Genomic DNA, 50,759 nt, shown 5'->3' with positions numbered 1-50,759 from the left:
CTGCATTTTTAAATGTCTTTTCAAATGAAGAATGGCATCTAGTTGGTAAGCAACACACAGTTGGCATTGAGGGTAATAACTGTCGTTTACGGCACAAAGTAAGGCGAGCGTTTAGAAAAACGTGTTGTTTTTCTAAAAGTATGTTTTATCACAAGAAAGTTTTTGATTTAGCTTTCTTTGATATTCATTTTGGCATTGTTTAGTTTTACAGCACACTTTTCAGGACACCACCTGAAAAAGTAGCCCTGTTTATCGCATTAATCAGCGTATTATCCGCGTGCAACACCATCCATTCTGTTGCACGCGACGCCAATACAGCCGTGCAAGCATGGAATGACGACTACCAAAAACAAAACAATCGCTAACACATTACACCAAACTACAAGGCGGTTTGCTCATCAAACTATCTGAAGAAAACCCACTCATAAAGGTATTTCATGAAAAAAATGGCTTTACTCCTCTGCCTACTTATGAGCGCTCTCGCCTTCGCAGACAACGAAACCATCGACCTGAAAAAATCAGCCAACTCAGCGCGGACATCGTCGATTCCTCAACTCAATGCATCTACAAAACCCGTGAAACATGGATACGTCAAACGCGTGGTGGATTGGCAATATTCATCATTCCAACGATATGTGGCAAAAGGAATTTTGCCGATGGATTGGGCAGGAAATGGTGTGGAAATTGAAGACGGTTTTGGCGAATAAACGTAGGTTGGGTTGATAAACCCAACACCGGCAGATAATTTGACGGTTTTATGTTGGGCTTTCAACCCAACCTACAAGGAGGCGAACGAATTTCAGACGACCCCAAAGTAGGTTGGGTTGCCAAACTCAACGTTTTTAGGCGATTAGTGGTTTGTGTTGGGTTTTCAACCCAACCTACACTTGCTGACTGAAAATACCATTTACACAGGATCATCTATGTATCAAATTGACATCTCCAACAAGAAAATGAATAAATTAAATGCAACAACATTTTCAGAATTAAATTTAAGTGAGCGGTACGATATTCAAGAATGGATTGACGATACCCCAGAAATTCTTGGGGAAAAATTATTGATTATTGGGAAAGAAATTATCTTACCAAGTGGTATTCGATTAGATTTATTAGCAATAGATGAGAATGGTAATTTAGTTATTATTGAATTAAAGAGAGATACTTCAGGCAATCATGTTGAATGGCAGGCAATTAAATATGCTTCATATTGCTCAGCTTTTACAGATGAAGAAATTTTTAAAATACATCAGGATTATCTTAATAAGAAATATAATGATAGAGATGCAAAACGAGAAATTGAAAATTTTCTTGTTACTTTTGAAATGGAAAAGTTGAATAAAGAACAACGCATTATTTTAGTTTCACGAGATTTTAATTCTGATGTTGCTTCTGCTGTTTTATGGCTAAATGATAAAGGACTGGATATTAAATGCATCAAGATTAATTCATTTATTTCAAAAAACAATGAGTTACTTATTTATCCCACCCAAATTATCCCTTTACCCGAAGCAGAAGATTTTATTAAACGGAAAGCTATCCAAAGAAAAGAAAATTCTTTACAACAATATGATGCAGATAGGGTTTCATTTGACATACCCGAATATTCAAGAGATGAGTTAAAAAGCAAATTGTCTGATTTTTTATCTAAACAAATTAATTTAAAAGAACGATTTATTGCATTTTTTAAAATCTTATTATCTGAAAATCGTGAATTTCATCGCGAGGAAATTAAAGAGATATTCTTCAATACATATGAAATTGGTAATGATGTCCAACATGCAGGCAGATTATTAAGCAATGTCAGCCAAGTAATTACTCGTAAAGCTAACGATTTTCTCCGTCAATTAATCAAATTTGGCAGAGATTATGACCATTCAGGAGCATACAAACACAGTTATTTCATTCCTGATGAATATCGCCACTTAGTTCAAGAAATAATTGATAAAGTTGAATAACATTTTTTAAAACAGAAAGACCCATCTATGCCTAAACGTACCGACCTAAAATCCATCCTTATCATCGGCGCTGGCCCTATCGTTATCGGTCAGGCTTGCGAATTTGACTATTCAGGCGCACAAGCGTGTAAAGCCTTGTGCGAAGAAGGCTACAAAGTCATCTTAGTCAATTCCAACCCAGCCACGATTATGACCGACCCGAACATAGCGGACGTTACCTACATTGAGCCAATCATGTGGCAAACGGTGGAAAAAATCATCGCCAAAGAACGCCCAGACGCAATTTTGCCAACTATGGGCGGACAAACCGCGTTGAATTGCGCTTTGGATTTGGCGCGAAATGGCGTATTAGCTAAATACAACGTGGAATTGATTGGCGCAACCGAAGACGCGATTGACAAAGCCGAAGACCGTGGACGCTTCAAAGACGCCATGGCAAAAATCGGCTTGAACACCCCCAAATCATTCATCTGCCACACGATGAACGAAGCCTTGCGCGCCCAAGAAGAAGTGGGTTTCCCAACGCTGATTCGTCCGTCATTCACCATGGGCGGCTCAGGCGGCGGCATCGCATACAACAAAGATGAATTTTTGGCGATTTGCGAGCGCGGTTTTGACGCATCACCTACGCATGAATTGTTGATTGAACAATCCGTTTTGGGCTGGAAAGAGTACGAAATGGAAGTGGTGCGCGACAAAAAAGACAACTGCATCATCATCTGTTCCATTGAAAACTTTGACCCAATGGGCGTACACACAGGCGACAGCATCACGGTTGCCCCAGCGCAAACTTTGACCGACAAAGAATACCAAATCATGCGTAATGCCAGCTTGGCGGTATTGCGTGAGATTGGCGTGGACACAGGCGGCTCAAACGTGCAATTCGCGGTCAATCCCGAAAACGGCGAGATGATTGTGATTGAAATGAATCCGCGTGTATCGCGTTCGTCTGCGTTGGCGAGTAAAGCAACTGGTTTCCCGATTGCGAAAGTAGCGGCGAAATTGGCAGTCGGTTTCACATTGGACGAATTGCGTAACGACATCACAGGCGGACGCACGCCAGCGTCTTTTGAGCCGAGCATTGATTATGTGGTTACGAAAATTCCGCGTTTTGCGTTTGAAAAATTCCCTGCGGCGGACGACACTTTGACCACGCAAATGAAATCGGTGGGCGAAGTCATGGCAATGGGTCGCACTATTCAAGAAAGTTTCCAAAAAGCCTTGCGCGGTTTGGAAACAGGTTTGTGCGGCTTTAATCCGCGTTCGCAAGACAAAACGGAAATTCGCCGCGAACTTGCCACGCCACGCGCTGAACGTATGTTGTTTGTGGCGGACGCTTTCCGCGCAGGTTTTAGCATTCAGGAAATTTACGATATTTGTAAAATTGATTTTTGGTTCTTGGCACAAATTGAAGATTTGGTCAAAGAAGAGCAAAAAATCGTTTCAGGCAGCCTGCAAGATTTGGATTTCAATACTTTGCGCCGTTTGAAACGCAAAGGTTTTTCAGATAAACGTATTGCCCAATTATTGGAGCTGCCTGAAAAAGACGTGCGCGAACATCGTTACAACTTGAATTTGCACCCAGTTTACAAACGTGTAGATACTTGCGCGGCTGAATTTGACACCGACACTGCGTATTTGTATTCCACATATGAAGAAGAATGCGAAGCGCGTCCGTCTGACCGCAAAAAAGTGATGATTTTGGGCGGCGGTCCAAACCGCATTGGTCAAGGCATTGAGTTTGACTATTGCTGTGTACACGCAGCGTTAGCGTTGCGCGAAAGCGGTTTTGAAATGATTATGGTGAACTGCAACCCTGAAACCGTTTCTACCGATTTTGACACGTCCGACCGCTTGTATTTTGAGCCTTTGACGTTGGAAGATGTGTTAGAAATCGTCCGCAAAGAAAATCCTTGGGGCGTGATTGTGCATTATGGCGGTCAAACGCCTTTGAAATTGGCGAATGCGCTGGTTGAAAATGGCGTGAACATCATCGGCACATCAGCCGACAGCATTGACGCAGCCGAAGACCGTGAGCGTTTCCAACAAGTTTTGAATGAGTTGGGTTTGCGCCAACCGCCAAACCGCATTGCGCGTAATGAAACCGAAGCCTTGACGTTGGCGGAAGAAATTGGCTATCCGTTGGTGGTGCGTCCGTCTTATGTGTTGGGTGGTCGTGCGATGCAAGTGGTTCATTCTGAGGAACAATTACAGCGTTATATGCGCGAAGCGGTGCAGGTTTCGGAAGACAGCCCTGTGTTGTTGGATTTCTTCTTGAATAATGCGATTGAAGTAGATGTGGATTGCGTGTCAGACGGCAAAGAAGTCGTGATTGGCGGCATTATGCAGCACGTTGAACAAGCAGGTATTCACTCGGGCGACTCGGCTTGTTCGTTGCCGCCGTATTCGTTGAGCGTTGAAATTCAAGACGAAATTCGTCGCCAAACCAAAGCAATGGCGTTTGCGCTGAACGTGAAAGGTTTGATGAACGTGCAATTTGCGGTGCAAGACGGCGTGGTGTTTGTATTGGAAGTGAATCCGCGTGCGAGCCGTACCGTACCGTTTGTGTCCAAAGCGACTTCTGTGCCGTTGGCGAAAATCGGGGCGCGTGCGATGGCTGGCATTTCCTTGCAAGAACAAAACTTTACGGCTGAAATTATCCCTGATTTCTACGCGGTGAAAGAAGCGGTGTTCCCATTCATCAAATTCCCAGGGGTGGATACGATTTTGGGCCCTGAAATGCGTTCAACTGGCGAAGTGATGGGCGTAGCGGAAACCTTTGGCGAAGCGTATTTGAAAGCGCAATTAGGCGCAGGCGAGCGTTTCGGCAAAACAGGCAAAGTATTTATTGCGGTGCGCGATGAAGATAAACCGTTGATTTTGCAAACGGCGAAAAATTTCCAAGCACTCGGTTATGGTTTGTGCGCGACACGCGGCACGGCGGCGTATTTGGCGGAACACGGCATTATCGCGCAGCCTGTAAACAAGGTGCGTGAAGGTCGTCCGCATATTGTGGATATGATTAAAAATGGTGAAATTGCCTTGGTTATCAATACTTCAGGCAGTACAGGCAACGAAATTTCAGACAGCCAAGAAATCCGCCGCAGTGCATTGAGCCAACGTGTACCACAATACACGACTGTGGCAGGCGGCGAAGCGATTAGCTTTGGCGTGAAAGCGTTGAGCGATACACATGTATTTAGCGTACAAGAATTGCATGAGCAGTTGAAAAATCGCTAATCAAAAAAGTGCAGGCTGCTTTTGTGGTAGTGCTTCATGCCTACTGCGTACCTAAATCATAGATTTGGACAAAAAGGCAAAGCAGCCTGCACTTTGCCCAAAGCAGCAAAATCGTTTATTATCGCGCCAAGTTTTATTAAGCATTTTTGGAAAGGAATCCAATATGAAAACAAAAATTGTTGCAGTTGGTTTAATGATGTTGGCATTGGGTGCGTGTTCTGCGCCGCAATTATCGGGTGTTTTTTCGCCTTCTACTCAAAGCACGACATCGTCTGGGCGTTTTACTTTGGCAAGCAGCCATTGGTCTGATGTGGCGAAATTGCGCGCCGAATCGCATCGTTTGGGTTTGGAAGTTCGTGCAGGTCGCTTAACCAAAGTGCAGGCTGCTCAACATTTGAACCGATTCCGCATCAATTTGGTTGGCAGAAACAGCGTGGACGACAGCGTGTATGAAGTCTACCAACAAGCCGCGGTGGATAGCCAACGTGGTGTGATTGATGCCACGCAATCCAAAGCCTATGTGGAAAATGCTTTGCGCGGTTGGCAACAACGCTGGCCGAATATGACCAATAAACCCAATAATCCTGCGTTTACCAATTCTTTGATGGAATTTATGGGCATGCAGCCCTTGCAGTAATGGCATAAAATGATTGCCTTTTTTGCCTGATTTGGTACAATGCGCGTCATTAAAAACAACCCCTAGCAAGCCGCAAATTGATTGCGGCTTGCCTTTTTATTTATTTATTTAAACAAAGCAGCCTGCACAGTTGGGGCTATTTTTGGAGAACACATTTAATCATGAAAAAAATCCCTTTAACCGTTCACGGTGCGGAACGCTTGAAAGCTGAATTGCAACAACTCAAAAGCGTGGCGCGTCCCGAAGTGATTGCCGCGATTGCCGAAGCACGTTCGCATGGTGACTTGTCGGAAAACGCGGAATACGAAGCGGCAAAAGACCGCCAAGGCTTTATTGAAGGACGCATTGCGGAATTGGAAAACAAATTGTCGCACGCGCAAATTATTGACCCGAAAGAAATCCACGCAGACGGCAAAATCGTGTTTGGCGCAACCGTGAATTTGATGGATTTGGACAGCGATGAAGAATCGTGCTATCAAATTGTGGGCGACGATGAAGCGGACATCAAATTGTTCAAAATTTCGGTTAATTCGCCGATTGCACGCGCCTTAATCGGCAAAGAAGAGGGCGATGTTGCCGAAGTGCAAGCCCCAAGCGGTATTCGTGAATATGAAATTTTGACGGTGCAATATATTTAAGTTGCCACACAATATAAAGTGCAGGCTGCTTTTTAATGGTTTTTTCCGTTAAAAAGCAGCCTGTACTTTTGTTTGGGCGATTAAAATTTCATGCGTTTTAATCTTAACGCATTCCCCAACACCGACACCGAGCTCAACGCCATCATCGCGCCAGCCAACACAGGCGTAAGCAATCCAACCGCCGCAAACGGAATCCCCAACGCATTATAAATAAATGCAAAAAACAAATTCTGCTTAATCGCACGCAAAGTCGCACGCGCCACAATGAGACCGCTCGCCAGTTGATTAACCGATTGCTGCACAAGCACCGCGTCCGCGCTTTGTTCGGCAATATCCGTGCTGCCGCGCACCGCAAAACCCACGTCCGCCAACGCCAACGCTGGCGCATCGTTGATGCCGTCCCCAGCCATTGCCACTTTCGCGCCTTGTTGTTGAAGTTGTTGGATAAATTCGGCTTTTTGGCGCGGCGATTGGTTGCCGTGCGCGTGGTTTTCAGGCAGCCTTAATTGTTGCGCGATGTGGGCAACGGTTGCCGCGTTGTCGCCACTTAAAATGTGGACGGCAATGTTGTGTTCGCGTAATCGTTGAATGGCAGAAAGGCTGTCGGGTTTGAGTGGATCAGCTAGGGCGAATGCGCCAACGGGTTGATTATTCAATGAAACGGCAACCAAGCTCGCGATTTGCCACACACTGCCAACTGCTCCCTCTCCCTGTGGGAGAGGGTTGTTTGGGTTTGCAATTACGTTGTTGCTGTCTGAAACGGTTTGCCTTCTCCCACGAGGAGAGGGAATAAGGCTTTCAGGCAGCCTGAAACCGCAAAAATCCAATTTCCCCACTTTCACATCGCCCAAACCATCAATATTCGCGCTAATCCCTTCGCCAGCGACCGTGTTCACATTTTCCGCATTCAACGGTGCAATTTCACGCGCAAAAGCAGCCTGCACAATCGCATTCGCCAAAGGGTGCGCTGCGTGTTGTTCCACCGCCGCCGCAATTTCAAATAATTGATTTTCCGTAAAATTATCCGCCGTCCAAATTGCCGCAATATCAGGTTTTCCCTGTGTTAGCGTGCCTGTTTTGTCCAAAATCACCGTATCCACCGCGCCAGCCATTTCCAATGCTGCCGCATTTTTAAACCACACCCCATGCTGCACCGCCTGCCCCATGCCAGCCATAATCGCCGCAGGGGTCGCCAAACCCAATGCGCACGGACACGCCACCACCAACACCGCCACCGCACGAACCAAAGCTGCCGTAAAATCGCCCACAATCAACCAGTTAGCCACCAAAGTCAGTAACGAAATCGCCAACACAGACGGCACAAACACCGTCGCCACCTTGTCCGCCAAACGCGCAATCGGGGCTTTGCTGCCCTGCGCGTCCGCCAACGCCGCCACCATGTCGCCCAACAGCGTGTCGCTGCCCAAACTTTCCGCGCGATAATCAAGGCTGCCTGAAAGAATAGAACCTGCTAACACCTTGTTTCCAATCGTTTTGTAAACAGGTTGGCTTTCGCCTGTCAAATGGCTTTCGTCCGCCCAACCTTCGCCCGACATCACTTCGCCGTCTGCCGCGATGCGTCCGCCTTGTACACAGCGCAAAATATCGCCTTGTTTCACTTGGTCAATTTTGACCGTTTGCCATTGATTATTTTGCAGAATTTGCACATCACGCGGCGTGAGTTGCAGCAGAGAACTGAGCGCGTTCAGGCTGCCGCGTTTCGTTTTCGCTTCCAAATATTTGCCGAGCGACACAAACGCCAACACCATTACGCCCGCTTCAAAATAAACGTGATGTGCTTGTCCTGCCAACACCATTCCCAATGAATACAAATAGATAGATAATGTACCCACCGACACCAACACGTCCATATTCGCCAAACCACCGCGCACGCTGGCAATCGCACCCTTGTAAAACGGCAGCGCAAAATACGTCTGCGCCACAGTCGCAATCGCAATCTGCAACCAAAGCGGCGGCATCAGCGCGTGCGAACCGCCGATCATTCCAATCATACCCACCCAAAACGGCAACGACAATGCGAGCAACGTCCACATGCGCCAATGGCTTTCATGCGAATCTGTTTCAGGCAGCAACGAAGTTTGCACGGCTGCCTGAAAGCCTGTTTTTTCAATGATTTTGATGAGTTCATCGGGATTGGTTTGCGTGTCGTCAAACGTGATTTGCGCGGTTTCGCCAGCAAAATTGACCACCGCTTCGGACACAAATTCTTTTTTATTCAACACTTTTTCAATGCGATTGGCGCAGGCTTGGCAAGTCATGCCTTGAATGTTGAAATTGATGTGTTGGGTTGCCATGTCGGGTCTCCAAAATTTTTGGTATTGGGGGAATGATAAACTTTGACTGGTGGTTAAGGTCAAGGGCTAAAAAAATTTCAGGCAGCCTGAAAGATGATTTTCAGGCTGCCTGAATGATTTCAAATTAAAAACGATTCCATGGCATTTTTGCTAACAATTTCGCCATACCACAAAACCCCGTTACGCCAGCAAACACCAACCCAACCCCAACAAAAGCTGATAAAACATAAAACACAGGCGACACTAACGCACCCAAAATCACGCCTAATAAAACCAAACTTCCTGCGGCAATTTGTACTTGGCGCATGATGTCCATTGGCGCGTTTGCCACTTTTTCTACGGGAAAACCTGCTTGTTCCCAAGCATTCAAGCCACCGTCCAACACATAAATTTCCGCAGCATTTTGTGCAAAAGTGCGTAACTTATCCCAATTTTGGCGCGTTCTCATGCCTGATAAACAATGAAAAATTACCACTGCTTGACTAGGCGGCGACAATTTATCCAATTCATCTAACGGCATAGATTGCGCTTGCACGATGTGTTTGGCGCGATATTCATTTACGCTGCGAATATCAACCAATACCGCGCCTTGTTGTAATTTTTCCGCTACTTGTGCAGCGTTTAATGTATTTAAATCCATTTTTAACACCTCTACGAACAGAACATTTCTTTTAAAATCAACAATAATTTCAAAGCATTTTCACTACGAACGAAGTAATACAGCGTTTGCGATTCGCGCCGATAAGCCACCAAACCTTCATCGCGCAATTTCGCTAAATGCTGCGACAATGCCGATTGCGTTAAAGGCAAAAGCGCTACTAATTCGCCCACGCTCAATTCTTTTTCGTCTGCTAGTAAACACAAAATTTGTAAACGGACAGGATTGCCTAGCGTTTTTAAAAATTGCGCTGCTTGTTCAGCTTGTTGTTCAAAGTTTAAATTTTGTTTTAAATCAGACATATTTTAAAAAGAACTAAATTAGTAAGTTCTAATATATGAATATTATCAGAAGTTTCTAAAAAAAGAAAGGCGGCCTGAAAAAAATCTTTCAGGCTGCCTGAATCATCATTTACGCCTGCACCGCATCAAACCCAGCATCTTCCACCACATCAATTAACGCCGCGATATTCGTTTTCGCGTCATCAAATTCCACGACTGCACTCGCGCTTGCTAAATCCACATTTGCGCTGCTCACGCCAGCCGTTTCGCTCAATACTTTCGTTACGCTTTTCACGCAGCCGCCGCACGTCATGCCGCCGATGTTTAAAGTTACTGTTGCCATTTTTGTTTCCTTGTTGATTGTTGATAAAACGGCAATAATATAAACCTTAACCACAGGTTAAAGTCAAACCATTTTTTCAGGTAGCCTGAAAGGAAACATCATGAACATCAGCCAAGCCGCCCAACAAACAGGTTTATCCGCCAAACAAATCCGCGATTACGAAAAACAAAATTTGCTGCCTGAAACCCAGCGTAGCGAATCGGGCTATCGCGTGTATGGCGAACACGATTTACAGCGATTGCGCTTTATTCGTCATGCGCGAGATGTCGGCTTTTCGTTGGCGCAAATCCGCGAATTGTTGGCGTTGCAAGACAATCCGAACCGCCACAGCCGCGATGTGAAAAATTTAACCGCACAACACATTACCGAATTAAATCAACGCATTGAATCGCTGCAATCCATGTTGCACACGCTGCAAACGTGGCATAATGAATGTTCGGGCGATGAACAAGCGGATTGTTGTATTTTGGCTGGATTGAATCAGCATTAAAAAAGCAGCCTGCACTTTCAAAAATAAAAGTGCAGGCTGCTTTTTAGGGTTTATTGGATTTATTTACCCGCTTTTAAACCTTGCCACAAACGGGTTTGCAGTTTAATTGCTTCGGGCGATTTAGGTAAAACCACAAAACTTTGCGCTTTCACTTCATCGCTTGGGAAAATGGAATTGTCTTTGGCAAATTCGGGCTGCATCAAATCACGCGCGGGTTTGCTAGACGGTGCGTAGGTCACAAAATTGCCATTTTGCGCGGCGATTTTCGGGTCTAGCGTGTAGTTGATGTATTTGTGCGCGTTGGCAACATTGTTGGCGTCTTTTGGAATCATAAACGAATCAATCCAAATGCCTACGCCTGTTTTTGGGGTTAGCACTTCAATATGGTGCTTGCTGCCTGCTTCTTGGGCGCGGCGTTTGGCAATGTTCAAATCGCCGCCGTAACCAATCGCTACACACAATTCGCCGTTTGCCATGCTGTCAATGTAGCCAGACGAGCTGAATCGTTTGATGTCGCCGCGTACTTTTTTCATCAAATCGGCAGCGGCTTCAAAATCGGCAGCATTTTCGCTATTTGGGTCTTTGCCCATGTATTTCAATATCAATGGGAATTGCTCGGTTGGGCTGTCAAAAAAGCTAATGCCGCACGATTTCAGTTTTGCGGTGTACTCTGGATTAAACACCAAATCCCATTCGTTTTCAGGCAGTTGGTCTGTGCCAAGTGCTTTGCTCACTTGTTCTTTGTTAATTGCCAACGTGTTAATGCCCCAAAAATATGGCACGGCGTATTTGTTACCTGGGTCCACATCGTTCATCAATTTCAACAATTCGGGGTCAATGTTGTTGTAGTTGGGGATTTGGCTTTTGTCGATTTCGCGATACGCGCCTGCTTTGATTTGGCGACCGACATTGGCAATAGACGGCGCAACCAAGTCAAAACCCGATTGTCCTGTTAAAACTTTGGCTTCCAATACTTCGTTGCTGTCGTAGAACGCTTGGGTCACGTTTACGTTGTTGGCTTTACCAAATTCGTCCACAGTGGCTGGGTCCACATAATCTGACCAAATGTAAATATTTAAATCGCCCGTAGCTTGTTGATTGCCCGACGCCGATTCGCTTGAACCCGAAGCAGCCTGCACGCCAGATGCTGTGTTGCTAGATTGATTGGAATTTGAACCGCCACACGCACCCAAAAAAAGCGCAGCCAATGCGGAAACCAAAAGTGTTTTGTTCATTTTCGTGATTCCTAAAAAGAAAGTAGCGTGTGTCCAAGGCGGAACACACGCAAGTGGTGTTGAATAAAGGTGCAGACGGTGCAACAAAAAGTGCAGGCTGCCTCGTTGCCGTTTGGGACGCTTTTTAGCTACAAAATAGCTGAATCCAAACGCTTGGGCGGCAGCGCGATTAAACGAAAAAAATCGGCTCAATGCAAGCGAATTTTTGCGTTTGTTGTACTTTTTTACGCTGGATTGTTTTCATCAAAAAAATCAACGCGCAGATTAAATTCAGCAGCCAGCGCGTTGCCCAAAGCCTGCACGCCATAACGCTCGGTAGCGTGATGTCCTGCGGCGATGAATACTGCGCCTGTTTCGTTGGCAAGATGGAACTGCGCTTCGGAAATTTCGCCTGTTACATAAACTTGTGCGCCAGCGTCAATCGCTTGTTGAAAATAGCCTTGTGCGCCGCCTGTACACCACGCAATGCGGTGCAGGCTGCTTTGTGTATCGCCTGCAACAATGGGTTTGCGCCCCAAAACGCGTTCCATGTGCGCCAACAATTTGGGCAAGGTGTTTTGCTCGGCTGGCAGCGTGCCGATGTTGAGCAAATTTTGTTCGCCAAATTGCGTATCCAACGTCCAGCCTAGTTTTTGCGCCAGTTGTGCGTTGTTGCCCAGTTGTGGGTGTGCGTCTAGCGGCAAATGGTAGCCTACCATATTGATGTCGTGGCGGAGTAGGGTGGCGATGCGTTGTTTTTTCCAACCAATAATTGCAGTTGGTTCACTTTTCCAAAACATACCGTGATGCACCAACAGCATTTGTGCGCCCACTTGTGCGGCATGGTCAATCGCAGCGCGAGACGCGGTTACAGCGGTAACAATATGGCTAATCTGTTCCGCGCCTTCCACTTGCAAGCCATTGGGTGCGTAGTCTTTGAATTGGGTGGTGCAGAGCGTTTGGTCGCACCAAGTTAAAATATCGTGTCGTGTTGTCATTCGTGTTTTCCTTGTTGATAAAAAGTGCAGGCTGCTTTTGTTAAATAAATTTAAATTTTGTCATATTCCTGTCATATTTCGTGATTATACTGCCAGCCGTTACCTTGTTTCTATGAATTAGAGGAAATCATGCCGCAGACTAAACCTGTTGTAATGCACAAAACCAACGCCGCCTTTGCCATTTTGTTATTGGGCATGGTCGGCTATTTTATTTTTTGGGGATTGGGCTACACCAACCACAACCACGTTATTTTGTTTTTATTGGCGACCCTGTTTGGCGTGTTTATGGCGTTCAACATTGGCGGCAATGACGTAGCCAATTCGTTTGGTACATCGGTGGGTGCAGGCACTTTGACCGTGCCACAAGCCTTGTTGATTGCCGCCGTGTTTGAAGTCAGCGGTGCGGTGATTGCAGGCGGCGAAGTAACCGACACTATTCGCAACGGCATCGTTAAATTAGACAGCTTGCCGATGCAGCCATTGGATTTGATTTTTATCATGATGTCGGCATTGCTGGCGGCTGCGTTGTGGTTGTTGTTTGCCACCAAAAAAGGGTTGCCTGTATCCACCACGCACGCGATTATTGGCGGTATTGTCGGCAGTTCCGTGTCATTGGGCTTTATTGTTTCGGGTGAAAACAGTGACCCATTCAGTTTAGTTAAATGGTCACAAATTGGCACGATTGCCATTTCTTGGGTGTTGTCGCCATTGTTGGGCGGATTGGTATCGTATGGTTTGTTCTACTTGGTTAAGCGCAATATTTTGGACTACAACACCAAAGTAGAAGAACAACTCAAAGCCGTTAAAGCCGAGAAAAAAGCCTATAAAGAACAACATCGCCTGCGCTTTGAATCGCTAGACGAGCAAGAAAAAATCCAAGCTGCATCGGCAATGGCGCGTGATGCCCAAATTTATGACGAATTGGATTACGAAGCAGATGAATTGGAATCCAATTACTACAAAGGCTTGCACGAAATTGACCAACGCAAAAACAATATTGATGCGTTCAAAGCACTTTACACTTGGGTGCCAGCGATTTCGGCGATTGGTGGCATGGTGATTACGTCTATGCTGCTGTTTAAGGGCTTGAATAACTTGAACTTAAATATGAGCAATTTAACCAGCACCTTTGTGATTTTGATGCTCGGTGCAGGCATTTGGATTGCGACTTTTGTGTATGCCAAAACGCTCAAACGCAAAGATTTGGGCAAATCCACATTCCTGATTTTTTCGTGGATGCAAGTGCTAACCGCCGCAGGTTTTGCGTTTAGCCACGGCGCGAACGACATTGCCAACGCGATTGGCCCATTCGCTGCGATTATGGACGTGCTGCGTACCAACGACATTGGCGCAAATGCTCCTGTTCCGCCTGTTGCCATGCTGACGTTTGGTGTGGCGTTGATTGTCGGCTTGTGGTTTGTGGGCAAAGAAGTGATTCAAACGGTGGGCAAAGATTTGGCGGAATTGCACCCGTCATCGGGTTTTACCGCAGAATTGTCTGCTGCCAGCGTGGTGATGGGCGCATCTGTGTTGGGCTTGCCTGTGTCTAGCACGCATATTTTGGTGGGCGCGGTGTTGGGCATTGGCATGGTCAATCGCAACGCCAACTGGAAAATGATGAAACCGATTGGCTTGGCTTGGGTGATTACATTGCCTGCGGCGGCGGTGTTATCCGTGATTGGTTTCTTGGTTTTGCGTGCTGTGTTTATGTAATCATTTTTAAACAAAAAAAGCTGCCTGCACATTGAGAATTTCAATAGTGCAGGCTGCTTTTTCTATCAAAAATGGGTTTATAAAACACGCCAAATGCGCTATATTCGCCCAGTTTGGTAGGACGTTTCTATAGTTGATGCAATTATTTTTTAAGACAAGGCGACAACGCCCACCGTGTACGAATAGTACATAAGGACGTTGGCAACGTAGTATTAAAAGATAAGTGCATTAACTATATCCTGCTTGTTTGTGAACGCTTTTTCATCAAAGAGAAAAATCATGTCTAAAATTTTAATTGTTCCAGTTAATCGTCATATCAATGTGGCAGCGGTGGCACAAGCCGTTGCCAATGCTTTGCCCAATGCTGCGGTGTTCAATCCTTTGGCGGATTTAAATCGCGCACAAGATTTGTTGGCAGCAGGCAAAGGCGATGATTGGTTGGATAGCTTAATCGGCGAAGCATCGGCTTACGCACAAGCACAACTGGTTATTCAAGGCGTTGTGCCAGATGCAGACAATTTGTTGTTGTCGGCGCAAAACGTGGAATTGGCAACCGCATTCAACGCGCAAGTGGTGTTTGTGGTGTCTGGCGATAGCTCTACCGATGCTGCCAAACGTGTGCAGGCTGCTAAACAACTGTTCGCAGGCAAACAAGTGGTATTCGCTGGTGTGATTGCCGACAACCCCAAAACCGCAGAATTAACTAAATTAGCGTATTTGGGTTCAGCCGCGGCCGTGAGCGGCGTAGAAAAATTGGCTGGCGTAACAACTGACCGCGTATCGCCTGCCCAATTCCGTTTTGACATGATGCAAGCAGCGCAAAAAGCCAACAAACGCATCGTGTTACCTGAAGGCGCAGAGCCACGCACCGTTCGCGCCGCTGCCATTTGCCACGAAAAAGGCATCGCTCGTTGCGTGTTGTTGGCGCACCCACACGCTGTTCACGCCGTTGCACAAGAATTGGGTATTACTTTGCCAAGAAGCTTGGAAATTATTGACCCAGAAAGCATTGCCGAACAATATGTTGCGCCAATGTGCGAGTTGCGTAAATCCAAAGGCTTAACCGAAGAGCAAGCCCGTGAACAGCTCAAAGACACGGTGGTGCTTGGCACGATGATGATGGCGCAAAACGATGTCGATGGCTTGGTATCGGGCGCGGTTCACACCACCGCCAACACCATTCGCCCTGCCTTGCAGTTGATTAAAACCGCCCCAGGCGCGAGCATTGTGTCTAGCGTGTTCTTTATGTTGTTGCCAGGTCAAACGGTGGTGTATGGCGACTGCGCGGTAAACCCCAACCCCAATGCCGAACAGTTGGCAGAAATCGCCATTCAATCGGCAGACAGCGCAAAAGCCTTTGGCATTGAACCACGCGTGGCGATGATTTCGTATTCCACTATCAATTCGGGCAGCGGGCCAGATGTGGACACCGTGATTGAAGCCACCAAATTGGTTAAAGAAAAACGCCCCGATTTGGCGGTGGACGGTCCATTACAATACGATGCGGCGGTGGTGGAAAGCGTTGCCAAATCCAAAGCACCCAACAGCCCTGTGGCAGGCAAAGCAACCGTGTTTGTGTTCCCTGACTTGAACACAGGCAACTGCACCTACAAAGCTGTACAACGCAATGCCAACGTGTTGAGCGTTGGCCCAATGCTGCAAGGTTTGCGTAAACCTGTAAACGACTTGTCGCGTGGCGCATTGGTGGAAGATATTGTTTATACGATTGCGCTGACTGCGATTCAAGCGGTGCAAATGGAACAGGCTAAATAATTGGCGTGAATATGAAAAGCAGCCTGCACTTTTTGTTGATAGAAAGTGCAGGCTGCTTTTTTATTCACATTTCAACTGATGCGCCTTGTCCGCAAACGCATTATTAGCAATAGTACACAATTTTTCGCGCATGGCAGGTTCGGCAGCAGGCAGCGATTGGAACAGCATTTTTGTGTTGCCCTGATGAAACAACGATGCTTTTTCGCCTGCTTTTTCGTAACACGTTTGCGCGCGTTTGAAATAGTTTTGACACGCGGCAGGCAGTTGTTCCAGTGTTAATGGCTCGTGCTTGTGCATTCCGTGCGCCCATGTTGCCGAGCCAGTTAAAAGCGTCATCATGATAAAAAGAGTGGATTTCATCTTATTTTTCCTTTGTTGATTACAGCAACTTTGTTCCCTCTCCTTTGGGAGAGGGTTAGGGAGAGGGAAAATTGTTGAGTGCAATAACTTTTCGCTATTGCTGAAAGGTTTACCCTCTCCCCAGTCCTCTCTCACAGGAGAGGGAGTAGGGTGGCGTATAGATAAATATTGGTTGATAAAAGTGCAGGCTGCTTTTTGTGTGATTTTAAACCTGCACAGTTACTTTGTTACCCCAATCGCATCATCTCAATCTGTTCCAAACTGCGCCCCAAAAAGCGTTCGCCAATCGTTTGAAAGCGCAGGGGAATATCGGATACATAAAAGCGATAATCGGGTATGGCGGTGCTGGGGTTGAGCAAATCGGTAGCAGCCAAAGCCTGTGCAGTCGCTTCGGCGGTGGTGGTGGAGCTGTCCACCAGTTCAATATACGGTGCTTCGTGCTTAATCGCGGCTTTGAGTAGCGGAAAATGTGTGCAACCCAAAATCAGTGTGTCAATTTGGTCTGCCAAAAGCGGTTTTAAATATTCGTGAATGGTTAAGCGCGTTACTTCGTGGTCAAGCCAGCCTTCCTCTACCAACGGCACGAGCAGCGGCGTGGCTTGCGATAAAATGCGCGTGTCGGGATTTTGCGCGTGAATGGCGCGAGCGTAAGCATTGCTGTTTACGGTGGTGCTGGTGGCAATCACGCCAATGTGGTTGTTGCGCGTGGTGGCAAGTGCGGCTTGTGCGCCTGCTTCAATCACGCTCAACACGGGTATATTGCCAGCCATTTGCTGGACTTTTTTATAGGCAACCGCGGCGATGGTGTTGCACGCAATCACAAGGGCTTTGACTTCGTTTTGCAGCAAAAATTCGACGATTTGCGTGGTAAATTCTTCAATCGTGTTACGCGATTTTACGCCGTAAGGCACACGCGCCGTGTCGCCAAAATAGACAATGTTTTCGTTGGGCAGGCGTTCCATTAGGGCGCGAACCACGGTCAAGCCGCCTACGCCCGAATCAAACACGCCAATGGGTTTTTGTTTGCGCTGATTATTCATAATAATGTGTGCAGGCTGCCTGCAAATGGAAAACGCTTATTCTAACCAAAATCGTGCAAAAAGGGGGCAAATCGCGTATCATGGGCAACATTTTTCGTGCAGGCTGCTTCAAAATGGGCAGCGGCACATAAGTTTAGAGTAGATAGCCCAAATGAACAACAAAGCGGTATAATCTACACCAGTTTGATATAGATACGAGACTCGTTTTATGAAACCTATTTTCTTGGACTTTGAGCAACCGATTGCCGAGCTAACCAACAAAATTGAAGAATTGCGCTTAATGCAAGACGATTCTGCGGTGGATATTTCCAAAGAAATCAACCAACTGCAAAAGAAAAGCGCAGATTTAACCAAATCTATTTTTGCCAAACTCACGCCCGCTCAAGTGTCGCAAGTATCACGCCACCCACAGCGTCCCTACACATTGGACTACATTGACGCGCTTTGCACCGATTTCCAAGAGCTGCATGGCGACCGTCATTTTGCCGATGACGATGCCATTGTCGGCGGTTTGGCGCGATTCAACGGTCAAAGCGTGGTGGTGATTGGACATCAAAAAGGGCGCGATACCAAAGAAAAAATTCGCCGTAATTTTGGTATGCCACGCCCAGAAGGTTATCGCAAAGCCTTGCGTTTAATGCAGTTGGCAGAAAAATTCAAATTGCCCGTGCTGACGTTTGTGGACACACCAGGTGCATACCCAGGTATTGGCGCAGAAGAGCGCAACCAGTCCGAAGCCATTGGCAAAAACTTGTATGAATTGACCAAATTGCGTGTGCCTGTGATTTGCACCGTGATTGGCGAAGGCGGTTCAGGCGGCGCATTGGCGATTGCGGTGGGCGATTACGTTAATATGCTGCAATATTCCACTTATTCTGTGATTTCGCCCGAAGGTTGCGCGTCTATTTTGTGGAAAACAGCAGAAAAAGCACCCGATGCCGCCGCAGCATTGGGCATTACGGCAGATCGTTTGCACAAGCTGAATTTGGTGGATAGAGTGATTGAAGAACCATTGGGCGGCGCACATCGCGATTATGCCGAGCTGATGAAGCGCGTGAAACAAGCGCTAGAAGAACAACTACGCGAAGCACGCGATATGCCTATGGACAGATTGCTCACACGCCGTTTTGACCGCATTATGGCGTATGGTCAGTTTGTAGAAAAATAACCACCAAGCAGCCTGCATTTTTTGTTTACCAAATGTGCAGGCTGCTTTTTTTAGTCAACAAAATCAATAAAATCATGCAAAAACTAGGTTTATTTGGCGGCAGTTTCAATCCGCCACACAACGGACACGTTCACATCGCCCAAGCCTTTGTCGATGAATTGCAGCTAGACAATGTGATTTTTTTGCCAGCAGGCAACCCCTATCACAAAAGCAGCCTGCACATTGACGCAGAACATCGTTGGCAAATGACACAATACATCATCGAACTGGATTCGCGTTTTGCCGCTAGCGATGTGGATTTAAATCGCGCAGGAGCAACGTATACCATTGATACCATAAACATTTTCCGCCAATTCTATCCACAAGCCGAATTGTGGTGGCTAATGGGCATGGACAGCTTGATGACGCTGCATACTTGGAAACACTGGCAAACGCTGGTGCGCCAAGTAAATATTGCCGTTGCCGCACGAGCAGGGCAAATGCTGACGCAATTACCCCATGCGCTGCACGATTATGTGGGCAACGCGCTGCAAACAGGCAGCCTGCACTTTTTAAACGTGCCCATGTTGGATATAAGCTCTACGCAAATTCGCGCTGCGTTGGCACAACAGCAAGATGTGTCGGCATGGTTGCCCAAAACGGTGGCGGATTATGTGCAGCAGCAGAAGTTGTATCAAAACCCAAACACGGCGGCTTGATTGGCGGTGTGATGAACCTATTTCTCACACCATATTCTAGGCTATGAACCACAACGAAAGGTCAATCAAATGAAACACAAAATGATGAAATTCGCTGCGCCCTTGCTGGCAATGATGTTGGCAATGCCTGCATATGCGGATAATCCACCCACGGCACAAAGCGGTCTTGGCTATATGTATCGGTAAGGCTTGGGTGTAAAACAAGATTACGCCAAAGCGCGTGCTTTATTTGAAGCAGCAGGCATTGAGGGTTTAGATATAGTGAATACAGGTTCTAAATTTAATTCACTATAATTTGAATTATATGAACCGCAACAATCTGCGCTAATCCCAAAAATCCACCGAAAGCAGCCTGCACTTGGTTTGTATTCAAAGTGCAGGCTGCTTGAATTGCCCAAATACGCTATAATGCGCGTCTTTAAAATCTTTTTGAAATACAAATAAAATGAACGAACAAGAATTACAAAACCTACAAAAAATGGTGGACATCGCCGTAAACGCGCTGGAAGACATCAAAGCCAAAGACATTGTGGTGCTGGATACCAGCGAAAAAACGTCTTTGTTTGCGCGTATGATTATTGCCAGCGGCGACAGCACTCGCCAAGTAAAAGCACTCACCAACAACGTGGCGGTGGACTTGAAAGAAGCGGGCTTCACAATTTTGAGCAGCGAAGGTCAAGACAGCGGCGAATGGGCGTTGGTGGACGCAGATGATTTGGTGGTACACGTTATGCTGCCAGCCGTGCGCGATTTTTATGACATTGAAGCCTTGTGGGGCGGCGAAAAACCGTCATTCCACGCAGGCGCAGCCAAACCTTGGCACGCAGCAGATAACTAAACTTGCACCGCCATTATGTTAGCCAAAACTTTGAACAAACGGCTGCAGCAAGAGCGCGAATTGTTGCACGCCTACGATTTAGCCGCAGCCCGGAAATCCATTCGCTACACGCACAAACACGCCATCGCATCGTTTGGCGAAAACAGCGTGGAATGTGCAGGCTGCTTGCTCAATTTGGGCATTTGGCATGAATTGTCGGGCGAATATGCGGCGGCAGAACCCCTGCTCAAACAGGCAGAGCAGATTTTTCGGCAACATTTGCCTGCACCGCACCCCGAAATCGCAACCGCGCATTTTTATCAAGCGCGAGTGCTGTATCGCCAAGCCAAATTTGACGAAGCTGTGCAAGCGTTTTGGCAAGTGCTGGTGCAATATCAAGAAGCTTATTTCCCCCAAACTGACCATGTGGACATTGCGCGGACGATTCAATGGCAAGCGTATTCGCAAATGCAGTTGAAAAATCAACAAGAGCAAGGCTTGTCCAACCAAGAAAAAGCAGCGGCAATGTTTGAGCGTTTGTTGGGCATGAATCACGCCGAAACGGCGATGGCATACACTTATGTGGCGGAATGGTATATGCGTGGCGAACACCGTCTGCACGGCTTATCGGTTTTGCAACACACCTTGCCCACCGCGCAGCAACACGCAGGCAGCCTGCACCCCGACACGGCTTATGTCGCTACCCAGTTGGCAATTTGCGAAGACGTATCAGGTTTGCACGACAAGGCGCGAGAACACTTTGCCCTTGCCAAACATATCTACGAACAAAGCGTGGGCGAACAGCACCCTTTGTATGCCGAATTTTTGATTGGTTTTGCTGAACACCACGCCGTGCACGGTTATGTGGAACAAGCGTTGCGCTACTATCATCAAGCATTGGAAATTTTTACCGCCTGCATGGACGAAGACTTTATTGGCATTCCGTTTGTGATTAAACGCATTGCCATGTTGATGATGCGCCATTTGGCTGATGAAGAATCCAGTAGCGAAAACGAATAACGATGAATATCACGGTATTAGCAGTAGGCACAAAAATGCCGCGGTGGGTAGATGAAGCGGTAAACGAATACGCCAAACGCTTTGGACGAGACGTTGCCTACACGCTCAAAGAAATCAAACCCGAAAAACGCGGCGCAGGCGTAAACGCCACACAAGGCATGGCAGCCGAAGAAAAACGTATTTTAGAAGCTTTGCCCGATAACGCTTATTTGGTGGTGCTAGACGAACGCGGCAAAGCTCCGACATCGGTGGAATTAGCAAGCAGCCTGCAACGCTGGCAGCAAGACGGCGAACACGTTTGCTTTGTGATTGGTGGCGCAGACGGCATGACCGACACGCTCAAACAAAAAGCCAAAATGATGTTGCGCCTATCCAGCCTGACTTTGCCGCATGGCATGGTGCGCGTGTTGCTCACCGAGCAGCTCTATCGCGCCGTATCCATTTTGCACAATCACCCGTATCACAGAGAATAGAATCATGGAACAAGAACAAATTAATCAATTAAACAACCAGTTAAACGATTTAGCCAAACGCAATGACGACATTCGCGTGTATATGGACTATCAAGGCAAAAAAGACCGTTTGGAAGAAGTCGTCGGCTTATCCGAAGACCCCGATTTATGGAACGACCCCAAACGCGCCCAAGACATTGGCAAAGAGCGCAAATTGTTAGAAGGCGTGGTTTTGACGTTGGACAAAATTACCAACGGCATTGACGACAACCGCGAATTGATTGACATGGTGGTAGAAGAGGGCGATGCAGACGGTTTTGCCGCCATTATTGCCGATGTTGCCGAACTGGAAAAACAAATGGCAGACTTGGAATTCAAGCGCATGTTCAACCAGCCAGCCGACCCGAACAACTGCTTTATTGACATTACCGCAGGCGCAGGCGGCACAGAAGCCGAAGACTGGGCAGGCATGTTGTTGCGTATGTACACGCGCTACGCCGAGCGCAAAGGCTTCAAAGTGGAAGTGATTGAGCAAGACGATGGCGAAATCGCAGGCATCAACAACGCCACGCTCCGCATTGAGGGCGAATACGCCTATGGCTTGTTGCGTACCGAAACAGGCGTACATCGCTTGGTGCGCTATTCGCCGTTTGATTCCAACAACAAACGCCATACATCGTTCTCATCGGTGTTTGTGTACCCAGAAGTGGACGACAGCTTTGAAGTGGAAATCAACCCAGCCGATTTGCGTACCGACACTTATCGCGCATCGGGCGCAGGCGGTCAGCACATCAACAAAACCGATTCGGCGGTTCGCATTACGCACATTCCAACAGGGATTGTGGTGCAATCGCAAAGCAGCCGTTCGCAGCACGAAAATCGCCGCATTGTGATGGAAATGTTGCGCTCTAAACTGTTTGAACTGGAAATGCGTAAACGCAATGAAGAAAAACAAGCCTTGGAAGAGGGCAAATCCGATGTGGGTTGGGGCAGCCAAATTCGCTCGTATGTGTTGGATTCATCGCGCATCAAAGATTTGCGTACCAGCTACGAAGTCGGCAACACCAAAGCGGTGTTGGATGGCGATTTGGATGGCTTTATTGAAGCGAGTTTGAAACAGGGCGTGTGATATTTTGTTATACAAAAAAAGCAGCCTGCACTTTTTTGTAATAGAAAGTGCAGGCTGCTTTTTGCGTGTTTACGCCGATTCCAGCAGCCGAACCATGCTGTTATCGTGTAATTGTGCGGCTAATTCTTGCGCGGTTTGCGTGTCGTGTAACACAAAATCGGGCGCGATTTCGGCAAGTGGCAGCATCACAAATCCGCGTTCGTGGGCGCGTGGGTGCGGCAAGGTTAGCTGTTCGCTGTTCCATTTTTCGTGATTAAAATCAATCAAATCCAAATCCAAAGTACGCGGGGCATTGCGAAAACTGCGCTCGCGTCCAAATTGCTGCTCAATCGCGTGCAGTTGCGCCAACAGTTCGGGCGCAGCAAGCGAAGTCTGCACCATACCCACCGCGTTGATAAAATCGGGCTGGTCAAGGTAGCCCACAGGCGCGGTGCGATACAAAGACGACACGCGCAGCAACGCCACGCAGGGCAGGGCGGCAACGGCGGCAATGGCTTGTTTGATTTGCTGTTCTGGCTGCTGCAAATTGCTGCCAAAGGCAATAATGGCGATGTTTTTCATGTGCAGGCTGCTTTATCGTGCGTTTTTCATCAAGCGTTGTTTTTCGCGTTTCCAATCGGCTTCTTTGGACGATTCGCGTTTGTCGTGCAGTTTTTTACCTTTTGCCACGCCAATTTCCATTTTGATTTTGCCACGATGAAAATGCAGATTAAGCGGCACAATCGTGTAGCCAGAACGTTCCACTTTTTCAATTAACTTGTTGATTTCGCGTTGATTGAGCAGCAGTTTTCGCGCACGAACAGGGTCGGGTTTGATGTGTGTGGACGCGGTCGGCAAGGCGGTAATGTGGCAGCTAACCAAATAAAACGCATTTTTTTTCCAGTAGATATAGCTTTCTTTGAGCTGCACGCGTCCTGCGCGAATGGCTTTGACTTCCCAGCCTTCTAGCACCAAACCTGCTTGAATTTGCTCTTCAATAAAGTAATCGTGAAAAGCCTTGCGGTTGTTGGCAATAGACATTTTTGTCTCCTAAATAAATGATTTTGACGCGTGATTTTAGCAGAAAACGGCAAGGTGCATGGTTTGGCGTGGATTTGCCTTATTTTTTGCAGCGAATAACACGATTATAGTGATTTAAATTTAGATTAGTACGGCGTTGCCAACTCCCTTATGTACTAGGTGTACACGGCGGTCGTTGTCGCCTTGTCCTAATCTAAATTTAAACCACTATATTTGCTGCATGATTTCATGTAAATAAGCAAAGGAATGGCCTGATGCAATAACCGAAAATCGGTGGCAATGGCAAATTGTTCGCGTGATACATCCTTGCGCGACATCAACGATTTGTTGGAAAAAGGCATTTTGTAGAAATCGGAAAGTGGTAGGCGAAGTGTGTTTTATGTGTTAGCCAATCGTTATAGTGAATTAAATTTAGATTAGTACAGCGTTGCCAACTCCTTTATGTACTAGGTGCACACGGCGGTCGTTGTCGCCTTGTCCTAATCTAAATTTAATCCACTATAATCTAAACTGCGGTTATGGATATGGAAAATTTAACAAACATTTAAAATATTGGTTATAATCCGTCCAGCGTTTAATTTTGTTTTACGCGACATTTCTATTTTTTAACATAAGGAAAATCAAGTATGAATCGCCGTCAATTTATTGGTAGTACCGCTGCCGTTTCTTTATCTACAATGGCTGCTATGGCTTCCGCGCACGATGCCCACAACCACGCAGGACACGCGCATCATGGCGCGGCTGCGGCAAGCACCAATCCATATGAATCTATCCGCTTGGCGGCTGGTTATTGCTATGCCGCAGGCAATGTGTGCTTGGCGCACTGCATTCGCTTGTTGTCGCAAGGCGATACCAGCATGAAAGATTGTGCCACCAACGTAAACCAAATGTTGAACTTGTGTGGCGCGTTGTCTAATTTGGCGGCGCAGCAGTCGTCATTAGTGCCAGCATTGGCAAAAGTGGCGTTGCAAGCGTGTCGTGCTTGTGCCGAAGCCTGCAAAGCACACGCATCACACCACGCCGAATGCAAAGCCTGCTACGAATCTTGCTTGGCTTGCATTGCCGAATGTGAGAAATTCGCTGCGTAAATTGTGTTGAAATAACAAAGCAGTGTTGTTTACAAAAGTGCAGGCTGCTTTTTTATAGTGAATTAAATTTAGATTAGTACAGCGTTGCCAACTCCCTTATGTACTGGGTGTACACGGCGGTCGTTGTCGCCTTGTCCTAATCTAAATTTAATCCACTATATTTTACCGATTCAATTAGCAGTTCTGATTGCCAAATGCGTCGCTGCGGAGCAATTCACGCACATCGGCATCAAATTGCGCCAACACACGCGCCGCATCGGTATTGTCGCTGCCATTCACGTCCAAATACAGCTTCACTTTTGGCTCTGTGCCAGACGGACGCACAATCAAGCGGCTGCCGTTGTCCAAATGGTACACCAAAATATTGTTCGGCTCGGCATCGTGCATATAATCTTTGGATCGCACCACTTTGTGCGCACCAATTTGAGCAGGCGGATTTTGACGGAACGCATCGGTCAATTTGGGAATGTCTGCCACATCTTGCATACGCAACGACACTTGGCTGCTGGCATACGCGCCAAATTTTTCTGCAAAATCATCAATATAATCTTGAATCGTTTTGCCCTGCGCTTTGAGTTGGCGCACCAAATCCAAGAACACAATCGCTGCCGAAATACCGTCTTTGTCTTTCACTTTATCGGGGTCAACCAAATAGCCCAACGCTTCTTCAAAACCAAAAATCAAATTTGGTGTTTTGGAAATGTATTTAAAGCCCGTGAGCGTTTCGGCGTTTGCCAAACCGTATTTTTGCGCGATTTTTGCCAGCGCAGGCGACGACACCAACGAACACGCCAATGTGCCTGTTTTGCCTTGATTTTGTTGCGCGATGTGCCAGCCGAGTAAGCAGCCGACTACATTGCCGTGCAGTGATTTCCAGTTGCCGTCTGCATCGGGAGTTGCCACCGCAAAACGGTCGGCATCGGGGTCGTTGGCGATGATGAACTCGGCGTTTTTTGCCTGTGCCAATGCAATCGCCAAATCCAATGCGCCTTTTTCTTCGGGATTGGGGAAGGCAACGGTGTGGAAAGTCGGGTTGGGGTCGGCTTGTTCTGCCACAATGTGCGGCAAAGGAAAACCAGCCGCTTGCAAGGTTTGCACCAGCGTTTCTTTGCCCACGCCGTGCATGGCGGTGTACACATAATTCAAATCGCCAGCGGTGGTGCTTGCCAATTTGGCGGTTTTGGCGATGTATTGTTGCACCACTTCTTCGCCCAGAATTTGATAATCGCTGCTGCGAGCGTATTCGGTAATCGGTGTTTGTGTTGCCAAATCAATTTGTTGGGCGATTTCGGTATCGGCTGGCGACACGATTTGTCCGCCGCCATGTTGTTTGCCCAAATACACTTTGTAGCCATTGTCATCGGGCGGATTGTGGCTGGCAGTTACCATGACGCCTGCGCTGGTGTTGAAATGGCGAATCGCGTATGCCAACACAGGGGTCGGTAACAAGCGCGGCAACAGCAAGGTTTGAATGCCTGCGCCTGCCATGATTTGCGCTGTGTCTTCGGCAAAGATTTTGGAATTTTTGCGCCCGTCATAGCCAATCACAATAGACGGTTCTTTGTCGTTTGCCAGCAAATAGTTCGCCAAACCTTTTGCCGCTTGCGCTACCAACACGCGGTTCATGCCCATGCTGCCTGCTTGCAAGCGACCACGCAAACCTGCTGTGCCAAATTGCAAACGGTCGGCAAAACGTGCTGCAAGTTCTTGCTCGGCGGCAGCGTTGCCTGCTTGGGCTTGGTCTAGTAATTGTTGCAGTTCGGCACGGGTTTCCGCGTCTGGGTCTTGTGCCAACCAGTTTTGCGCTGTTTGAAAGAGTTGTGTCATGTCTTTTTTCCTTTGTTTTGTTGAGATAATCAAATTGGGCTGAAAAAAGCAGCCTGCACCATTTTGTTTCTGTTGGGTGCGCTCCAACCTACTGCTTTATTTGTATGATTTAAATTCAGCGAGCGTAACTCCGTCCACCAAAAATCGCCGTTCCTACGCGCACCATGGTCGCGCCACACGCCACCGCGCATTCTAAATCGCCACTCATGCCCATAGATAGCGTATCGGCATCGGGCGCAATTTGACGGAGCTGTTGCAGCAAATCGTTCATGCGCCCAAATTGCTGTTGCAGCACATCATCGCCCACATTTGCCTGCGCCACACACATCAAACCGCGTAATTTCAGCTTGGGCAACGCCATAACTTCGTGCGCCAAATCCAGCATTTGTTCGGGCGCAATGCCGTGTTTGTTGATTTCGTTGGCGATGTTGATTTCAATGCACACCTGCAAATCGGGCAACTGCGCTGGACGTTGCGTACTCAATCGCCGTGCCAGTTTAACGCTGTCTAGCGTGTGCAACCAGTGAGCGCGTTCCGCCACCAAACGGCTTTTGTTGGACTGAACATTGCCAATTATATGCCAAACCAAATCGCCACAATCGGCAAGCTGTTCAGTTTTTTGCCACCATTCTTGGATATAGTTTTCGCCAAAATCGCGCTGCCCCAAGGCATACACGGCGTGAATGTCATCGGTTGGAAAAGTTTTGCTCACCGCAATCAGTTGCAGGCTGCTTGGGTCGCGTTGCGCTGCCAAAGCAGCCTGCACCAAGCGTTGTTGTGTCGCGGCATAATTGTTTGCCAAATTCACGGTTTGCTCCGTTTAAATGGCTGTATTGTACGCTTTTGCTGGAAATTTATCGCGCTTATTTATTGAATTTCGTCAATCTAACGTATAATTCCACCCATTTTTAACGATTTTAGGCACAAAGCAGCCTGCACTTTATTTATCTATGCAAAACACATTTCAAACCGTTTCCCAAGATTTACTTCACGCCAACCAATTATCTGCCGATGAATTGGCAAAATCACTTGCCATTATCAGCAATCATCACGTTGATTATGCGGATATTTATTGCCAACGCACCGCATTTGAAAGCTGGCATTTAGACGAAGGCATGGTTAAATCGGGCAGTTTTCAGATTGACCAAGGCGTGGGCGTGCGTGCCGTGTTGGGCGAAAAAACGGCGTTTGCCTATGCCGATAGTTTGACGGCGGACGCAATCCAACGCGCCGCGCAAACTGTAAAAGTGATTGGCGCGGCTGGCAATATTGCGCCTGTGCGTGTGCCAACGCCTGTTTACGGCAAGGCAGTTCACGCTTGCGCCAATCCGATTATCACGTTGCAATCGCCTGAAAAAGTGGCGTTACTTCAAAAGGTTGAGCAACTGGCGAAAGCGGCTGACCCGCGCATTGTGCAGGTTATGGCTGGTTTGACTTGCGAACACGATATGATTTACATCGCGCGTTTGGACGGCAAACACGCGGCGGATATTCGTCCGTTGGTGCGTTTGAGCGTTACTGTGATTGCGAAACAGGGCGAACGCCGCGAACAAGGCAGCGCAGGCGGCGGCGGTCGTTTTGATTTGACATATTTTGATGACGCGAAAATTAGGGAATATGTAAACAAGGCGGTTCAGCAAGCCTTAATCAATTTGGAATCGCGTCCTGCGCCTGCTGGGGCGATGACGGTGGTTTTGGGTAATGGCTGGCCTGGTGTGTTGTTGCATGAAGCGGTGGGGCATGGTTTGGAAGGTGATTTCAATCGCAAGCAAACCAGTGTATTCACAGGCAAAATTGGCGAGCGCGTGGCGGCGAAAGGCGTTACCGTGATTGACCAAGGCGACATTCCCGACAGACGCGGCAGCCTGAATATTGACGATGAGGGCAACGAAACGCGCCGCACGGTGTTGATTGAGGACGGCATTTTAACGGGCTATATGCAGGACGAAACGAATGCGCGTTTAATGGGCGTGGACGTTACGGGCAATGGTCGCCGCGAGAGTTATTCGTCTGTGGTGATGCCGCGCATGACAAATACATTTATGGAAAGTGGTACGCATGACCCACAGGAAATCATTGAAAGCATGGATAAAGGGATTTATGCGGTGAATTTTGGTGGCGGTCAGGTGGACATTACGAGCGGTAAATTTGTGTTTAGCGCGAGCGAGGCTTGGTGGGTGGAAAATGGTAAATTGCAATATCCAGTCAAGGGCGCAACGATTATCGGGAGTGGTTCGGAAGTGTTGAAACACGTTTCGATGATTGGCAATGACAGCGCGTTGGACACAGGCGTGGGCGTGTGTGGCAAAGACGGTCAAAGTGTGCCTGTGGGCGTGGGGCAGCCGACTTTGCGGATTGATGCAGGTTTGACGGTGGGCGGTAGTGAAGCGTAAAAGTGCAGGCTGCTATGAATAATCCACAAAACTTATCGGCAGAATCGCTGATTGAAGCGGCATTGTTGCTGCAAACCGAACCTTTAACCGAACGCCAAATGTGCGATTTGTGCCAGCCACCTATTTCACAAGACAAATTGATAGACGTGTTGGCAGACTTAAAAATGCGTTGGCAAAACCGTGCCTTGCAACTGGTGTGTACCGCGCAGGGCTGGCGTTTTCAGTTGGCAAACGAAGCATTTGAACCGCTAGGCAGCCTGCACGAACAACGTGCGCCGCGTTATTCTCGCGCCGTGATGGAAACGCTGGCGATTATTGCCTACCAACAACCTGTTACGCGCGGCGATATTGAAGCCATACGCGGTGTTGCCGTGTCGCAAAACATTATCCAAACGCTGCAAGAACGCGGCTGGATTGAAGTGATTGGACAGCGCGACAGCATTGGCAAACCTGCGCTATGGGCAACCACCGATGCGTTTTTGAGCGATTTACAATTAAACAGCTTAACCGATTTGCCGCCTTTAACCGATTTGGGTGCGCTGGTGTTGCCCGATGTGTTGGAACAGCCAGAAAGCGAGTAGGCAAAATGAACCACCTTTCCCAGCCATTGCAACAAATCACGCTGATTGGCGTAGGCTTAATTGGCGGCTCTTTTGTGTTGGATTTAAAACGCCAGCAGCGCGTTAAAAACGTGGTTGGCATAGATTTGGATAGCGAAAACCTAGTCCGCGCCCAAGAACGCCGCGTGATTGACCGCGCCTACACCACCCTTTGCGCCGAAGCGGTGGCAGATGCCGATTTGGTGTTGATTGCAACCCCAGTGGCAAGCCTGCCGCATATTTGCCGCCAGCTTGCACCCTTGTTGCGCCCACACACGATTGTGAGCGATGTCGGCAGCACCAAGCAATCGGCATTGAGCGCATTTGAGCAATATTTACCACAACATTTACCGCGTTGTGTTGCCGCTCACCCGATTGCAGGCTCTGACCGAAGTGGCGCATTGGCAGCACAGTTTGGCTTGTATCAAAACAAAAAACTGATTTTGTGTCCGCACGATACGCAAGACCAAAGCAGCCTGCACTTGGTAGAACAACTGTGGCAAAGCGTGGGCGCGAACACCTATCAAATGTCGGCGCAACAACACGATGAAATTTTTGCCGCCGTGTCGCATTTTCCGCATTTGTTGGCGTTTAGCTATGTGCATCAAATGTTGGACAACCCAAAAGGCGCACATTATCTAGATTTTGCAGGCAGCGGTTTTCGTGATTTCACGCGCATTGCAGGCAGCAGCCCCGAAATGTGGAAAGACATTATGTTGGCAAACAAAAACAGCCTGCTGCAACTTATTGCCGCCCAGCAACAACAGCTCGCGCATCTTGCAGGCTGCTTGCAACAAGAAAACGCCACCGCCTTGCATGATTACATTGCCCAAGCCAGCCAACTGCGCGAACAATGGGGCGAGAAGAATCGGTAAACAAAAAAGCAGCCTGCATTTTCTGTTTAACAAAAAATGCAGGCTGCTTTGTTATGCCTGGATTAAGACTGTCAGTTTATTTAAATCACTTGCTCATACGCTGCCATTTCGCGCTCGTTGAATGCGACAACATCGGCAATCACGCATTTTTCAATCGCACGTCCAATCAATGCCATGAATTCCCAATCGGGTGTGCCGTCTTTTTCAGGCAGCATAATCATTAAATCAGGTAATTTATTTGTTGCATTTTCAGAATATGCAGTAAATAAAATTTGTAATTTATTGATTGCAGTAACCACAAACAATCGCACATTTTGGCTGTGTTTACCGTTTTTAAATGTTAATGCTTTTACTCGTGTACCAATGTGAAAATGTTGATTTTGAGTTGAAGCCTTAAACACACCACGGTCAGCTAATGAAAGTGTGGTTTCATGATTAAATAACCGTCTATCTGGTAACGGATGGATATATTTTGAAATACCATTATTTTCATGTTGGTGACTAATCAATGGAATTGAACCTGAAATCGTATTTCCAATAATAACGTCTCTACCTGTTGCAATATTAAATAAATCGTCTAATCTAAATTCTTTCCAATTCAGGCTGCCTGAAAGCTGCGCCAATGCGTTTTCTTCGTCTTTACTCAAGTTTACATCGGTAAGATTTGACAATTTCAAAAAAGCGCGCAGTTGCTGAACAAAGCGTTCCATGTAATCAAAGGCGATTTCACCATTTTTTTCAGGCAGGCAAACTTCAATTTCTCGTGCATTTTCGCGATTAAATTTGTTGCCATAATTAAATAATCCTTTGGTTGCTGCTCGAAAAATCGCCACAAAATAATGCAAAGTGTGTTTATTCCATTGCTCATGGTGATTTTTTGGTTTCATGCCTTGAACGTGTGAATAGCCGATAAAATCATTTGGCTGATAAAAAATGCTGTCCGAAGTTGTGGTATCGCTAAATGTAATCATATTGCCTGTTTCTGTGGGTTTTCGTGCCACATATCCACCAATGCCATTATTGATACTGGAATTGACGACAACAGGTGTTGTGCCTTTTTCTCGGAATAAATCATCATTGGTTAATCCGTAATTTTTGGTTGGATTGATGTCAAATAATGAACCGACTTTTTTAAACACAAATTCTCCGCCACTTGCCAAAAATGCGTTTTCCATTTCCTGCAAGTGGCTTTCTACTTTCCCAAATCATCGCCTTGCTGCGCGAGAATTTGCGACACTTCCCAGGTCAAATAATCGGCAACGGTTTTTTTGAAATCGGCAATCGTGGGTTTGGCATCAATTTTTTTGTGTTGCGAGAAATTCCAGTCCGCGCCGCCTAGCGTGATGAAATCTTCCACATACACATTGTCCAAGTTCCACAATTCGGCAGACACTTTGGCGTTTTTGCCTGCCTTGTAGATTTTCACAATGTCGGCATAGCGTTGTTCGGGGTTGTCCAATTCGCGCAAGCCGCGTTCGGTGCGTTTGTAGCCGTCGTTGGAAAAGTCAATAAATTTAACAGGTTGTTCTACATCGTGCGGTGTGCCAGCTTTGAAAATGTAAATGCTGGTTTGTACGCCTGCCATTGGCTGAAATAAATCGGTTGGCATTTTGATAGAAGCGAGTAGGGTATGCGATTTTAAAATTTCTTGGTTGGACATCACGGCTTTGCCGCTGCCTGCGCTGTCTTGAATGATGATTGCGCCCAAGCCGTCTTTTTGCATTTTGCTCAAACCGTATTTGATAAACGGCATACCGTTTTCTTCGTAAGAAAAGGGCGGATTGAGCAACAAGCGGTCTGCCTGAAATTCGCTAAACAATGATTCAGGGCGATTGAACGCGCTGCCTTTTTCAATGCGACTTGAACCGTCTCCGCGCAAAATCATGTTGGTGGCGGCGAGTGTGTACATTTCGGCATTCAATTCCACGCCTAATAAGCGGTTTTATTTGATGTCGCTGATTAAATTTTCGGCAGCCGTTGAGCCTTTGGCGAATTGGTTTTCGGCATCTTGAATCATCAATTCCATGGCGGAAATTAAGAAACCTGCTGAACCTGTCGCCAAATCCATTACTTTGTTATTGGCTTTGATGTTGAGCATTTGCGCCATCATTTTGGTAACGTAGGGCGGTGTTAAAACGATGCCGATTTCTTTGCCGTCGCCCAATGCGTATTTCAAAAATTCGGAATACATTTCGCCCATGATGTCAATGTGTCCGCCAAAACCGTCAATGGATTTGAAGATGTTTTCATAAATAAATGTGAAAACTTGTTTATTGGTGCTGCTGTCGCTGTCTAGCAAATGGGCGATTTCTTTGTCGTTTTCTGTGGGTTCATCGCGTTGTGCGTCTTTGGAAATTTCGCTAAATGAAGCCAGCATGAGTTTGTGTTTTTCTGCTTTAATGCCGCGATGTTGTAAAAATTCGTTGATTTGGTCGGTAATTAAAATGCCGTCGCGCTTTTGTGCCAGTTGCGAGCCTTTTAAATCATGGGGCGTTAAGCCTTCGCCTAATTTTTTGCCGTTTTGGTCGTGAATGTCTTGCATGGCAAGCAGCATTCCCGATACATACAATACGCGCTGTGGCGCGGTAATGTTGTGGTTGTGCATGAGTTTGTTCAATTTTTTGGCGTAGGCTTGCAATTCGGCTTGGCTGCGAATCAGGATTTGATGTTTTTCTTCTTCGCTCAATACCGCGTTTTTGTAAAATTCTTCAAAACTGGTTTGATTTTCCAAAAAATCCAAAGTTTTGACATTTTCTAAATGCTTGTGCGCTTTTTCAGACTGCCCGAACACATAGTAAACGGAAATAGCGATGTTTTCGGGATTGTCGCCAGCAATGCCAATAGCGATAACTTCGTGATATTTTTCGCTACCAATCATATTTTGCGCGTAATACAACGCGCCATTTACGGCAAAATTGGCAATGCTTATCATCAAATTTCAAGCCGTCTTTGGTTTGGCTTGCCAGTTTTTTCAAGCCTAATTTGTTTTCAATAATAATGGGGATTTTCTTGCCTTTAATTGCGTATTTTTCAACGTGAAAATCGGGTTTGCCAAAATTGGTTTTGTTTTGGGTTTTGGCAGAGCCTTTTAGGGCTTCTTTGAGATAATCCGACATGGCGGATTCTTCGTTGTAATCTTGATGTTTTTGCAGATTTAGGCGACTAAATTCTGCTTTGACGAAATCGTTGATGTCAGATTCTAATTTGTAGGTAATGTTGGATTTTGCCATTTGGGTGCTTTCGTTACATTGAGTTGGAATTATAGTGGATTAAATTTAGATTAGGACAAGGCGACAACGACCGCCGTGTACAGCTAGTATATAAGGGAGTTGGCAACGCTGTACTAATCTAAATTTAATTCACTATAAATTATAAATTTAACTGTCATATACGAAAAGCAGCCTGCACTTTCTGTTTAACAAAAAGTGCAGGCTGCTTTGTTATGTTTGACTACGGTTTAACGCACCGCATTGGCTTTTTCTTTGTGTTGCAAGATAGCGCGGTCTAGCTTATCCACCAGCACATCAATCGCGGCATACATATCTTCTTCCACTGCTTCAACGTGCAAATCTTTGCCAGCCAAATGAACTTGTGCGGCAGCTTTGTGTTTGACTTTTTCTACCGACAAGGTAACTGCAACCGACAAAATATTGTCGCTGTGGCGGTTGATGCGCTGCAATTTTTCGGTGATGCGCGTTTTCATCGCTTCGGTTACGTCTAAATGCAAACCAGTGATTTTCAAGTTCATGATACAACTCCTTGTTGCGGGGGTGAAAGCTGCCTGCACAATGCAAACAGCAGAAAAATCAAACTTGTCGGCGTTGCTGCACGGTGGGAATGCCCAGTTGTTCGCGGTATTTTGCCACCGTGCGCCGTGCGATTGTAATGCCTTGTTGTTGCAGTAGTTGGTGCAAATCGGTGTCGCTCAACGGCTTGGTTTTGTCTTCGTTGTCCACAATTTGCGCGATGAGTGAACGAATCGCATTGCCGCTGATGCCGTCTTCGCCCTGATTGCTGCCAATGGCGTTCTGACTGAAGAAATAGCGTAACGCAAATAAGCCTTGTGGGCAAGCTAAATATTTGCTGTTCACGGCGCGAGAAATGGTAGATTCTGCTAATTCTAGCGCAGAAGCGCAATCTTTAATCAACATTGGCACAAGCCCAATTTCGCCAAAAGTGAAAAAATCTTGTTGTCGTTCAACAATGTATTCGGCAACGCGCATAATCGTGCTTTTGCGTTGTTGCAGCATATCTATCTTTTGTTTGGCATGAACCATTTTTTCGCGCCACACGGCATCGTTTTCGATTTCCTGCAAGGCTTCGGATAATTCTGGGTTGATTTGGATTTGCGGAATGGCATCGTCATTGCAAACCACAACCCATTCGCCGCGATGGCTTTCGATAAACACATCGGGGCGCACATAGGCGGTGGGTTCGTCGATGGCAAAGCCGTATGCAGGATAGGGGCGCAGGCTGCTTATCATTTCCAACGCGTCTTCGATGGTCGATTTGGGCGTGTCGGGCATGAGTTTGCTTAATTTATTGATGTTGCGTGGCGTGTTTTGGCTGATGTTGTCCAAATAATGCACGACAATGTGCGCAGCGCAACGGCGTTCTGCCGATAAGGGCAATCTATCTAATTGATGCAGCAGCGATTGTTGCAAATTAGTGGTAGCGATGCCAGGCGGGTCGAATTCGCGTAGTTGTTCTAACGCCAGTTCCATGTCGTCTTCGTCTAGCATCCATTCGAGCGGTGTGTGGTCGATGATTTCTTCGATGCTTTCGGTTAGGTAGCCTTTGTCGTCCAAAAAATCAATCAAAACGTGAACACGCGCGGCTTCTTCGGGCGATAAGGGGTGTTCGCTCACTTGTTTGTGCAAATAGGCATTGAGCGTTTCTTCTTCTACCAAATTTTCCCATGCGCTGCTGTCGTCATCGTCCAAGCTAATGTGGCGTTTGGACGAAATATTGGCGGTATAGTGTGGTTCTTTACCCCAGTCTTCCGATTCGCGGCGTTCTAGCAAGGGATTGTCTGCCAACCAATCTTCTACCTCGCGCTCAACCTCCAAGCCCGACATTTGCAATACGCGCAAGGATTGCTGCATGGCTTGGTTAAGCTGCAGGGTTTGTTTGAGTTTGAGTTGAAACTTCGTGCTAGTCATAGTTTATGGAATGGGGTAAATATAGTGGATTAAATTTAGATTAGGACAAGGCGACAACGACCGCCGTGTACATCTAGTACATAAGGGAGTTGGCAACGCTGTACTAATCTAAATTTAATTCACTATTAAAGTGCAGGCTGCTTTTTTAAGGTTTATTTTGGTTAATAATCAAAATTTTCGCCCAAATACACTTGGCGAACTTGCTCGTTATTGACTAAATCGTCTGGTTTGCCCGATGCCAGCACCGTGCCATCGCTAATAATATAGGCGCGGTCGCAAATTCGCAGCGTTTCGCGCACGTTGTGGTCGGTAATCAACACGCCAATGCCGCGTTGTTTTAAAAATTCAATGATTTTTTGAATGTCTATCACGGCGATGGGGTCCACGCCTGCAAATGGTTCGTCCAACAAAATAAAACGCGGCTGCATGGCAAGCACTCGCGCAATTTCTACGCGGCGGCGTTCGCCACCCGATAGCGCAGGGGCAGGGCTGTGGCGCAGGCGTTCAATGTTCAAATCGGCAAGCAATTTGTTTAGTTGTTGTTCGATTTGATGTTTGTCGCGCAGGCGGATTTCTAAAATGGCGCGAATGTTTTCTTCCACCGTCATTTTGCGGAAAATGGACGGCTCTTGTGGCAAGTAGCCAATGCCTGCTTGGGCGCGTTGGTGGATTGGACTGTGGCGCAGTTCTTTGCCGTCTAGTGAAATCGTGCCGCTGTCGGCTGCAATCAGTCCCACAACCATGTAAAAACTGGTGGTTTTGCCTGCGCCGTTTGGCCCAAGCAGTCCGATGACTTCTCCGCTGGCAATGTCTAGCGAGAAGTCTTTAACCACTTGGCGTTTTTTGAAGGTTTTTTGTAAACCTTTGACGTGTAGATGAGAAGTCATAGTGAATCTTTTGTTACAAAAAGTGCAGGCTAAAACCGATGTCATCATTCTCGCACAGGTGGGAATCTATCTAACTTATTCAGTTGTCAGGGTTAATTATGTGTTACCTAACTATTGCGTTAGATTCCTGCCTACGCAGGAATGACGGACAGGAGAAAAGTGCAGGCTGCTTTTTTACTGTTTTTGGCTCGGCTGAATAATCACGGTAACGCGGCGTCCTTTTTTGTTGCCTACTGCGTTGCCACCCAATACGGTGTAAATTTCGGTTTGAGTATTGTAACTAATCGCTTCGCCTTGTGCCATATCGCCACCGCGCTGCACTTTGGCATTACCAATCAGTTTGACCAAGTTTCGCGCTGAATCGTATTCAGCACGGCTGCCCCAGCCTTCGGCAATGCCTTTATTGCCTTCTAGCTGTTGGCGAAAATACACAGGATTACCTGTTGCCACCATGGTTTGATTGCCGTTTTTATCTTGGCTGACACGCGCATTTTGCGCTTTCATGTGCAGGCTGCCTTGCGTTACCAGCACGTTGCCCGAAAACACGGTTACTTGGTTTTTTTGGTCTAGCGAGCCTTGGTCGGCTTCAATCGCAATCGGTTGTTTGCGGTCGCTGTCCAAAGCGTGAACGTGCAGGCTGCTTGTGGCTAAAATCGCCGCTAAAACAGCGGTTTTAAGGTTGATTTGCATAGATTAAGGCTTTCACTTTGGCGGGCAAATTCAGTTGCCCATTTTTATGGTCATAAGTCATGCCAACCGAACTGCCTGTGGATTGTCCGTATTGATATTGAATTGGCGCATCGGTTTGGGCGATTTGGGTTACGGTATTTACCGTCAAATGCGAAGTGTTCACTTGCGCGGCAGGACGCTCGGCATCGGCGGTTTTGTCTAGCTGGACATCGGTATCCAAAAATACGGTTTTGCTGTTTAACTCGTATCGCGCATTTTGGCTGCGGACTTCGTATTGCAGCGCGTTTTGCTCAAACAGTTGCAAATGCGGTTGCTGGATATACACGTTTTCTTGGTCGGGCAGTTGCCACATACGCGGCGATGCCAGTTTTTCGTGCAGGCTGCCTGTTGCATCAAAACGCTTGGCTTCTACGTTTAGCCCCAAATATTGTGGCTCTTTTGGATTGAGTTGCACCACTTCTTCGCTGATTTGGCTGATTTGGTCTAGCCACGAACTGATGCCGCCCAAAATCAATGCCAGCGAAAGGGGAAAAATCAAACTGCGAAATCGGCTCATTGCGTGTACTCGTTCAAAGCAGCCTGCAAAGTGTTTTGCGCGTGCATAATCAAATCGGTGCATTCGCGGATTGCGCCCATGCCACCGTATTTTTGCGTGGTGTAGGCGGCGCGTTGTTGCACAAAAATGTGTGCGTTGGCAACGGCAATCGGCAAGCCACAACGCACCATCACGGGTAAATCAATCACATCATCGCCCACCATCGCGCATTGTTTGGCAGATAAGCCTAGCTGGTCGCGCAGTTGTTCGTATGCCATGCGTTTGTCGTCAATGCCACACAAATAGTGACTAATTCCCAACGATTGGGCGCGTGCGGCAACGGCAGGGTCATTTCGCGCGGTAATAATTGCGGTTTGCACGCCTGTTTTTTGCAACATTTTGATGCCGTGTCCGTCCAATGTGTTAAACGGTTTGATGATTTCGCCTGTGCTGGCAATGAACAGCTGACCCGTGGTTAGCACGCCATCTACGTCCATAATCAACAGCTTAACCGCTTGGGCGCGAGGCAAAATATCGGGGGCGACGTGATTAAACATAACGCGAATCCAAAATAGAAAACGCGCATTTTAACAGAATTTATCGCGCTGATTTGTGCGATAATACGGCAGATTCAAATTTCTGATTGATGACACAGGAAAAAAGTAATATGGATAAAAAATACCTAGATTTATTGATTTGCCCCATTACCAAGCAACCGTTGCAATACCACGCCGACAAGCAAGAATTGTGGAGTAAGGTGGCAAAATTGGCATTTCCAATTCGCGACGGTATTCCGATTATGCTGGAAAACGAAGCGCGAGCCTTAACCGATTTGGAGTGTGCAGAATGACGGCGTTTACCGTATTGATTCCAGCGCGTTTGTCGTCCAGCCGTTTGCCGGAAAAAGCGTTGGCAGACATTGGCGGCAAGCCCATGGTGGTGCGCGTGGCAGAACGAGCCGCGCAATCGTCGGCGCAACAAATTGTGGTGGCAACTGACCACGCCAAAATCCAAGCAGCCTGCACCGAGCAGGGCATTGTCGCCGTTTTGACCAGCGACACACATCAAAGCGGCACAACACGATTGGCAGAAGCCGCGCAACTGCTGAATTTGCCCGATGATGCGATTGTGGTAAACGTGCAAGGCGATGAGCCATTGATTCCGCCCGAATTGATTGAACGTGTGGCGCAAAAATTGGCAAACAGCCACGCGCCCATGGCAACCGCCGCACACCCTGTTCACGATTTTGCCGAATTTATGAATCCCAACTGCGTGAAAGTGGTGTTTGATAAACAGCAACAAGCCTTGTATTTTAGCCGTGCGCCGATTGCCTATCCGCGTGATTTGATGTTGCAAAACGCACAAACTTTGCCCAATCCATTGCCGTTGCGCCACATTGGGATTTATGCCTACCGCGTGGGCTTTTTGAAGCAATACGCGCAATTAGCTGAATCGCCGCTGGAAGTGTGCGAAAGTTTGGAGCAACTGCGTGTGTTGTGGCATGGCTACCCGATTGCGGTGGAAGTGCTAGACCACGCACCGCCCGCTGGTGTGGACACGAGTGAAGACTTGGCGCGTGTGCGTGAACTGTGGCAAAGCGCGTAGCGAAGTCGTACAGATAAATAATTAATATAGAGCAGCCTGCACTTTGGTTAAATGTAAAGTGCAGGCTGTTTTTTTATATGGCTTTATTGAAATGGGTGTTGCACCAAAATGGTTTCTTCGCGGTCAGGACCAGTTGAAATAATTGCGATTGGCGCACCGCACACTTCTTCAATGCGTTTCAGATATTTTTTCGCATTGGTCGGCAGCGCGTCATACGATTTCACGCCGAAAGTCGTTTCCGTCCAGCCGTCCATTGTTTCGTAAATTGGCGTGCAATTCGCAACCGCGTCCGCACCGAATGGCAAAATATCAGTCGTAGAACCGTCTGGCAGCGTGTAGCCCGTGCAAATTTTCACTTCTTTCATGCCGTCCATCACGTCCAATTTCGTGATGCACATGCCTGTGATACCGTTCACTTGAATCGAGCGTTTCAACGCCGCCGCATCAAACCAACCACAACGGCGCGGACGACCTGTTACTGAGCCGAACTCGTTGCCTCGTTGTGCCAAACCTGCGCCCACATCGTCAAACAATTCTGTCGGGAAAGGGCCGCTACCCACGCGCGTGGTATAGGCTTTCACAATACCTAATACATATTGCAACATTTGCGGTGGCACACCTGCGCCAGCCGAAGCCGCGCCAGCAATACAATTTGATGAAGTAACAAAAGGATAAGTGCCGTAATCAATATCCAACAACGTGCCTTGCGCACCTTCAAACAACAAACGCTCACCGCGTTGATTTTTGTCGTACAAAGTGCGCGAAACGTCCGCAATCATCGGCAAAACACGTTCGCGGAATGCGTTGATTTTCGCCATCACATCATCAAACGAAACAGGCGCAACTTTGTGCAAATGTTCCAACTGAACATTGTACAAATCCAAATTCGCGCGAACCTTGTCCGCCACCAAATCCATATTCAACAAATCGCCCACGCGCACCGAACGACGCGCCACTTTGTCTTCATACGCAGGACCGATGCCGCGTCCTGTTGTGCCGATTTTTTTGTCGCCTTTTGATGCTTCACGCGCTTGGTCTAGCGCGATGTGATACGGCAAAATCAAGGGCGTGGTTGCCGAAATTTTCAAGCGTTTTTCCACGTCTTTCACGCCAGCCGCGTTCAATTCGTCAATCTCGCCGAGCAAGGCTTCAGGCGACACGACCACGCCCGACCCGATAAAGCAATCCAATTTTTCATGCAAAATGCCGCTTGGAATCAAGCGTAACACGGTTTTTTTGCCGTTTACGACCAGCGTGTGTCCTGCGTTGTGCCCGCCCTGAAAACGCACCACGCCTGTGGTTTGTTCCGCGAGCCAATCTACGATTTTGCCTTTGCCTTCGTCGCCCCATTGCGAACCGATGACTACTACGTTTTGTGCCATTTTGTTTGACCTTTTTTGGTTAAAAAAAAATGTTTCAGGCTGCCTGAAAGAGTGATTATTTATATTTTTGCAAGTTTTTTCATTACTTCTAGTCTAATTTGCATAAAATGATTTAGGGGCTGTCCTAGATAACTAGGATAAACTCAATTTCACTAATTGTTTTAAAATAGAACAAGAACTTTTATCTCACTGTTGTTAAAACGCCATTCGCACTCCTTTAAATATAGCTCAAGATGCTCTTTAGGAATGCCGTTAAATTTGCGTAAATGACGTTTTGCTTGATTCCAAAAGTTCTCAATTCCGTTGATATGGTTTTGTCGTTCAGCAAAATGTGTGCTGTGATTGATACGAAAACGAAGTTTCAGCGAAGCTAAAATGGCTTTGTCGCTTACATCTAATACATCATAGCTACGATAACAATCCGTATAAACAATGCTGTATAACAGATACATCACGCCCAAACAGTTCTACTATTTGCGCTTGCGATAACCAAACGGCTTCCTGCTCAAAACGCACTTCTACTTGTGTTTCGCCATTTTCGGTTTGATAAATTTCAATCAGGTTGTTCATTTTTTCCTTTCTGTTTTTCAGGCTGCCTGAAAATCCCAAAATTACCATTTCCAGTGATACCGCTTTTTGCGTTTTTCATGAGCAAGACGATTGGCGCGAAATCCTGTTCTACCTTCTGCTTGTCCATACAAGAAGAAATGTATCAGAAATCCTGTAAAACTCATGCCAAATAATGCGAAAAATAGCACATCCTGCTTGTCCATACAAGAAGAAATGTATCAGAAATCCTGTAAAACTCATGCCAAATAATGCGAAAAATAGCACATCAAATACATTACCACCTTGCCACGCTTTATAAACTGAATAAAGTGTCCAGCCTGAAAGCAATAAGATAAGCATACCGCTTAATAATCGTGAAATCCATTTAAATGATGTCGCCAAAAAAGTTTCCAAACGACTGGCGTATGAACGTTTTTCAGCAAAATCAAAATAGGCAAGAATAGCGAAAAAAATGCAAGGTATCAGAAAACACAGCCAGCCGCCCAGCGTGGTAAAACCGTTGTCTAAATAAATCAAAAATGCGAGAAAAAGCATAGAAAGCAAGGCTAAAATTTTATCGCTCATTTGAAGATTCCTCTTTTTTCAGGCAGCCTGCACTTACTCCACAACCCAATCTTCCCCACGCAAAACCAACTTTTTCAGGCTGCCTGAATTATCCGCCACACCATAATCAATCACCACACACACGCCTTGTTTGCGCAACTGCTCCACCGCATTACGCGCCGCCGCGTAATCCTTTTGCGCCACACGCACCGCTTGTGGACGTTCGCTTGCCGCCAAACACGCGTAAATCAAAACTAAAACCCGTAGCAGGACGACTGCGCCCAAAATATTGACCCAAGCCGTCATAACGCCCACCATGCGCCACCGCATCGTGATAATCGGGCGTATAAGCCGCATACAGCAAACCCGTGTGGTAATTGTCCACGCGCACTTCCGCCAAATCAATATGCACCGCCTGCGCTGGGAACGCCGTACACACCTGCGCCAACGAATCCAACGCCTGCGTAATCGACGTTAGCTGTGGCAATTTGGTTCGCGCTGTTTCCACGATTTCGCGTCCGCCATATAATTCAGGCAGCAATGCCAGCGCGTTTGTCCAAATATCGTCTAATTGCCAGCTTTGCGCCAATTCGCGCACGGCTTCGCGGTCTTTGTTTTGCATAATGGCGAGCAACTGCTGACTTTGTGCTGTGTCCAACTGCGCGGCGGTGGCAATCGCGCGGAACATGCCAATGTGTCCTAACGACAAAATCACATTGTCCAAACCGCCCATTTTTAGCGATTTCAACATCAAATCAATCAGTTCAATATCGGCAACCGTGTCCGCGCAGCCGTACAATTCCGTGCTCGTTTGGAATGGCTCGCGTGTGGTTAAAAAGCCGTCAGGTTTGGCGTGCAACACGCTGCCTGAATAGCACAAACGGTTAATCCCTTGATTTTGAGACAACAAATGCGCGTCAATTTGCGCCACTTGCGGCGTGATGTCGGCGCGAATGCCGAGTTGTCGTCCGCTTAATTGGTCGGGTACGCGAATCGTTTTTAGCGATAAGCCGTTGTCAATGTGTGTGAGCAGCGAATCGCTGTATTCCATTAAAGGTGGGTGGACGAGTTCAAATCCATGCACGCGAAACAAGGCAAGTATTTGTTCTTTTACGCTTTCTATCTGACGAGCGCGTTCAGGTAAAATATCGGCGATGTGTTCGGGAAGTTGCCAAGTTTGCATGATTGTAGTCTTTCGTAAATAAACAGAGTGGGAACTTTAACATAAAATAACGATTGAGTGCGATGAAAAGCAGCCTGCATTTTGTCTATTTAAAATGCAGGCTGCTTTTTGTGTGGATTAGTAACCCAAACGCTGACAAATCGTGGATACCAAACCTGCCTGATTGAGCGTGTAAAAATGCAAACTTGGCGCACCTTCGCGCAGCAAGCGTTCGCACATCTCGGTTACCACGTCCAATGCCAAGGCTTTGATAGACGCGGTGTCATCGGCATACGATTGCAATTTCAAGCGCAACCAACGCGGAATTTCTGCGCCACAAGTATCAGAAAAACGCGCCAATTTGGCAAAGCTGGCAATCGGCATAATGCCAGGCACAATCGGAATGGTTACGCCGCGCCCTTGCACGTCATCTACAAAACGGAAATACGCATCGGCATTGTAAAAATATTGCGTAATCGCCGAATCTGCGCCTGCTTTGACTTTGCGAACAAAATGGTTGATGTCGTCTTCCGCGCTGCGCGATTGTGGGTGGTATTCGGGATACGCCGCCACTTCCACATGAAAATCGCTGCCGTGTTCGGTTTTAATCAGTTCTACCAATTCGTTGGCATAGCGCATACCGTCCATGCCCAAGCCAATGCCAGACGGAATGTCGCCACGCAACGCGACAATGTGTTTCACGCCCATCGCTTTGTATTGCAACAACAATTCTTTGATTTCTTCGGCTTTCATGCCAATGCAGGGTAGGTGGGGTGCAGCGGCAATGCCTTCGGACAAAATGTCGCTAATCGCTTGCATTGTGCCATCGCGTGTGCTGCCGCCTGCGCCCGAAGTACACGAAAAAAACGCTGGGTTGAATTGGCTCAACTGTTTGCGTGTGATGACTTGTTTGGCGCGACCTTCTGGTGTGCGCGTGGGGAAAAATTCAAAACTTAATTGTTTTCTAGACATATTAACTCCTTGATATTTTATTGTTATTGAAAATTCAAAACCGCCCAACCGTGCTGCTTTGCGTGTGCCAGCAAAGTCTCATCTGGATTGATGGCAACCGCTTCATCAACCAACTGCATCAATGGCAAATCGTTGTACGAATCGCTGTAAAAATAAGTTTTGCCATAGCTTTGCATGGTTTCGCCACGCGCTGCCAGCCATTCGTTTAGGCGTGTGATTTTGCCTTCGCGCAGGCTGGGTGTGCCGACCATTTTGCCTGTAAACGCGCCATTTTCATCGCTTTCCAGTTGCGTGCCGATGATGTTGTTGATGCCAAATGCGTGGCAAATCGGCGTGATAATGTATTCGTTGGTTGATGAAATAACCAGCAATTCATCGCCTGCATCGCGGTGGCTTTGCACCAGCATTTTTGCCATTTGCGTGATGTGCGGCTGAATGTATTTTTGCATGAATTCGGCGTGCAGCGCATCGCGTTGTGCAGGCTGCATTCCGACTAGCGGCGCGATTTGGAACGCAATAAAATCGGCAACATTCAAGCAACCATTTTGATAATCTTGATAAAACTGTGCGTTTTTGGTGGCAGCTTGTTCGGCATCGAGCAAGCCTTTTTCAATTAAAAATTGTGGAAAGGCGTTGTCGCTGTCGGTGTTGATGAGTGTGTGGTCTAGGTCAAAAATGGCAAGGTTTTTCATGCTTGTTCCTGTTGTTTTAAGAGTTTACGCAAAAGTGGCAGCGTAATCGGTTTGCCTTGCGTAATGGAGTAATTGGCTAAATCGTTGAACATAGACAATAAACTGTGCAAATCTTGTCGCCAATGTTCCAACAAATAATGATAAATGGCTGGGTCTATATTGAGTTGTCGCGCGTGTGCCATATTGGTTAGGGCTTCAATTTTTTCCTCTTGGCTCAATGATTTGACTTCGTATGCCAAACAAAAACTCATGCGTGTGCGTAGGTCTTCGCGCAGTTGCAATTTGCTGGGTGCAACGTCTGCCGATAGCAGTAAATGTCCTTTTTTGCTGTTGCGAAAGCAGTTGAACACATAAAACAAGGTGGCTTGCTCTTGTGCGTTGAGTTTTTCTACTTGGTCTATGGCGACAAAATCGTAGTCGGCGGCGGCATCGGTGAGTGGTGTGCTACCTACGTCTATATATAGGGCGCGATGTCCTGCCTGCATGGCTTGCCCCACCCATGCTTGTAAAATGTGGCTTTTGCCCGAGCCTTGTTCGCCCCAAATGTACAAAAATTGGTCGTGTTCTTGTTGCAGAATGTAGATGAGCTCGGCATTGGCGTGTCCGAGCAATTTGTCAAAGCGAGGGTAGGCGGGTTCGTCAAAATCAAAGGCTAATTGGTTCATGACGTGGCTTTTCGGTAGATAAGAATAGATTGAATTGTATAGTGGATAGGTACAGGCTGCCAAGATTGAAAGCAGCCTGCACTTTTGGGTATCCATTTTTGGCAGAAAGTTTTGTATGCACGCCAATCTGCTCCCTCTCCCTAGCCCCAGAGAGAGGACAAGGTTGCTGCTAATTGAACATTTTGTTGAGCATTCAAGTATGAATGGAAGGTGCAGGCTGCTTCGTATCGCACCAAACATCACACCTGCCAAACCTGCGTTACATGGTCGCGCAACAACACCAATGCTGGGTCTTCGCTGTATTCGTCCAAATAGATAAACGACAAGGGCAGCGATTGTTCGTATTCTGGAATCATCGCAATGGGTTTGCCTTGTGCTTGTGCCAGCTCTGCGCTGTGTTTGGGGACAATCGCCAAGCCTGTGCCAGCCGCGCACAAATCAATAATCGCTTGTGGATAATCGCAAATAATTTGTTTTTTGGGACTGAGCTTGTGGCGTTGCCAAAATTGCTGCAAATTTTGTAGCTGCCCGAAATGCCCGACATTTCAATCCAAGTAAATTGATTGAGGCTTTTGGGCAAACCGCTGCGAATGGCGGCTTCGTCTTGGGCTGGGCAAATCAGCGAATAGGCGATGTTTTCCAGCGCAATCGTGTGCAGGCTGCGTTGGTTGATGTGTCCCAAGAAAAAGCCGCCGTGCAGTTTTTTTGCCAATAAGCGCGACAAAATTTCGCCGCTCATGCCGTATTGAATATGCAAATGCACATCGGGCTAGGTTTGCATGATGTGTTGTGTCAGTACCGATACTTTGTTGCTGTTAATCGGGTGGATTAAGCCGAGCTGGATATTTTGGACATAGTGTTCTGACAGGGTTTGCGCGAACACTTCCAAGCGGTGTTTGTGTTGCAACAATGATTCGGCTTCGGGCAGCAGCACTTCGCCTGCGCGTGTGAGTTGCATACCGTTGTTGGTGCGCGTAAACAAGGGGGTGCCAACATCGTTTTCAATCGCTTTGATTTGTGCTGACACGGCAGGCTGCGACAAAAACAATTTTTCGGCGGCTTGGGTTAAGTTTTGCGTGTGTGCTACGGTGATGAATGCTTTGAGTTGAGTAATATCCATAAATAATACCAGCAGGCAGCCTGCACTTTTTGTAAAGAATCGTATTGTAAATGCGATTGCAGGCTGCTTGAAAGTTTTTTCTGATAATCCAAATTGTTAGGCTGAGACCTTTGCAAAACCCCAGATTTGAGTGCAGTTCAAAGTGATAGCATCGCAGAGCGCGCAGATAATATTGAAATATTTTCAAGCGTTCGAGAAGTGCATCACGAAGAAATGCGCCAAAGATGGGGTTTTGTAAAGGTTTCAATATGTACGTTCGATGACGAGCATTGGCGCAGCAGAAGCGTCTGACCATTGATATAAACGAAAAAAACAGCCTGCACTTTTGTTGATAGAAAGTGCAGGCTGCTTTTTAATATTCTTGATGATAGTGATTGTAAGAAATTGGAAAAAATCCAAAACAAATGTAAAATGCGCGCCATTTTTAGATCAAAATTCTATTCAAGATACAGGAAGTATTCTCTTATGAAAAAACGATTGGTTGTGGCAATGTCCACTGCGTGCCTAGATTATTACAAAGAGCCGCATAATGTTCGCACCCTGCGCTTGAATATCCGCATGGACGAAAGCCTGTTTGTAGATGGCGAAACACTCAACGCTGCCGAATTTGAAGATTGGCTCATTAAGCACCCACGCACTATGGCACGAACATCGCCACCATCGCCCAGCGCATTAAACCGATTTTTCTTAAAGATTGCAGATGAAGGCTATACCGAAGTGCTGGTTGTCGCCATGTCCAGCGCATTAAGCCAAACCTATACACACATTAAAGAAGCTGCCGCCTTGTTTGCAGGCAAACTCAAAATCCATTTGTTCGACACCAAAACAGGCGCGTTTGCCGAAGGCTTTATAGCATTGGAAGCAGACCGCTGCTTCTGTGCGGGTTTGACCACCGAAAAAACCATCGCCCGTTTGCAGCACTTGCGTCAAACCAACACACTCATGTTTGCCGTGAGCGATTTGAGCTACTTAATCAACAACGGACGCTTGTCGCAAACCGCAGGCTTTATCGCCAATGCCTTAAATATCAAACCGATTATCCAAGTAACCCCCAAAGGCGAAGCAGTTGTAGCAGAAAAAATCATCAGCTTTTCACGCGCCATGAACAATATGTCTAACCAACTGGGACAATACATGAAAAATGGCGGTAAAAAGCAATACATTTACCTGCTCTACACAGGCACACCGCGCGAATGGTTCAGAGAATTTGAAGGCATCATCGCTAAAAAACATGGCTTAAAAAACTTGCCAGCGTATCCGATTAGCCCAGTTGTATCGGCACACTCGGGACCCAATTCGGTTGGATTTGGTATCTTCTGGGATTTGTAAAACCAATAAACCAAGCAGCCTACAATAAAGTGCAGGCTGCTTTTGTGTATCAAAAATAATAAAAAACCACTGCTTTCACAAATATTTATCGCTTAAATAGAAAGAAGTCATGAAAACTTGGCAAACCGAACTCTATGGCACACCCATGTGGCTGCTGCAAACTTTTACCGCCACCATGGTGCTGTTGGCAATCAGCATTTATTTGATTGGCAAAACCCGATTTGGGCGACAATTTTGGCACGTTCTGCGCCCTTGTTTAGACCGAAAAAGCAGTCTGCACATCATTGGCTTTGTCGCGCTAATGATTTTATTGCTGCTGACCGAAGTCCGCCTGAATGTGTTTAGCACCTTCATGTCCAGCGGTTTGTACACGTCCATGCAAGACATGAATGTGCAAGCCTTTTGGCTGTTTGCAGGCATGAACGCCGCGGTGGTGCTGCTGCGAACTTTCAACGGCGCGGTCAATGATTTTTTAGACCAAGCCCTTGCGATTAAATGGTCAAAGCAGCTCAATCAAGTGCTGGTGTCGCACTGGCTGGCGCACAAAAACTACTATCGCCTGCAAAATCAACGCCAATCGCCCGATAACATCGACCAACGTATTCAGCAAGACGCGCAAGAATTCATCGCCAATACGATTGAATTTATCCGCGGCATGCTCAATTCGGGTTTGTCGTCTATTGAGTTCACGCTGGTGCTATGGGGCTTGGCAGGCATACTCACGATTTTTGGGATAGACATTCCGCACGGCATTGTGTTTTTGGTGTTTATTGTCGTGATTTTGGCGACTTGCATTGCGATGTGGATTGGTAAGCCTTTGATTCAGTATAATTATGAAAACGAACGACTCAACGGCGATTACCGCTATTCGCTAATCCGTGTGCGCGACCATGCCGAGAGCGTTGCCTTTTACAACGGCGAAGCGGTGGAGCAAGAACGTCTATCACAAAACTTTGTCGCCATTATCAAAAACCGCTGGCTCATTGCCCGACAAAGCGTTACGTTGAGCGGTTTTAACGATATGTTCAGCCAAGGCATACAATTATTGCCGATTATTTTGCAAGCACCGCGCCTGTTTGAAGGACAAATCAAAATTGGCGACATTCATCAAACCGTGCAAGTGTTTGTGCGATTGCAACGCTCTTTGTCATTTTTTCGCTTATTTTACAAACAGTTCACATCTTATCGCGCCCGATTAGAGCGTTTGAGCGGTTTTTTAAGCAGCTTGGAATACACGCCGCACTCACAGCAACCCACGCGTGAAACCAACGAAAGCAGCCTGCACTTGGAAAACGTGGCTCTGTTGCGCCCCAGTCAAGAAGTATTGATTGAAAACATCAACTTATCGGTGAAACAAGGCGAAAGTTTGTTGATTAAAGGCCCATCGGGTTGCGGCAAAACGTCTTTATTGCGCCTGATTGCAGGCTTATGGGCATTTGGCGGAGCAGGGCGCATTGTATCGCCACAAATGAGCGGCACGATGTTTGTGCCACAGCGACCGTATGTGCCACAAGGCAGCCTGCAACAAACTTTATGCTACCCAAGCCACCAAGCCAGCGAAGCACAAATTTTACAAGTGTTGGACGATTGCAAATTGGTGCATCTTGCCGAGCATTTAGATAAAGTGAAAGATTGGCAACACATTTTGTCGCCTGGTGAATTGCAGCGTTTGGTGTTTGCCCGAATTTTGTTAGCGCAACCCAAAATGATTTTGCTGGACGAAGCCACCGCCGCTTTGGACGAACCGACCGAAGCGCATCTTTATCAACTGATACGCCAACGCCTGCCCGATAGCATTATCGTTAGCATTGGGCATCGCAGCACGCTGGACGATTTGCACCATCGGAGTATGCATATTGTGGGTGGTTGTTGATTGTGTTATCTGTAAGAACCTGTATTCACAAAAATGATAAAATATCTTTATGACTAGAAAATCCTACCCAACAGACTTAACAGATGCCCAATGGCAAGCGATTGAGCCACATTTTAACCAGCTACGCCACTACAAATGGGATAAACGTCAATTAGTGAATGCCGTTTTGTATATTACCAAAACAGGTTGCCAGTGGCGTATGCTGCCCAATGATTTTCCACCTTATTCAACCGTATGGAGTTTCTATCGCAGAGCCAATCAATCAGGCTTATGGGATAGAATTCTTTTGGCATTGGTTCAAAAAAACGTTTAATCCATCAAAAACAAGCAATGCCAACTTATGCCATTATTGATTCACAAAGCGTCAAAACAGCTTCTAGCGCACATGATAAAGGTTTTGATGGAGGTAAAAAAATCAAAGGTCGTAAGCGACATATAGCTGTTGATACGTTGGGTAATCTATTGTCTGTTGTGGTTCATGCAGCCAATATTCATGACACAAAAGCAGGTATTTTTGTAGCAAAAAAAGCGTTTGAGACCTATCCGAGTTTAAAAGGTTTCTGTGCAGACGCAGGTTATCGGAATACATTTGAGCGTGAAGTATCAGAGCAATTGGGTTTAACTGTTGAGATTTCAAAGAGAATTCAAGATATTTCTTGGCATATTCTGCCCAAACGTTGGATTGTAGAACGAACGTTTGCATGGTTAGGTTGGTCTCGACGTTTAGCAAAAGATTTTGAGCAGACGAATTTATCTGCTGAAAATTTTGTTAAACTAGGGTATATTTCACAAATATTAAAATTTATCAAATAGTTGTTTGTGAATACAGGT

At 46.8% G+C, this 50,759-nt stretch carries 51 protein-coding genes and 4 pseudogenes; 25 read left to right on the top strand and 30 right to left on the bottom strand.

What is annotated here, in order from left to right; all coding sequences use genetic code 11:
* The 6 genes from BQ5809_RS10270 to greA all read left to right on the top strand — a co-directional run.
* Nucleotides 1–203 (top strand): IS1 family transposase (locus BQ5809_RS10270; protein ID WP_143452382.1); only part of this gene is annotated, 203 nt, incomplete at its 5' end.
* Nucleotides 204–470: 267 nt separating this feature from the next.
* Nucleotides 471–707, top strand: coding sequence for a hypothetical protein (locus BQ5809_RS11450; RefSeq protein ID WP_032827585.1), 237 nt, complete (start codon nt 471–473; stop codon nt 705–707).
* Between the two features lie 216 nt (nt 708–923).
* Nucleotides 924–1,955 carry an endonuclease NucS domain-containing protein gene (locus BQ5809_RS04565; RefSeq protein WP_003785370.1) on the top strand — a complete coding sequence of 344 codons (1,032 nt, stop codon included), beginning with the start codon at nt 924–926 and terminating at the stop codon, nt 1,953–1,955.
* Nucleotides 1,956–1,982: 27 nt separating this feature from the next.
* The gene (gene carB, locus BQ5809_RS04560; protein ID WP_003785371.1) at nt 1,983–5,195 is read left to right on the top strand and encodes a carbamoyl-phosphate synthase large subunit; all 3,213 of its coding nucleotides are present in this window, start codon (nt 1,983–1,985) and stop codon (nt 5,193–5,195) included.
* Between the two features lie 163 nt (nt 5,196–5,358).
* Nucleotides 5,359–5,832: a hypothetical protein gene (locus BQ5809_RS04555; RefSeq protein WP_032827586.1), complete on the top strand. Its 474-nt coding sequence runs from the start codon at nt 5,359–5,361 to the stop codon at nt 5,830–5,832.
* 161 nt (nt 5,833–5,993) lie between these two features.
* Entirely contained in the window at nt 5,994–6,470 is a 477-nt protein-coding gene (gene greA / locus BQ5809_RS04550; RefSeq protein WP_003789367.1) for a transcription elongation factor GreA, read from the top strand.
* Nucleotides 6,471–6,550: 80 nt separating this feature from the next.
* Here greA and BQ5809_RS04545 read toward each other — a convergent pair whose 3' ends face one another.
* The 4 genes from BQ5809_RS04545 to BQ5809_RS04530 all read right to left on the bottom strand — a co-directional run bounded on the left by BQ5809_RS04545 (nt 6,551) and on the right by BQ5809_RS04530 (nt 10,067).
* Nucleotides 6,551–8,785, bottom strand: coding sequence for a heavy metal translocating P-type ATPase (locus tag BQ5809_RS04545; protein ID WP_003785374.1), 2,235 nt, complete (start codon nt 8,783–8,785; stop codon nt 6,551–6,553).
* A 124-nt stretch (nt 8,786–8,909) separates the two neighbouring features.
* The gene (locus tag BQ5809_RS04540; RefSeq protein ID WP_003785378.1) at nt 8,910–9,425 is read right to left on the bottom strand and encodes a rhodanese family protein; all 516 of its coding nucleotides are present in this window, start codon (nt 9,423–9,425) and stop codon (nt 8,910–8,912) included.
* 11 nt (nt 9,426–9,436) lie between these two features.
* Nucleotides 9,437–9,745 carry an ArsR/SmtB family transcription factor gene (locus BQ5809_RS04535; protein ID WP_003785381.1) on the bottom strand — a complete coding sequence of 103 codons (309 nt, stop codon included), beginning with the start codon at nt 9,743–9,745 and terminating at the stop codon, nt 9,437–9,439.
* A 109-nt stretch (nt 9,746–9,854) separates the two neighbouring features.
* Nucleotides 9,855–10,067 (bottom strand): heavy-metal-associated domain-containing protein, encoded by a 213-nt coding sequence (locus BQ5809_RS04530; protein WP_003785383.1) that lies wholly within the window; start codon nt 10,065–10,067, stop codon nt 9,855–9,857.
* A 100-nt stretch (nt 10,068–10,167) separates the two neighbouring features.
* On the opposite strand from BQ5809_RS04530, the gene cueR reads away from it, so the two are divergent.
* Complete coding sequence (gene cueR / locus BQ5809_RS04525) at nt 10,168–10,557, top strand: Cu(I)-responsive transcriptional regulator (RefSeq protein ID WP_003785384.1); 390 nt, start codon at nt 10,168–10,170, stop codon at nt 10,555–10,557.
* A gap of 59 nt (nt 10,558–10,616) precedes the next feature.
* Here cueR and BQ5809_RS04520 read toward each other — a convergent pair whose 3' ends face one another.
* Nucleotides 10,617–11,792 carry a polyamine ABC transporter substrate-binding protein gene (locus BQ5809_RS04520; protein ID WP_003785386.1) on the bottom strand — a complete coding sequence of 392 codons (1,176 nt, stop codon included), beginning with the start codon at nt 11,790–11,792 and terminating at the stop codon, nt 10,617–10,619.
* Between the two features lie 224 nt (nt 11,793–12,016).
* The gene (locus BQ5809_RS04515) at nt 12,017–12,769 is read right to left on the bottom strand and encodes a Nif3-like dinuclear metal center hexameric protein (RefSeq protein WP_003785387.1); all 753 of its coding nucleotides are present in this window, start codon (nt 12,767–12,769) and stop codon (nt 12,017–12,019) included.
* A 129-nt stretch (nt 12,770–12,898) separates the two neighbouring features.
* Here BQ5809_RS04515 and BQ5809_RS04510 point away from each other — a divergent pair, with 129 nt between their 5' ends.
* Entirely contained in the window at nt 12,899–14,482 is a 1,584-nt protein-coding gene (locus BQ5809_RS04510) for an inorganic phosphate transporter (protein ID WP_003785389.1), read from the top strand.
* A 279-nt stretch (nt 14,483–14,761) separates the two neighbouring features.
* On the top strand, nt 14,762–16,255 hold the full coding sequence (gene pta, locus BQ5809_RS04505; RefSeq protein ID WP_003789388.1) for a phosphate acetyltransferase: 1,494 nt from the start codon (nt 14,762–14,764) through the stop codon (nt 16,253–16,255).
* A gap of 60 nt (nt 16,256–16,315) precedes the next feature.
* Here pta and BQ5809_RS04500 read toward each other — a convergent pair whose 3' ends face one another.
* On the bottom strand, nt 16,316–16,615 hold the full coding sequence (locus BQ5809_RS04500; protein ID WP_026036370.1) for a hypothetical protein: 300 nt from the start codon (nt 16,613–16,615) through the stop codon (nt 16,316–16,318).
* Nucleotides 16,616–16,842: 227 nt separating this feature from the next.
* On the bottom strand, nt 16,843–17,655 hold the full coding sequence (gene murI / locus BQ5809_RS04495; RefSeq protein WP_003785394.1) for a glutamate racemase: 813 nt from the start codon (nt 17,653–17,655) through the stop codon (nt 16,843–16,845).
* A 208-nt stretch (nt 17,656–17,863) separates the two neighbouring features.
* Between murI and BQ5809_RS04490 the strand changes: the two genes are divergently transcribed.
* The 6 genes from BQ5809_RS04490 (at nt 17,864) to prfB (ending at nt 22,939) form a co-directional block, all read left to right on the top strand.
* Nucleotides 17,864–18,823, top strand: a complete 960-nt coding sequence (locus BQ5809_RS04490) for an acetyl-CoA carboxylase carboxyltransferase subunit alpha (protein WP_003785398.1) — start codon at nt 17,864–17,866, stop codon at nt 18,821–18,823.
* A 74-nt stretch (nt 18,824–18,897) separates the two neighbouring features.
* Nucleotides 18,898–19,521 carry a nicotinate-nucleotide adenylyltransferase gene (nadD, locus tag BQ5809_RS04485; RefSeq protein ID WP_032827660.1) on the top strand — a complete coding sequence of 208 codons (624 nt, stop codon included), beginning with the start codon at nt 18,898–18,900 and terminating at the stop codon, nt 19,519–19,521.
* A 445-nt stretch (nt 19,522–19,966) separates the two neighbouring features.
* Nucleotides 19,967–20,359 carry a ribosome silencing factor gene (rsfS, locus tag BQ5809_RS04480; protein WP_003785402.1) on the top strand — a complete coding sequence of 131 codons (393 nt, stop codon included), beginning with the start codon at nt 19,967–19,969 and terminating at the stop codon, nt 20,357–20,359.
* Between the two features lie 15 nt (nt 20,360–20,374).
* Complete coding sequence (locus BQ5809_RS04475) at nt 20,375–21,358, top strand: tetratricopeptide repeat protein (protein WP_003785403.1); 984 nt, start codon at nt 20,375–20,377, stop codon at nt 21,356–21,358.
* Nucleotides 21,359–21,360: 2 nt separating this feature from the next.
* Nucleotides 21,361–21,831 (top strand): 23S rRNA (pseudouridine(1915)-N(3))-methyltransferase RlmH, encoded by a 471-nt coding sequence (gene rlmH / locus BQ5809_RS04470; RefSeq protein ID WP_003785404.1) that lies wholly within the window; start codon nt 21,361–21,363, stop codon nt 21,829–21,831.
* A gap of 4 nt (nt 21,832–21,835) precedes the next feature.
* Entirely contained in the window at nt 21,836–22,939 is a 1,104-nt protein-coding gene (prfB, locus tag BQ5809_RS04465; protein ID WP_003785405.1) for a peptide chain release factor 2, read from the top strand.
* Nucleotides 22,940–23,008: 69 nt separating this feature from the next.
* On the opposite strand, the gene folK is transcribed toward prfB, so the two are convergent.
* Together folK and smpB are read right to left on the bottom strand one after the other, a co-directional pair.
* Nucleotides 23,009–23,500 (bottom strand): 2-amino-4-hydroxy-6-hydroxymethyldihydropteridine diphosphokinase, encoded by a 492-nt coding sequence (gene folK, locus BQ5809_RS04460; RefSeq protein WP_003785406.1) that lies wholly within the window; start codon nt 23,498–23,500, stop codon nt 23,009–23,011.
* Between the two features lie 12 nt (nt 23,501–23,512).
* Nucleotides 23,513–23,959 (bottom strand): SsrA-binding protein SmpB, encoded by a 447-nt coding sequence (gene smpB, locus BQ5809_RS04455; RefSeq protein ID WP_003785407.1) that lies wholly within the window; start codon nt 23,957–23,959, stop codon nt 23,513–23,515.
* Nucleotides 23,960–24,585: 626 nt separating this feature from the next.
* On the opposite strand from smpB, the gene BQ5809_RS04450 reads away from it, so the two are divergent.
* On the top strand, nt 24,586–25,047 hold the full coding sequence (locus BQ5809_RS04450; protein ID WP_003785410.1) for a four-helix bundle copper-binding protein: 462 nt from the start codon (nt 24,586–24,588) through the stop codon (nt 25,045–25,047).
* A 174-nt stretch (nt 25,048–25,221) separates the two neighbouring features.
* On the opposite strand, the gene BQ5809_RS04445 is transcribed toward BQ5809_RS04450, so the two are convergent.
* Nucleotides 25,222–26,874: a phospho-sugar mutase gene (locus tag BQ5809_RS04445; protein WP_032827661.1), complete on the bottom strand. Its 1,653-nt coding sequence runs from the start codon at nt 26,872–26,874 to the stop codon at nt 25,222–25,224.
* A gap of 115 nt (nt 26,875–26,989) precedes the next feature.
* Nucleotides 26,990–27,682: a YggS family pyridoxal phosphate-dependent enzyme gene (locus BQ5809_RS04440; protein ID WP_003785416.1), complete on the bottom strand. Its 693-nt coding sequence runs from the start codon at nt 27,680–27,682 to the stop codon at nt 26,990–26,992.
* A 142-nt stretch (nt 27,683–27,824) separates the two neighbouring features.
* Between BQ5809_RS04440 and tldD the strand changes: the two genes are divergently transcribed.
* The 3 genes from tldD to BQ5809_RS04425 are packed head-to-tail and all read left to right on the top strand — an operon-like array spanning nt 27,825 to nt 30,741.
* Nucleotides 27,825–29,267, top strand: coding sequence for a metalloprotease TldD (gene tldD, locus BQ5809_RS04435; RefSeq protein WP_003785418.1), 1,443 nt, complete (start codon nt 27,825–27,827; stop codon nt 29,265–29,267).
* A gap of 14 nt (nt 29,268–29,281) precedes the next feature.
* Entirely contained in the window at nt 29,282–29,848 is a 567-nt protein-coding gene (gene scpB / locus BQ5809_RS04430) for an SMC-Scp complex subunit ScpB (protein WP_003785420.1), read from the top strand.
* A 5-nt stretch (nt 29,849–29,853) separates the two neighbouring features.
* Entirely contained in the window at nt 29,854–30,741 is an 888-nt protein-coding gene (locus BQ5809_RS04425) for a prephenate dehydrogenase (protein ID WP_003785422.1), read from the top strand.
* Nucleotides 30,742–30,821: 80 nt separating this feature from the next.
* Here the strand turns inward: BQ5809_RS04425 and BQ5809_RS04420 are convergent, their stop codons facing one another.
* From BQ5809_RS04420 to BQ5809_RS04375, 9 genes and pseudogenes are all read right to left on the bottom strand, one after another.
* Nucleotides 30,822–31,916 (bottom strand): restriction endonuclease subunit S, encoded by a 1,095-nt coding sequence (locus BQ5809_RS04420; RefSeq protein WP_003785424.1) that lies wholly within the window; start codon nt 31,914–31,916, stop codon nt 30,822–30,824.
* Nucleotides 31,917–31,933: 17 nt separating this feature from the next.
* A pseudogene (locus BQ5809_RS11100) lies at nt 31,934–33,283 on the bottom strand (HsdM family class I SAM-dependent methyltransferase).
* Between the two features lie 325 nt (nt 33,284–33,608).
* A complete protein-coding gene (locus BQ5809_RS11090) occupies nt 33,609–33,971 on the bottom strand; it encodes a hypothetical protein (protein ID WP_003785432.1) in 363 nt (120 codons plus the stop codon).
* A gap of 227 nt (nt 33,972–34,198) precedes the next feature.
* Nucleotides 34,199–34,489 (bottom strand): ribosome hibernation-promoting factor, HPF/YfiA family, encoded by a 291-nt coding sequence (gene hpf, locus BQ5809_RS04400; RefSeq protein WP_003785433.1) that lies wholly within the window; start codon nt 34,487–34,489, stop codon nt 34,199–34,201.
* Between the two features lie 58 nt (nt 34,490–34,547).
* On the bottom strand, nt 34,548–35,903 hold the full coding sequence (gene rpoN / locus BQ5809_RS04395) for an RNA polymerase factor sigma-54 (RefSeq protein ID WP_003785435.1): 1,356 nt from the start codon (nt 35,901–35,903) through the stop codon (nt 34,548–34,550).
* 161 nt (nt 35,904–36,064) lie between these two features.
* Nucleotides 36,065–36,790 carry an LPS export ABC transporter ATP-binding protein gene (lptB, locus tag BQ5809_RS04390; protein ID WP_003789424.1) on the bottom strand — a complete coding sequence of 242 codons (726 nt, stop codon included), beginning with the start codon at nt 36,788–36,790 and terminating at the stop codon, nt 36,065–36,067.
* A gap of 174 nt (nt 36,791–36,964) precedes the next feature.
* Nucleotides 36,965–37,480, bottom strand: a complete 516-nt coding sequence (lptA, locus tag BQ5809_RS04385) for a lipopolysaccharide transport periplasmic protein LptA (protein ID WP_003785439.1) — start codon at nt 37,478–37,480, stop codon at nt 36,965–36,967.
* Nucleotides 37,464–38,036, bottom strand: coding sequence for an LPS export ABC transporter periplasmic protein LptC (gene lptC, locus BQ5809_RS04380; RefSeq protein ID WP_003785440.1), 573 nt, complete (start codon nt 38,034–38,036; stop codon nt 37,464–37,466). The genes lptA and lptC overlap by 17 nt, the downstream gene beginning before the upstream one ends.
* Entirely contained in the window at nt 38,033–38,572 is a 540-nt protein-coding gene (locus BQ5809_RS04375) for a KdsC family phosphatase (protein ID WP_003785441.1), read from the bottom strand. The genes lptC and BQ5809_RS04375 overlap by 4 nt, the downstream gene beginning before the upstream one ends.
* A 110-nt stretch (nt 38,573–38,682) precedes the next feature.
* Here BQ5809_RS04375 and BQ5809_RS04370 point away from each other — a divergent pair, with 110 nt between their 5' ends.
* Together BQ5809_RS04370 and kdsB are read left to right on the top strand one after the other, a co-directional pair.
* Complete coding sequence (locus tag BQ5809_RS04370) at nt 38,683–38,865, top strand: Trm112 family protein (protein WP_003789428.1); 183 nt, start codon at nt 38,683–38,685, stop codon at nt 38,863–38,865.
* On the top strand, nt 38,862–39,620 hold the full coding sequence (kdsB, locus tag BQ5809_RS04365) for a 3-deoxy-manno-octulosonate cytidylyltransferase (RefSeq protein ID WP_003785443.1): 759 nt from the start codon (nt 38,862–38,864) through the stop codon (nt 39,618–39,620). Before BQ5809_RS04370 ends, kdsB begins: the two co-directional genes overlap by 4 nt.
* A gap of 83 nt (nt 39,621–39,703) precedes the next feature.
* Here kdsB and BQ5809_RS04360 read toward each other — a convergent pair whose 3' ends face one another.
* The 9 genes and pseudogenes from BQ5809_RS04360 to BQ5809_RS04325 all read right to left on the bottom strand — a co-directional run bounded on the left by BQ5809_RS04360 (nt 39,704) and on the right by BQ5809_RS04325 (nt 46,726).
* Complete coding sequence (locus tag BQ5809_RS04360) at nt 39,704–41,002, bottom strand: adenylosuccinate synthase (protein WP_003785444.1); 1,299 nt, start codon at nt 41,000–41,002, stop codon at nt 39,704–39,706.
* 132 nt (nt 41,003–41,134) lie between these two features.
* Nucleotides 41,135–41,439: pseudogene (locus tag BQ5809_RS10260) on the bottom strand (transposase); the annotation flags it as partial.
* The gene (locus tag BQ5809_RS04355; protein ID WP_050792387.1) at nt 41,411–41,572 is read right to left on the bottom strand and encodes a virulence RhuM family protein; all 162 of its coding nucleotides are present in this window, start codon (nt 41,570–41,572) and stop codon (nt 41,411–41,413) included. The pseudogene BQ5809_RS10260 and the gene BQ5809_RS04355, both read right to left, overlap by 29 nt.
* 108 nt (nt 41,573–41,680) lie before the next feature.
* Nucleotides 41,681–42,136, bottom strand: coding sequence for a hypothetical protein (locus BQ5809_RS04350; protein ID WP_003785447.1), 456 nt, complete (start codon nt 42,134–42,136; stop codon nt 41,681–41,683).
* A 33-nt stretch (nt 42,137–42,169) separates the two neighbouring features.
* Nucleotides 42,170–43,298, bottom strand: a pseudogene (locus BQ5809_RS04345) (ATP phosphoribosyltransferase regulatory subunit).
* 117 nt (nt 43,299–43,415) lie between these two features.
* Nucleotides 43,416–44,249: a methylenetetrahydrofolate reductase [NAD(P)H] gene (gene metF, locus BQ5809_RS04340; RefSeq protein WP_003785451.1), complete on the bottom strand. Its 834-nt coding sequence runs from the start codon at nt 44,247–44,249 to the stop codon at nt 43,416–43,418.
* A 23-nt stretch (nt 44,250–44,272) separates the two neighbouring features.
* Nucleotides 44,273–44,941, bottom strand: a complete 669-nt coding sequence (locus BQ5809_RS04335) for a histidinol-phosphatase (protein WP_003785452.1) — start codon at nt 44,939–44,941, stop codon at nt 44,273–44,275.
* Complete coding sequence (hda, locus tag BQ5809_RS04330) at nt 44,938–45,606, bottom strand: DnaA regulatory inactivator Hda (RefSeq protein WP_003789459.1); 669 nt, start codon at nt 45,604–45,606, stop codon at nt 44,938–44,940. Before hda ends, BQ5809_RS04335 begins: the two co-directional genes overlap by 4 nt.
* A gap of 239 nt (nt 45,607–45,845) precedes the next feature.
* Nucleotides 45,846–46,726 (bottom strand): annotated as a pseudogene (locus BQ5809_RS04325) (LysR family transcriptional regulator).
* A 465-nt stretch (nt 46,727–47,191) separates the two neighbouring features.
* Between BQ5809_RS04325 and BQ5809_RS04320 the strand changes: the two are divergent.
* The 4 genes from BQ5809_RS04320 (at nt 47,192) to BQ5809_RS04305 (ending at nt 50,741) form a co-directional block, all read left to right on the top strand.
* Complete coding sequence (locus BQ5809_RS04320) at nt 47,192–48,055, top strand: DegV family protein (protein WP_003785460.1); 864 nt, start codon at nt 47,192–47,194, stop codon at nt 48,053–48,055.
* Between the two features lie 109 nt (nt 48,056–48,164).
* The gene (locus BQ5809_RS04315; protein WP_003785462.1) at nt 48,165–49,928 is read left to right on the top strand and encodes an ABC transporter ATP-binding protein/permease; all 1,764 of its coding nucleotides are present in this window, start codon (nt 48,165–48,167) and stop codon (nt 49,926–49,928) included.
* Nucleotides 49,929–49,977: 49 nt separating this feature from the next.
* A complete protein-coding gene (locus tag BQ5809_RS04310; RefSeq protein ID WP_003789867.1) occupies nt 49,978–50,241 on the top strand; it encodes a transposase in 264 nt (87 codons plus the stop codon).
* Nucleotides 50,220–50,741: an IS5 family transposase gene (locus tag BQ5809_RS04305; protein WP_338152167.1), complete on the top strand. Its 522-nt coding sequence runs from the start codon at nt 50,220–50,222 to the stop codon at nt 50,739–50,741. The genes BQ5809_RS04310 and BQ5809_RS04305 overlap by 22 nt, the downstream gene beginning before the upstream one ends.
* Nucleotides 50,742–50,759: the final 18 nt, after the last annotated feature.

Origin of the sequence: Kingella kingae ATCC 23330 (genome assembly GCF_900111845.1) — a bacterium.
GTDB lineage: Bacteria > Pseudomonadota > Gammaproteobacteria > Burkholderiales > Neisseriaceae > Kingella > Kingella kingae.
Note: the sequence above shows the minus strand (reverse complement) of the source record. Positions and strands in the feature narration are given on the sequence as shown.

Coding starts and splice junctions, on each gene's coding strand:
- BQ5809_RS11450 (WP_032827585.1), top strand. CDS start 471: ATGAGCGCTCTCGCCTTCGCAGACAACGAAACCATCGACCTGAAAAAA.
- BQ5809_RS04565 (WP_003785370.1), top strand. CDS start 924: ATGTATCAAATTGACATCTCCAACAAGAAAATGAATAAATTAAATGCA.
- carB (WP_003785371.1), top strand. CDS start 1,983: ATGCCTAAACGTACCGACCTAAAATCCATCCTTATCATCGGCGCTGGC.
- BQ5809_RS04555 (WP_032827586.1), top strand. CDS start 5,359: ATGAAAACAAAAATTGTTGCAGTTGGTTTAATGATGTTGGCATTGGGT.
- greA (WP_003789367.1), top strand. CDS start 5,994: ATGAAAAAAATCCCTTTAACCGTTCACGGTGCGGAACGCTTGAAAGCT.
- BQ5809_RS04545 (WP_003785374.1), bottom strand. CDS start 8,785: ATGGCAACCCAACACATCAATTTCAACATTCAAGGCATGACTTGCCAA.
- BQ5809_RS04540 (WP_003785378.1), bottom strand. CDS start 9,425: ATGGATTTAAATACATTAAACGCTGCACAAGTAGCGGAAAAATTACAA.
- BQ5809_RS04535 (WP_003785381.1), bottom strand. CDS start 9,745: ATGTCTGATTTAAAACAAAATTTAAACTTTGAACAACAAGCTGAACAA.
- BQ5809_RS04530 (WP_003785383.1), bottom strand. CDS start 10,067: ATGGCAACAGTAACTTTAAACATCGGCGGCATGACGTGCGGCGGCTGC.
- cueR (WP_003785384.1), top strand. CDS start 10,168: ATGAACATCAGCCAAGCCGCCCAACAAACAGGTTTATCCGCCAAACAA.
- BQ5809_RS04520 (WP_003785386.1), bottom strand. CDS start 11,792: ATGAACAAAACACTTTTGGTTTCCGCATTGGCTGCGCTTTTTTTGGGT.
- BQ5809_RS04515 (WP_003785387.1), bottom strand. CDS start 12,769: ATGACAACACGACACGATATTTTAACTTGGTGCGACCAAACGCTCTGC.
- BQ5809_RS04510 (WP_003785389.1), top strand. CDS start 12,899: ATGCCGCAGACTAAACCTGTTGTAATGCACAAAACCAACGCCGCCTTT.
- pta (WP_003789388.1), top strand. CDS start 14,762: ATGTCTAAAATTTTAATTGTTCCAGTTAATCGTCATATCAATGTGGCA.
- BQ5809_RS04500 (WP_026036370.1), bottom strand. CDS start 16,615: ATGAAATCCACTCTTTTTATCATGATGACGCTTTTAACTGGCTCGGCA.
- murI (WP_003785394.1), bottom strand. CDS start 17,655: ATGAATAATCAGCGCAAACAAAAACCCATTGGCGTGTTTGATTCGGGC.
- BQ5809_RS04490 (WP_003785398.1), top strand. CDS start 17,864: ATGAAACCTATTTTCTTGGACTTTGAGCAACCGATTGCCGAGCTAACC.
- nadD (WP_032827660.1), top strand. CDS start 18,898: ATGCAAAAACTAGGTTTATTTGGCGGCAGTTTCAATCCGCCACACAAC.
- rsfS (WP_003785402.1), top strand. CDS start 19,967: ATGAACGAACAAGAATTACAAAACCTACAAAAAATGGTGGACATCGCC.
- BQ5809_RS04475 (WP_003785403.1), top strand. CDS start 20,375: ATGTTAGCCAAAACTTTGAACAAACGGCTGCAGCAAGAGCGCGAATTG.
- rlmH (WP_003785404.1), top strand. CDS start 21,361: ATGAATATCACGGTATTAGCAGTAGGCACAAAAATGCCGCGGTGGGTA.
- prfB (WP_003785405.1), top strand. CDS start 21,836: ATGGAACAAGAACAAATTAATCAATTAAACAACCAGTTAAACGATTTA.
- folK (WP_003785406.1), bottom strand. CDS start 23,500: ATGAAAAACATCGCCATTATTGCCTTTGGCAGCAATTTGCAGCAGCCA.
- smpB (WP_003785407.1), bottom strand. CDS start 23,959: ATGTCTATTGCCAACAACCGCAAGGCTTTTCACGATTACTTTATTGAA.
- BQ5809_RS04450 (WP_003785410.1), top strand. CDS start 24,586: ATGAATCGCCGTCAATTTATTGGTAGTACCGCTGCCGTTTCTTTATCT.
- BQ5809_RS04445 (WP_032827661.1), bottom strand. CDS start 26,874: ATGACACAACTCTTTCAAACAGCGCAAAACTGGTTGGCACAAGACCCA.
- tldD (WP_003785418.1), top strand. CDS start 27,825: ATGCAAAACACATTTCAAACCGTTTCCCAAGATTTACTTCACGCCAAC.
- scpB (WP_003785420.1), top strand. CDS start 29,282: ATGAATAATCCACAAAACTTATCGGCAGAATCGCTGATTGAAGCGGCA.
- BQ5809_RS04425 (WP_003785422.1), top strand. CDS start 29,854: ATGAACCACCTTTCCCAGCCATTGCAACAAATCACGCTGATTGGCGTA.
- BQ5809_RS04420 (WP_003785424.1), bottom strand. CDS start 31,916: ATGGAAAACGCATTTTTGGCAAGTGGCGGAGAATTTGTGTTTAAAAAA.
- BQ5809_RS11090 (WP_003785432.1), bottom strand. CDS start 33,971: ATGGCAAAATCCAACATTACCTACAAATTAGAATCTGACATCAACGAT.
- hpf (WP_003785433.1), bottom strand. CDS start 34,489: ATGAACTTGAAAATCACTGGTTTGCATTTAGACGTAACCGAAGCGATG.
- rpoN (WP_003785435.1), bottom strand. CDS start 35,903: ATGACTAGCACGAAGTTTCAACTCAAACTCAAACAAACCCTGCAGCTT.
- lptB (WP_003789424.1), bottom strand. CDS start 36,790: ATGACTTCTCATCTACACGTCAAAGGTTTACAAAAAACCTTCAAAAAA.
- lptA (WP_003785439.1), bottom strand. CDS start 37,480: ATGCAAATCAACCTTAAAACCGCTGTTTTAGCGGCGATTTTAGCCACA.
- lptC (WP_003785440.1), bottom strand. CDS start 38,036: ATGAGCCGATTTCGCAGTTTGATTTTTCCCCTTTCGCTGGCATTGATT.
- BQ5809_RS04375 (WP_003785441.1), bottom strand. CDS start 38,572: ATGTTTAATCACGTCGCCCCCGATATTTTGCCTCGCGCCCAAGCGGTT.
- BQ5809_RS04370 (WP_003789428.1), top strand. CDS start 38,683: ATGGATAAAAAATACCTAGATTTATTGATTTGCCCCATTACCAAGCAA.
- kdsB (WP_003785443.1), top strand. CDS start 38,862: ATGACGGCGTTTACCGTATTGATTCCAGCGCGTTTGTCGTCCAGCCGT.
- BQ5809_RS04360 (WP_003785444.1), bottom strand. CDS start 41,002: ATGGCACAAAACGTAGTAGTCATCGGTTCGCAATGGGGCGACGAAGGC.
- BQ5809_RS04355 (WP_050792387.1), bottom strand. CDS start 41,572: ATGAACAACCTGATTGAAATTTATCAAACCGAAAATGGCGAAACACAA.
- BQ5809_RS04350 (WP_003785447.1), bottom strand. CDS start 42,136: ATGAGCGATAAAATTTTAGCCTTGCTTTCTATGCTTTTTCTCGCATTT.
- metF (WP_003785451.1), bottom strand. CDS start 44,249: ATGTCTAGAAAACAATTAAGTTTTGAATTTTTCCCCACGCGCACACCA.
- BQ5809_RS04335 (WP_003785452.1), bottom strand. CDS start 44,941: ATGAAAAACCTTGCCATTTTTGACCTAGACCACACACTCATCAACACC.
- hda (WP_003789459.1), bottom strand. CDS start 45,606: ATGAACCAATTAGCCTTTGATTTTGACGAACCCGCCTACCCTCGCTTT.
- BQ5809_RS04320 (WP_003785460.1), top strand. CDS start 47,192: ATGAAAAAACGATTGGTTGTGGCAATGTCCACTGCGTGCCTAGATTAT.
- BQ5809_RS04315 (WP_003785462.1), top strand. CDS start 48,165: ATGAAAACTTGGCAAACCGAACTCTATGGCACACCCATGTGGCTGCTG.
- BQ5809_RS04310 (WP_003789867.1), top strand. CDS start 49,978: ATGACTAGAAAATCCTACCCAACAGACTTAACAGATGCCCAATGGCAA.